53 protein-coding genes, 5 tRNA genes and 1 pseudogene (1 of these 59 cut by a window edge) are annotated in these 56988 nt (G+C 65.1%); 45 read left to right on the top strand and 14 right to left on the bottom strand.

The features are described from left to right. Positions 1-61: 61 nt before the first annotated feature. The 5 genes from AC1AZA_RS02040 to AC1AZA_RS02020 all read right to left on the bottom strand — a co-directional run bounded on the left by AC1AZA_RS02040 (position 62) and on the right by AC1AZA_RS02020 (position 4351). Positions 62-673: a vWA domain-containing protein gene (locus AC1AZA_RS02040; RefSeq protein WP_476513066.1), complete on the bottom strand. Its 612-nt coding sequence runs from the start codon at positions 671-673 to the stop codon at positions 62-64. 238 nt (positions 674-911) lie between these two features. Next, on the bottom strand, positions 912-2111 hold the full coding sequence (locus tag AC1AZA_RS02035) for a macro domain-containing protein (protein WP_476513065.1): 1200 nt from the start codon (positions 2109-2111) through the stop codon (positions 912-914). 242 nt (positions 2112-2353) lie between these two features. Continuing rightward, the gene (locus tag AC1AZA_RS02030) at positions 2354-2998 is read right to left on the bottom strand and encodes a cytochrome C oxidase subunit IV (protein WP_476513064.1); all 645 of its coding nucleotides are present in this window, start codon (positions 2996-2998) and stop codon (positions 2354-2356) included. Next, a complete protein-coding gene (locus AC1AZA_RS02025; RefSeq protein ID WP_476513063.1) occupies positions 2995-3720 on the bottom strand; it encodes a hypothetical protein in 726 nt (241 codons plus the stop codon). The genes AC1AZA_RS02030 and AC1AZA_RS02025 overlap by 4 nt, the downstream gene beginning before the upstream one ends. A 4-nt stretch (positions 3721-3724) precedes the next feature. Beyond that, on the bottom strand, positions 3725-4351 hold the full coding sequence (locus tag AC1AZA_RS02020) for an ATP-binding cassette domain-containing protein (protein WP_476513062.1): 627 nt from the start codon (positions 4349-4351) through the stop codon (positions 3725-3727). Positions 4352-4806: 455 nt separating this feature from the next. Between AC1AZA_RS02020 and AC1AZA_RS02015 the strand changes: the two genes are divergently transcribed. The 15 genes from AC1AZA_RS02015 (at position 4807) to AC1AZA_RS01945 (ending at position 18727) form a co-directional block, all read left to right on the top strand. Next, positions 4807-5628, top strand: coding sequence for a virulence RhuM family protein/type II toxin-antitoxin system death-on-curing family toxin (locus AC1AZA_RS02015; protein ID WP_476513061.1), 822 nt, complete (start codon positions 4807-4809; stop codon positions 5626-5628). Beyond that, positions 5625-5753, top strand: a complete 129-nt coding sequence (locus tag AC1AZA_RS02010) for a hypothetical protein (protein WP_476513060.1) — start codon at positions 5625-5627, stop codon at positions 5751-5753. The genes AC1AZA_RS02015 and AC1AZA_RS02010 overlap by 4 nt, the downstream gene beginning before the upstream one ends. A gap of 20 nt (positions 5754-5773) precedes the next feature. Beyond that, entirely contained in the window at positions 5774-6757 is a 984-nt protein-coding gene (locus tag AC1AZA_RS02005; RefSeq protein ID WP_476513059.1) for a shikimate dehydrogenase family protein, read from the top strand. Then, positions 6757-7680 carry an RNase adapter RapZ gene (gene rapZ / locus AC1AZA_RS02000; protein WP_476513058.1) on the top strand — a complete coding sequence of 308 codons (924 nt, stop codon included), beginning with the start codon at positions 6757-6759 and terminating at the stop codon, positions 7678-7680. Before AC1AZA_RS02005 ends, rapZ begins: the two co-directional genes overlap by 1 nt. 192 nt (positions 7681-7872) lie before the next feature. After that, on the top strand, positions 7873-8823 hold the full coding sequence (gene whiA / locus AC1AZA_RS01995) for a DNA-binding protein WhiA (RefSeq protein WP_476513057.1): 951 nt from the start codon (positions 7873-7875) through the stop codon (positions 8821-8823). A gap of 165 nt (positions 8824-8988) precedes the next feature. Continuing rightward, complete coding sequence (locus AC1AZA_RS01990; RefSeq protein WP_476513056.1) at positions 8989-10194, top strand: phosphoglycerate kinase; 1206 nt, start codon at positions 8989-8991, stop codon at positions 10192-10194. A 134-nt stretch (positions 10195-10328) separates the two neighbouring features. Beyond that, positions 10329-11126: a triose-phosphate isomerase gene (gene tpiA / locus AC1AZA_RS01985; protein ID WP_476513055.1), complete on the top strand. Its 798-nt coding sequence runs from the start codon at positions 10329-10331 to the stop codon at positions 11124-11126. Between the two features lie 160 nt (positions 11127-11286). Beyond that, a complete protein-coding gene (secG, locus tag AC1AZA_RS01980) occupies positions 11287-11535 on the top strand; it encodes a preprotein translocase subunit SecG (RefSeq protein WP_476513163.1) in 249 nt (82 codons plus the stop codon). 181 nt (positions 11536-11716) lie between these two features. Then, positions 11717-12844 (top strand): HAD hydrolase family protein, encoded by a 1128-nt coding sequence (locus AC1AZA_RS01975; protein ID WP_476513054.1) that lies wholly within the window; start codon positions 11717-11719, stop codon positions 12842-12844. 199 nt (positions 12845-13043) lie between these two features. Then, positions 13044-13487, top strand: coding sequence for a PH domain-containing protein (locus AC1AZA_RS01970; protein ID WP_476513053.1), 444 nt, complete (start codon positions 13044-13046; stop codon positions 13485-13487). Positions 13488-13495: 8 nt separating this feature from the next. Next, a complete protein-coding gene (locus AC1AZA_RS01965) occupies positions 13496-14092 on the top strand; it encodes a GNAT family N-acetyltransferase (RefSeq protein ID WP_476513162.1) in 597 nt (198 codons plus the stop codon). Next, positions 14089-14916 (top strand): AAC(3) family N-acetyltransferase, encoded by an 828-nt coding sequence (locus AC1AZA_RS01960; RefSeq protein ID WP_476513052.1) that lies wholly within the window; start codon positions 14089-14091, stop codon positions 14914-14916. The genes AC1AZA_RS01965 and AC1AZA_RS01960 overlap by 4 nt, the downstream gene beginning before the upstream one ends. A gap of 94 nt (positions 14917-15010) precedes the next feature. Further along, complete coding sequence (locus AC1AZA_RS01955; RefSeq protein WP_476513051.1) at positions 15011-16582, top strand: aminotransferase class I/II-fold pyridoxal phosphate-dependent enzyme; 1572 nt, start codon at positions 15011-15013, stop codon at positions 16580-16582. A gap of 382 nt (positions 16583-16964) precedes the next feature. After that, a complete protein-coding gene (locus AC1AZA_RS01950) occupies positions 16965-17444 on the top strand; it encodes a PadR family transcriptional regulator (RefSeq protein ID WP_476513050.1) in 480 nt (159 codons plus the stop codon). Beyond that, a complete protein-coding gene (locus tag AC1AZA_RS01945; RefSeq protein WP_476513049.1) occupies positions 17441-18727 on the top strand; it encodes a hypothetical protein in 1287 nt (428 codons plus the stop codon). Before AC1AZA_RS01950 ends, AC1AZA_RS01945 begins: the two co-directional genes overlap by 4 nt. A 90-nt stretch (positions 18728-18817) precedes the next feature. Here the strand turns inward: AC1AZA_RS01945 and brnQ are convergent, their stop codons facing one another. The 3 genes from brnQ to tkt form a co-directional block, all read right to left on the bottom strand. Next, a complete protein-coding gene (gene brnQ, locus AC1AZA_RS01940; protein WP_476513048.1) occupies positions 18818-20224 on the bottom strand; it encodes a branched-chain amino acid transport system II carrier protein in 1407 nt (468 codons plus the stop codon). 354 nt (positions 20225-20578) lie between these two features. Next, positions 20579-21682, bottom strand: coding sequence for a transaldolase (gene tal / locus AC1AZA_RS01935; RefSeq protein WP_476513047.1), 1104 nt, complete (start codon positions 21680-21682; stop codon positions 20579-20581). A gap of 126 nt (positions 21683-21808) precedes the next feature. Beyond that, complete coding sequence (gene tkt, locus AC1AZA_RS01930) at positions 21809-23914, bottom strand: transketolase (RefSeq protein WP_476513046.1); 2106 nt, start codon at positions 23912-23914, stop codon at positions 21809-21811. A 347-nt stretch (positions 23915-24261) separates the two neighbouring features. On the opposite strand from tkt, the gene hrcA reads away from it, so the two are divergent. Together hrcA and dnaJ are read left to right on the top strand one after the other, a co-directional pair. Then, a complete protein-coding gene (hrcA, locus tag AC1AZA_RS01925) occupies positions 24262-25338 on the top strand; it encodes a heat-inducible transcriptional repressor HrcA (protein ID WP_476513045.1) in 1077 nt (358 codons plus the stop codon). A 53-nt stretch (positions 25339-25391) separates the two neighbouring features. Next, entirely contained in the window at positions 25392-26537 is a 1146-nt protein-coding gene (gene dnaJ, locus AC1AZA_RS01920) for a molecular chaperone DnaJ (protein ID WP_476513044.1), read from the top strand. A 224-nt stretch (positions 26538-26761) separates the two neighbouring features. Here the strand turns inward: dnaJ and AC1AZA_RS01915 are convergent, their stop codons facing one another. Then, positions 26762-27556 carry a fructosamine kinase family protein gene (locus tag AC1AZA_RS01915; protein WP_476513043.1) on the bottom strand — a complete coding sequence of 265 codons (795 nt, stop codon included), beginning with the start codon at positions 27554-27556 and terminating at the stop codon, positions 26762-26764. A 126-nt stretch (positions 27557-27682) separates the two neighbouring features. Here AC1AZA_RS01915 and AC1AZA_RS01910 point away from each other — a divergent pair, with 126 nt between their 5' ends. Next, on the top strand, positions 27683-28612 hold the full coding sequence (locus AC1AZA_RS01910) for an undecaprenyl-diphosphate phosphatase (RefSeq protein WP_476513042.1): 930 nt from the start codon (positions 27683-27685) through the stop codon (positions 28610-28612). Positions 28613-28796: 184 nt separating this feature from the next. On the opposite strand, the gene AC1AZA_RS01905 is transcribed toward AC1AZA_RS01910, so the two are convergent. Continuing rightward, a complete protein-coding gene (locus AC1AZA_RS01905) occupies positions 28797-29594 on the bottom strand; it encodes a PAC2 family protein (protein ID WP_476513161.1) in 798 nt (265 codons plus the stop codon). Between the two features lie 195 nt (positions 29595-29789). Here AC1AZA_RS01905 and AC1AZA_RS01900 point away from each other — a divergent pair. From AC1AZA_RS01900 to AC1AZA_RS01880, 5 genes are all read left to right on the top strand, one after another. After that, positions 29790-29862: transfer RNA gene (locus AC1AZA_RS01900), tRNA-Gly, on the top strand. Positions 29863-29890: 28 nt separating this feature from the next. Continuing rightward, positions 29891-29961: transfer RNA gene (locus tag AC1AZA_RS01895), tRNA-Cys, on the top strand. A gap of 40 nt (positions 29962-30001) precedes the next feature. Then, positions 30002-30073, top strand: a tRNA-Val gene (locus AC1AZA_RS01890). Between the two features lie 28 nt (positions 30074-30101). Continuing rightward, positions 30102-30174 (top strand) — tRNA-Val (locus AC1AZA_RS01885). Positions 30175-30205: 31 nt separating this feature from the next. Next, positions 30206-30281: transfer RNA gene (locus tag AC1AZA_RS01880), tRNA-Gly, on the top strand. A gap of 252 nt (positions 30282-30533) precedes the next feature. Here AC1AZA_RS01880 and AC1AZA_RS01875 read toward each other — a convergent pair. Beyond that, positions 30534-30854 (bottom strand): type II toxin-antitoxin system PemK/MazF family toxin, encoded by a 321-nt coding sequence (locus tag AC1AZA_RS01875; RefSeq protein ID WP_476513041.1) that lies wholly within the window; start codon positions 30852-30854, stop codon positions 30534-30536. Then, on the bottom strand, positions 30841-31083 hold the full coding sequence (locus AC1AZA_RS01870; RefSeq protein WP_476513040.1) for a type II toxin-antitoxin system RelB/DinJ family antitoxin: 243 nt from the start codon (positions 31081-31083) through the stop codon (positions 30841-30843). Before AC1AZA_RS01870 ends, AC1AZA_RS01875 begins: the two co-directional genes overlap by 14 nt. Before the next feature lie 329 nt (positions 31084-31412). Here AC1AZA_RS01870 and AC1AZA_RS01865 point away from each other — a divergent pair, with 329 nt between their 5' ends. The 3 genes from AC1AZA_RS01865 to AC1AZA_RS01855 all read left to right on the top strand — a co-directional run bounded on the left by AC1AZA_RS01865 (position 31413) and on the right by AC1AZA_RS01855 (position 34614). Further along, on the top strand, positions 31413-32162 hold the full coding sequence (locus AC1AZA_RS01865) for a response regulator (RefSeq protein ID WP_476513039.1): 750 nt from the start codon (positions 31413-31415) through the stop codon (positions 32160-32162). After that, positions 32159-33427, top strand: coding sequence for a histidine kinase (locus tag AC1AZA_RS01860; RefSeq protein ID WP_476513038.1), 1269 nt, complete (start codon positions 32159-32161; stop codon positions 33425-33427). Before AC1AZA_RS01865 ends, AC1AZA_RS01860 begins: the two co-directional genes overlap by 4 nt. 686 nt (positions 33428-34113) lie before the next feature. Further along, positions 34114-34614 carry a hypothetical protein gene (locus tag AC1AZA_RS01855; RefSeq protein WP_476513037.1) on the top strand — a complete coding sequence of 167 codons (501 nt, stop codon included), beginning with the start codon at positions 34114-34116 and terminating at the stop codon, positions 34612-34614. 50 nt (positions 34615-34664) lie between these two features. Here AC1AZA_RS01855 and AC1AZA_RS01850 read toward each other — a convergent pair whose 3' ends face one another. Next, the gene (locus AC1AZA_RS01850; RefSeq protein WP_476513160.1) at positions 34665-35849 is read right to left on the bottom strand and encodes an MDR family MFS transporter; all 1185 of its coding nucleotides are present in this window, start codon (positions 35847-35849) and stop codon (positions 34665-34667) included. 273 nt (positions 35850-36122) lie between these two features. On the opposite strand from AC1AZA_RS01850, the gene AC1AZA_RS01845 reads away from it, so the two are divergent. The 17 genes and pseudogenes from AC1AZA_RS01845 (at position 36123) to AC1AZA_RS01765 (ending at position 53605) form a co-directional block, all read left to right on the top strand. Further along, positions 36123-37664 carry a dicarboxylate/amino acid:cation symporter gene (locus tag AC1AZA_RS01845; RefSeq protein WP_476513036.1) on the top strand — a complete coding sequence of 514 codons (1542 nt, stop codon included), beginning with the start codon at positions 36123-36125 and terminating at the stop codon, positions 37662-37664. 195 nt (positions 37665-37859) lie between these two features. After that, the gene (gene thrS, locus AC1AZA_RS01840) at positions 37860-39893 is read left to right on the top strand and encodes a threonine--tRNA ligase (RefSeq protein ID WP_476513035.1); all 2034 of its coding nucleotides are present in this window, start codon (positions 37860-37862) and stop codon (positions 39891-39893) included. Positions 39894-40009: 116 nt separating this feature from the next. After that, a complete protein-coding gene (locus AC1AZA_RS01835; RefSeq protein ID WP_476513034.1) occupies positions 40010-40612 on the top strand; it encodes an HIT family protein in 603 nt (200 codons plus the stop codon). An 83-nt stretch (positions 40613-40695) separates the two neighbouring features. Further along, positions 40696-41382, top strand: coding sequence for a CDP-alcohol phosphatidyltransferase family protein (locus AC1AZA_RS01830; RefSeq protein WP_476513033.1), 687 nt, complete (start codon positions 40696-40698; stop codon positions 41380-41382). A gap of 8 nt (positions 41383-41390) precedes the next feature. Further along, a complete protein-coding gene (locus tag AC1AZA_RS01825) occupies positions 41391-42494 on the top strand; it encodes a phosphatidylinositol mannoside acyltransferase (RefSeq protein WP_476513032.1) in 1104 nt (367 codons plus the stop codon). Between the two features lie 39 nt (positions 42495-42533). After that, positions 42534-43700 (top strand): annotated as a pseudogene (locus AC1AZA_RS01820) (glycosyltransferase family 4 protein); the annotation flags it as partial. A gap of 113 nt (positions 43701-43813) precedes the next feature. After that, positions 43814-44569 carry a YebC/PmpR family DNA-binding transcriptional regulator gene (locus AC1AZA_RS01815; RefSeq protein ID WP_476513031.1) on the top strand — a complete coding sequence of 252 codons (756 nt, stop codon included), beginning with the start codon at positions 43814-43816 and terminating at the stop codon, positions 44567-44569. Between the two features lie 6 nt (positions 44570-44575). After that, positions 44576-45166: a crossover junction endodeoxyribonuclease RuvC gene (gene ruvC, locus AC1AZA_RS01810; protein WP_476513030.1), complete on the top strand. Its 591-nt coding sequence runs from the start codon at positions 44576-44578 to the stop codon at positions 45164-45166. A 62-nt stretch (positions 45167-45228) separates the two neighbouring features. Then, a complete protein-coding gene (ruvA, locus tag AC1AZA_RS01805; RefSeq protein WP_476513029.1) occupies positions 45229-45849 on the top strand; it encodes a Holliday junction branch migration protein RuvA in 621 nt (206 codons plus the stop codon). 32 nt (positions 45850-45881) lie between these two features. Then, positions 45882-46949: a Holliday junction branch migration DNA helicase RuvB gene (gene ruvB / locus AC1AZA_RS01800; RefSeq protein ID WP_476513159.1), complete on the top strand. Its 1068-nt coding sequence runs from the start codon at positions 45882-45884 to the stop codon at positions 46947-46949. A 57-nt stretch (positions 46950-47006) separates the two neighbouring features. Next, on the top strand, positions 47007-47459 hold the full coding sequence (locus AC1AZA_RS01795) for a preprotein translocase subunit YajC (RefSeq protein WP_476513028.1): 453 nt from the start codon (positions 47007-47009) through the stop codon (positions 47457-47459). Between the two features lie 48 nt (positions 47460-47507). Continuing rightward, positions 47508-48092 carry an adenine phosphoribosyltransferase gene (locus tag AC1AZA_RS01790; RefSeq protein ID WP_476513027.1) on the top strand — a complete coding sequence of 195 codons (585 nt, stop codon included), beginning with the start codon at positions 47508-47510 and terminating at the stop codon, positions 48090-48092. Positions 48093-48127: 35 nt separating this feature from the next. Then, entirely contained in the window at positions 48128-49321 is a 1194-nt protein-coding gene (sucC, locus tag AC1AZA_RS01785; protein WP_476513026.1) for an ADP-forming succinate--CoA ligase subunit beta, read from the top strand. After that, on the top strand, positions 49321-50241 hold the full coding sequence (gene sucD / locus AC1AZA_RS01780) for a succinate--CoA ligase subunit alpha (RefSeq protein WP_476513025.1): 921 nt from the start codon (positions 49321-49323) through the stop codon (positions 50239-50241). The genes sucC and sucD overlap by 1 nt, the downstream gene beginning before the upstream one ends. A 1-nt stretch (position 50242) precedes the next feature. Beyond that, positions 50243-51577: a cell division protein PerM gene (locus tag AC1AZA_RS01775; RefSeq protein WP_476513024.1), complete on the top strand. Its 1335-nt coding sequence runs from the start codon at positions 50243-50245 to the stop codon at positions 51575-51577. Beyond that, positions 51574-53217, top strand: coding sequence for a bifunctional phosphoribosylaminoimidazolecarboxamide formyltransferase/IMP cyclohydrolase (gene purH / locus AC1AZA_RS01770; RefSeq protein ID WP_476513023.1), 1644 nt, complete (start codon positions 51574-51576; stop codon positions 53215-53217). Before AC1AZA_RS01775 ends, purH begins: the two co-directional genes overlap by 4 nt. A gap of 103 nt (positions 53218-53320) precedes the next feature. Beyond that, positions 53321-53605, top strand: a complete 285-nt coding sequence (locus tag AC1AZA_RS01765) for a DUF3017 domain-containing protein (RefSeq protein WP_476513022.1) — start codon at positions 53321-53323, stop codon at positions 53603-53605. Here the strand turns inward: AC1AZA_RS01765 and AC1AZA_RS01760 are convergent. After that, on the bottom strand, positions 53522-54640 hold the full coding sequence (locus AC1AZA_RS01760) for an MIP/aquaporin family protein (RefSeq protein WP_476513021.1): 1119 nt from the start codon (positions 54638-54640) through the stop codon (positions 53522-53524). The genes AC1AZA_RS01765 and AC1AZA_RS01760 overlap by 84 nt on opposite strands. A gap of 136 nt (positions 54641-54776) precedes the next feature. On the opposite strand from AC1AZA_RS01760, the gene AC1AZA_RS01755 reads away from it, so the two are divergent. Both AC1AZA_RS01755 and der read left to right on the top strand, forming a co-directional pair. After that, positions 54777-55553 carry a pseudouridine synthase gene (locus AC1AZA_RS01755; protein WP_476513020.1) on the top strand — a complete coding sequence of 259 codons (777 nt, stop codon included), beginning with the start codon at positions 54777-54779 and terminating at the stop codon, positions 55551-55553. Then, positions 55550-56988, top strand: partial view of a bifunctional cytidylate kinase/GTPase Der gene (gene der, locus AC1AZA_RS01750; protein WP_476513019.1) — the 5' portion only. 700 nt of this gene lie beyond the right edge of the window; the window shows 1439 of its 2139 coding nt (coding positions 1-1439); the start codon lies at positions 55550-55552; its stop codon lies off the right edge, out of view. Before AC1AZA_RS01755 ends, der begins: the two co-directional genes overlap by 4 nt.

The raw sequence follows: 56988 nt of genomic DNA, 5'->3' as shown, positions 1-56988 counted from the left end.
GCGGCGGCCTATGCGTCCCGTAGCTTCACCGGTAACGTCGCAGATCCCGTGACGGTCGAATTCAGTGCCCCGCACGCGACCTGTAGTCCTCGCGGAGGGAATGCAACGCTTCCGCCGCATGCGCTCCGGAGAACCCGGCGGAGACTCGTATGGACGCGGCAACGGACGATACGGCGGCGAACGAGGCACGAACGCCCTGCCCGTCCGCATGGAAGTCTGCGGCGCATTCCGGCGCGATGCCGAAGTCGTCCGCGGTCCGGGTCGCATCGATGTTGGCTCCCAGGAATACGAATTCCCACTGATAGCGTTCGCGTTCGTAGGAGATCATGTGCCTGACCTGCGCCCACGAATACCTCCGGCTCGCATTCTCGTACCCGTCGGTGATGATCACGAACAGCACGTGATCCGCCCGGGACGCCGCATCGGCATGCCGCTGCATGCGAACCGTCTGCGCGATCGCGGAACCGACGGCATCGAGCAGTGCCGTGCTTCCGCCCGCCCGGTAGTCGCGGCCGGTCAGATCATGCACCTTGCGCAGGTCGACGTGGTCATGCAGCGTCTCCGCCCTGTCGCTGAACAGGACGGTGGTGACTCTGCATTCGCCGGGAATGGCACGCTGCTTGGCGAGCATGCCGTTGAACCCGCCGATGGTGTCCGATTCGAGACCTGCCATCGAACCGCTGCGGTCCACGATGAATACCAGTTGCGTGAGTCCCCGATCCGATGTGCCCTTGTGTGCTGTGCCTGCGTGGTTTGTCATTCCGTGCATTGCCATGTCGTTATCCTTTCCGGTCCGTCGCCGGCGGGTTTGCCGGTGACGATCATCAGCATGGCAGCATCGGAACGGCCGGTGGTCGCTTTGCGGGCGACATTCCGTACGCCGGTCCGACGGGCTTAGGGAGCCGCCGCGATCACTGGCCGAGAAGCGGCTGATCGTAACGGAACAGGGTCTCGTTGATGGTGAACACGTCGTAGATGCCGTGGACGATGAAGAATTCGACGATCACGTCGAACTTCACGCTGCGGGACAGCGCATAGCCGGCGCACGCCAGCAGGTCGCCGGTCTCGTCGATGTCCAGTCGGAGGGCGATCGCCAGCGCCAGCACGGTTTTCTTGCCGGGCATGTACCCGTTGCCGCAGCGTATCTTCGAGAACAGCTTGCGGCTGATGTTGGCGCGCTTGTACACTGCCACGTCGTCGAACCCCCTAGCGTCGATCAGTCGCAGAAGGATGACGTTGAACGGCTCGTCCAGATCCGCGAGTACGTCGTCTTCGGCATATCGGCGCGACTGCGGTGCGGCCGGCGAGCCCGCTGCGGTCGGGGCTGCGGCGCCGGCTGGACCTGCCGTGACGACCGGAACGGCGGCGAACTCGGTGCCCGCTCCGTCCACGGCTTCGAAGCCGCGCAACTCGCGTTCGAGGTCACGCGAACGGTCTTCGTGCCCGGCCGCGTAATGGTCGTCGATGTACGCCTCGACGCGCCGGTCGAGTTCCGTGGCGAGGGCGAAGGCGGATCGGTCGAACACGCACAGATACACATCCAGATCGTCGCGTTCCCGAGGTTCCTGAGCTTCCCGGGGGTCGTCGCCGGAAGTCGACCGACCGACCGCGGCACCGTCCGCGCTGCCATGGCCGGGCCGTAGCCCGTCACTGTCAGACCAAGACCCGCCGTGATTCGGCAGCGGACCGTCGAGGAACCGGCGGATCTCGTCGACGGCCACACGCAGCGCATCCGACTTCGGATAGCCGTAGATGCCGCCGGAAATCAGCGGAAACGCGATGCTCGTGCAATTGAGCTGCAGGGCCAGCGCCAGCGCATTGCGGTAGCAGGCGCGCAGCTGATTCTCCTCGCCGTGTTCTCCTCCTTGCCAGACCGGGCCGGCGGTGTGAATCACGTATCGCGCCGGCAGATCGAAGCCCGGCGTCTCGACGGCATCGCCCGTGCGGATGGGGGAGAGGCGGTCGCAGGCCTCCTGCATCCGCCGCGCGCCCGCCGCCCGGAAAATCGCGCCGCACACCCCGCCTCCCATGAGCAGCCGCGTGTTCGCCGCATTCACGATCGCGTCCACATGCATGCGGGTGATGTCCTGACGGACCAGTTGCAACGGCATGATATCCCCCTTCGCATCGGTCCCGTGTCGGATTGTGTTTTGTCGGCCTCGCGGACGATCTCGTGAATAGCCACGAACGGCATAGCGGCTTCGGTGCGGGACAATGAGCTGTGCATCGACAAGGTCCCACGATACCGGCTTTCTTTCCGACGTTCCCTTGCTATCTTGCGTTTCGGGGCGGATTTCGACCGTTGCAGGATGCTATAGGCGCACCACATGGCATCATGATCGATGATCAATCATCATTCATGGCTCAGTACCCCAGTGCCAGACACGACCGCCTTGCGCAGCAGCCATGCGCTTGCCGCGGCGATGGCGACGCCGACCGGGATCACGTAGGCGGCGTATCTCACCCCGTTCAGCATCCATGTGGTTGGTATGACGGTGTGCAGGATCGGCGAGTCCTCGAACATGCCGGAGCCGATCGGAAGGCCGACGACGATGAGGAAGATGACGACGCTCCAGGCGGCGAGGTCGTTGGCCCACAGTCGCAGGACGAAGCATGCGAGGGAAAGCACGACGGCGGCGAATGCCATCATCAGAGCCGCATGCAGGGACAGCGGCTCATTGACGACGAATCCGATGGCAAGCCCGTACAGCAGGGTCAGGCAGACGTTGACCGCGACGCCGAGCGATAGCGATTTCAGGCTGAAACGGAGCAGGAGCCGATCGTGGATGCTGAAGGCACGATACGAGGAGGACACCCGCGCATGGGAGAAGATAAGACCGGCCGTGGCGATGGGAAGCATGATCGACAGCGCCGACTGCGCCACCGCGATCGTGTTGCCGTAGCGCAGGAAGAGCAGCGGCAGAACCAGCGCGGCCATGAAGGCGAGCGTCGACCAGCGGACCAACGCCACCCGCTCGATATACGACAGATACTTCATTTCCTTTCCACTCCTTTGCAACGGAACCGGCTCAGCAGGACGTAGACGACAACGAGCGCCACGATCGGGACGAGCATCACGGGGTCGCCGGGCAACCGGCTTATCGTTGCCGCCGGCGGGGCCATGGTGCCGTTCAGGTTCAATCCGACGGCCCGCAGGGCGTTCGCGACGTAGGGCGCCGCATAGTCGGGAAGATCGCCCGGCAACAGGATCCACACATAGAAGAAGACGCCCGAGACGATTCCGGCGGCCGTGGGATTGACGGCGATCTCGATGATCGAGTAGGCCAGCGCGATCAGCAGGCTTTGCAATACGACGAAGCACAGGACGACGGCTAGGTGCGGGTGCATTGCGGCGCCCGTCAGGATCATGATGACGTCGAAGCCAAGGACGCCCAGCAGGTTCACGACGATCAGGACCAGCACCCGGAATACGGTTCTGAGCGAGCATGGCCTCCACGCGAAGTACACCTGTCGGGGCAGGCCCCCATAGTGTGCCTTCGCGACCCTGGCATCGCACGCATAGAGCAGTGCCAGACAGATCAGCGGCTGGGTGCCGGTGAACAGGAAGCTGTACCCTCCGGTGATCGGGGTTCCGTTCGCCTCGCTGGAAATCCACGAGCCCATCAGGAGGGACGCAATGGACCCGAGCACCGCGGCGAGGAAATACCATGCACTCCAGTAATACATGACCAGCGCGCGGACAGGGGAAACGGCGTTCAAGACTCTACCTCCCGTGATACAGATCCGCGATGTTCATCCCGGTCAGGTCCGTGATCTGCTCGGCCCGGCCATGGCGGATCACAATGCATTCGTCCGGGACCCCCTGGATCTCGTGGAGCAGATGCGTGGAAATCACCACGCAGTTCCCCGCATCCCGATAGGCGCGCAGCGTTGCGGTCAGGGAGATCATGCCGTCGGCGTCCAGACCGTTCTGCGGCTCGTCGAGGAACAGGAACCTCGGATGCGGCAGCATGGCGAGGCACAGCTCCAGACGCTCCTTCATGCCCGTCGAGTAGTCCTTCGCCTTCCGCCCCTGCGCCGCACGGGCGATGCCCACACCGTTCAACGCCGACTCCGGGTCCACGTCCAGCTCCCAGAACGCCGAGGCCACCTGGACGTTCTGTCTGCCGCTCAGGTAGGGGAAGTAGCTCGGATGGTCTATCGCCGCGGCCATCTCATCGATACCCGTCCGGGTATAGGTGACGTGCCCGCCCACGGGCCTTATCCGCCCGAGCAGCGTCTTCATCAACGTGGTCTTGCCCGCGCCGTTCGGCCCGAGCAGACAGATGATCCTGCCCGTTCTTAGCTGCAGGTTGATGCCGCTGACGATCGGGGAACCTTTGTACCCCACCGAAAGATTGATTGCCGATATAGATGGCATGGCTCACCTTTCAAGAAAGCGGGTCTGAAGACGAGGAATGCCTTGCCCCGGAACCGCGTCATAGTTCAATTACGAAGACCACGAATACGCGGTCGCGCTTGGCATAGTGCGTTGGGATGATAGCGATCCAAGCGGCGGTGCTCTCTCATCCTTGAGGATGACTTGTGGAGGTGCTTGTGCCAACAGTCCCCGGTGTGGTTTGTTGTCGATCGGACAATTACGACCGATATATTCCGAGCTATGCATCATTCCCCAATGAATGAACGGCTCTCTGACACGCCGAAACAGTTCGAACATATGTTTGTCGAACTTTTGTTCGTATATCATGCTACACTGTAATCATACGGAAGGCGGCGCAACCGGCGAGGAATGGGAGGCACGGTCGCGCCGGCTCCCGTGACCACACGATCAGAAGGGGAACAACCATGACCAACGACGAGCTCAGATCAATCGCCCTCTACGAGAGCTCGGACCACACCGTTCACTTGGACGTTAAGGTAGACGAGGAGACGGTATGGCTCACTCAACAACAGATGGCCACACTCTTTGGACGTGACGTGACAACCATCCGACGTCACATCAAATCCGCAAGAAACGAGGAATTGCAAGGAATTCCAACTGGTGCACTTTTTGCACTAGTTCAATCGGAAGGCGGCAGGACCGTAGAACGTCAGGTCGAGCACTACAACCTCGACATGATTCTCTCGGTCGGATACCGGGTCAAGTCCAAGGAAGGCGTCTACTTCCGCAGATGGGCGAACTCCGTTCTCAAGCAACACCTCATGGCCGGCTACACCATCAACCGCAAGCGCCTCGAATCCCTGCGGACCGTGGTCCAGGTGCTTGCTCGTTCCGACGAGCCCGAGATTGCGGGCACGGCACAGATCCTCGAACGGTATCTGCCCAGTCTTGAGCTTCTGAACGACTACGATACCGGCAGCGTGCCGACGCCCAAGGGGCAGGAGTCTCACTGGAGGCTCACCTATGAGGACGCTTCGGCGTTCGTGCGTTCGTTGCCGTTCTATGGACGTTCCGACCTGTTCGGACGCGAGCGCAACGGTGCCTTCGAGGGCATCGTCAACGGCCTGTATCAGACCTTTGCCGGGCAGGAATTGTACCGTTCCGTGCAGGAGAAGGCCGCGAACCTGCTGTATCAGATCGTCAAGGATCACCCGTTCTCCGACGGCAACAAGCGCTGCGCCGTGACGAGACGTTCTTGGTGGAAGGCAACGCCCTCGCCGCCATGACGCTCATGATCGCCCTGTCAGATCCGGGCGAGAAGGACACCATGATCGCCTTGGTCGAAAATTTCCTGACGCACGCTGAGATTCCGCAGGAATCACACAGCGAGACCGACAGTACAATAGGATGAAGGAGCGAACAAGGAGGGTTATGACCCAGGTCAATCATCGCTGCGCGGTGCTCGGCAAGCCTATCGAGCATTCGCTGTCGCCGGTGCTGCACAACGCCGCATACCGGGCGCTCGGGCTTGACGACTGGCTCTATGACCGTCATGAGGTGGGCGAGGAAGGTCTTGACGGCTTCCTTCGTGGACTCGACCCCTCATGGGCGGGCCTGAGCCTGACCATGCCGCTCAAGAAGACCATCCAGCCATATGGCACGCCATCGAACCTGTGGGCACGCGAACTCAAGGTGGCCAACACCGCGGTCTTCGACTGGGGGAACGCGCGCGGCACGATCGCGGACGGTGCCAAGCCCCGCATTCGCCTATACAACACCGACGTAGTGGGTATCCAGCTTGCCTTCGACCATGCCACGCGCACTGCCGGCATCCACGCGGAGGGGAACCGGGATGGCAGGGCGCTGGTGATCGGCAACGGGAATACGGCATCGTCCGCGGTGGCCGCATGCACCATGATGCCGGAAATCGGACACATCACCGTGGCGGCCCGCCATCCGGACAGGAATCCGGCGCTCAAACCGCTGGTCGAGAAGTTCCTCCGGCGTCGGGACGCTCTGGATGTCATCGCTCTCGACGATGGCGACGCCCTGCTGCAGGCCTTCGCCGGATCTGCGGTCGTCGTCAGCACGATTCCCGGCCGTGCCGCCGACCCGCTGGCTGAGCTGCTGGCGTCCGCCGCAAGCAATATCCGGCCAGCGTCGGACGCTCGGCTGCTCGACGTGGTCTACGACCCCCGCCCCAGCGCCCTCATGACGGCTTGGCGCAACAGGGGAGGACTGGCCATAGGCGGCGAGGAGATGCTGCTCTATCAGGCCCTCATTCAGGTGTTGCTCATGACCGGGGTCTGGGACGGGGATCCGCCCAGCGACGCGGACAACAGACTGCAGAACATGACCGTGGATGATGACCACGTGGAGATCGCGATGCGTAAGGCGCTTCAGGAGGTGCTCTGATGGCTCAGGACATGAATCCGGACACGAATCCCAACAGCCCGGAGCCGGCCAACGACTTCGAGGTGCTGCTCATCACCGGCATGTCCGGTGCGGGGCGTTCCCACGCGGCGGACAGCGTGGAGGACATGGGCTGGTACGTGGTGGACAACCTGCCGCCCAAGCTGCTCGTGCCCCTCGTGGACATGATGACGAACTCCGCCTCGAAGATCCACAAGCTCGCCGCCGTGATCGACGTACGCTCCCGTTCGTACTTCGACGACCTGTCCCAAGTGCTCAGCCATCTGGACGACCTAGGCGTCAAGACCCGCATCCTATTCCTGGACGCGAGCGACGAGGTGCTCGTCAAGCGCTACGAGTCCGTCCGTCGCCCCCACCCGCTGCAGCGCGGCGGCAGGCTGATCGACGGCATCAACGAGGAACGCACGCTGCTCGCCAACCTCAAGGAGCGGGCGGACATCGTCATCGACACGTCGAACCTGTCCATCCACCAGCTGTCCACCAAGCTGTACGAAGGGCTGCTTGGCACAGGTCCGAGTACTGTGGCCGTGCACATCTTCAGCTTCGGCTTCAAATACGGCATTCCGCTGGACGCCGATTTCGTGGCCGACGTGCGGTTCCTGCCCAACCCGTTCTGGGTGCCGCAGCTCAGGGAACTCACCGGACTGGACAAGCCCGTGAGCGACTACGTGCTCGCCAGCGAGGGCGCGAAACCGTTCCTTGACTCCTACGAGCAGGCGATCCTCACGGCCATCAAGGGCTATGCGCGCGAGGACAAGCACTTCGTGACCATCGCCGTCGGCTGCACCGGCGGACAGCATCGCTCCGTGGCCATGAGCGAGGAGCTGGCCTCCCGCTTGCGCTCCCACGGTCTCAACGTGACCGTATCCGCCCGTGAGCTCCACCGCCACAAGCAAAACGTTTGACGTCAGGCATCGCCCAGAGGACGGCCAACCGTTCAGCATATGAACATCTGCCCGAAAAACCGGACCTCAGGCACCTCGCTTGTCCAAGCGATTCGGTATCACGGAACTTCGGTGACTGCGCGGAAACCCGAATGCGGGTCGGTCGTGCAGTCACATCAATAGAAGAGAAAAACAGTTGTAGGAGGCTGGCCCTTGGCACTGCTCGATGACGTCAAAAGCGAACTTGCCGCTATCGACAACGAACTGCCTGCAGCGAAGAAGGCTCAGGCCGCCGCGATGATCCGTTTCGGCGGCGGACTTCACCTGATCCAGAACCACATCGTCGTCGAGGCCCAGTTCGATTCGTTGGATGCCGCCAAGTGGCTGCAGGATGCGATCAAGGACGTGTTCGGCCATGATTCCGACCTGATCGAGGTCTCCCGCCAGACCCCGACCGGCACGGTTCAGCGTTACTCGGTGCGCGTGCTGCGCGCGGGCGGCGCACTCGCCCTGCAGACCGGTCTGCTCGACCGTCGCAAGCGCCCGGTGCGCGGCCTGCCGGCGGACGTCGTCAGCGGCAACATCGCACAGATCAAGGCAGCGTGGCGCGGCGCGTTCCTGGCGCATGGCGAACTGTCCGACCCGGGCAAGGCAAGCTATCTGGAAATCGTCTGCCCCGGTCAGGAGGCAGCTCTTGCACTCGTGGGCACTGCCCGCCGTCTGGGCGTCAACGTCAAGGCCCGTCAGGTACGCAGCTCCGAGCGCGTCACCCTGCGCGACCCGGACGCCATCGAACGTATGCTTCTGCTGCTCGGCGCCACGCAGTCATCCCGCCAGTGGAGCGGCAAGCGCTCCGACGGCGAATCCCGCGGCAAGGCAAACCGCCTCGCCAACTTCGACGACGCGAACATGCGCCGCAGCGCCAAGGCCGCCGTGGAAGCCAGCGAAAAAGTCATCAAGGCATTCGAGATCCTCGGCGACGACATTCCCGAGAACCTGCGTGCCGCCGGCCAGCTGCGCCTCGACCACCGCGACGCAAGTCTCGAGGAGCTCGGCCGTCTCGCCGATCCGCCCGTCACCAAGGACGCCATCGCCGGCCGCATCCGTCGCCTGCTCCAGCTCTCCGCCAAGGTGGAGAAGCAACGCGCCCAGCAGAACGCCTGACAGCCCGGTAGCAGCCATCCGGCACATGCCAGAAGCCGCATGCAGGGCTGCGTGAAACACGTGACCGAACCCCGTCCAAATGGCGGGGTTTGTTCGTTACGGCCTGTAATATGCGAATTGGCAACAAGCCCATTCCCTGCATACCGCAGTTAGGAAAGGATACACATGAAGACACTCAAGGATCTTGGAGATCTCAAGGGCAAGCGCGTGCTGGTCCGCGCCGATTTCAACGTCCCGCTGAAGGGCGAGGAGATCACCGACGACGGCCGCATCAAGGCCGCCCTGCCCACCATCAAGGCCCTGCGCGAAGAGGGCGCCAAGGTCATTCTGATGGCCCACCTCGGCCGCCCGAAGGGCAAGGTCGTCCCCGAGCTGTCCCTGGCCCCGGTCGCCAAGCGCCTCGGCGAGCTGCTCGGCGTTGACGTGCCGCTGGCCGCGGACACCTACGGCGAGGACGCTCAGGCCAAGGTCGCCGCAATGAACGACAGCGACGTGGTGCTGCTCCAGAACGTGCGCTTCAACCCGGAGGAGACCAGCAAGGACGAGGCCGTGCGCGCCCCGTACGCCAAGAAGATCGCCGCCCTCGGCGAGGTCTTCGTCTCCGACGGCTTCGGCGTGGTCCACCGCGCCCAGGGCTCCAACTACGACGTGGCCGCCGATCTGCCGGCCGCCGCAGGCCTGCTGGTCGAGAAGGAAGTCAAGGCCCTCTCCAAGGCCACCGAGAACCCGGATCGTCCGTTCACCGTCGTGCTCGGCGGCTCCAAGGTCTCCGACAAGCTCGGCGTCATCGAGAACCTGCTCGACAAGGCCAACCGTCTGGTCATCGGCGGCGGCATGGTCTTCACCTTCCTCAAGGCCAAGGGCTACGAGGTCGGCACCTCCCTGCTCGAGGAGGACCAGCTCGACAAGGTCAAGGGCTACATCGAGACCGCCGAGAAGAACGGCGTCGAACTCGTGCTGCCCACCGACATCGTCGTGAACGCCGGCTTCCCGGCGGGCGACACCCCGGTCAGCCCGGAGGTCGTTCCGGCCGACGCCATCCCGGCCGACAAGATGGGTCTGGACATCGGCCCCGACTCCCAGAAGCTGTTCCACGACAAGATCGTCGATTCCAAGACCGTCGTGTGGAACGGCCCGATGGGCGTGTTCGAGGTTCCCGAGTTCGCTGCCGGCACCAAGGCGGTGGCTCAGGGTCTGGTGGACGCCACCAAGGCCGGCGCCTTCACCATCGTCGGCGGCGGCGACTCCGCGTCCGCCGTGCGCAACCTCGGCTTCCCGGAGGATGGCTTCTCGCACATCTCCACCGGTGGCGGCGCCTCCCTCGAATTCCTCGAGGGCAAGGAGCTCCCGGGCCTGAAGGTGCTCGAGTAGTCTTCGCGCGCATACGCAACAAGGGGTAGACGGCCATCCGGTGACGGGTGCCGGTCTACCCCTCTTGATTCGCCGGTATGCGCATGGCGATCATACGGCAGACACGGCAGACCACGACTCGCAGGAAGGGCATCATGGCGTCACGCATTCCGCTGGTGGCGGGCAATTGGAAGATGAACTTCGACCATCTCGAGGCCACGTACTTCGTGCAGAAGCTGGCATGGCTCCTGCGTGATGCGCATTTCGATTTCCGACGCTGCGAAGTGGCGCTCATGCCCGCGTTCACCGCGCTGCGCAGCGTGCAGGTGCTCGTCGAGGCGGACGATCTCAAGATCCGCTACGGTGCGCAGGCCGTCTCCGTCACCTCGCAGGGCGCGTTCACCGGAGATGTCTCCGCGGATATGCTCAGCGCGCTGGGCTGCTCGTACGTGATTGTGGGGCATTCCGAACGCCGCAAATACCATCCCGAGGACGATGCGAACATCGTCGATCAGGTGCGCGCGGTGCTCGCCGCCGGCATGCAGCCGATCCTGTGCGTGGGGGAGAGCTTCGAGGAACGCCGGCAGGGCATCGAGCTCGAATTCGCCGTCGGACAGGTACGTGATGTCACGCGAGACCTGTCGGACGAGGACACCGCCAAACTCATCGTCGCCTACGAACCCGTGTGGGCCATCGGCACCGGCATGGTCGCCACCCCCGACTCCGCCCAGCAGGCGGCGCACGCCATCCGTAGCAGCATCCGCGAACAGTTCGGCCCGCGCGTGGCCAACACCATGCGCATCCTCTACGGCGGGTCGGTCACCTCGCGCAATGCCTCACAGCTCATCGAAGGCGCGGACGTGGACGGGTTCCTCGTCGGCGGCGCCGCGCTGGACGCAGACGAATACGCGAAGATCTGCCGGCTCGCCGCCAAAAGCGTGCGCTCGTTCTGAACGTCGTTCCACGCGTCTGCGTCCTGCACTGAAAGTCCGCGCTGCAGTCCGGCTCGGCACAAGTTTTCCGTCGGATTTCCTGCCGTTTTATGCGTCGTTTGGTGCATTCCTCCCCGGGATGGGGTAAGATATGTCAGAGTTCAATACCGTGGAGGTCACATTGGTTGCTGTCAAGATCGCACTCGAGGTCATCGTCGTCATCGCATCCCTGCTGCTCACCCTGCTCATCCTCATGCACAAGGGCAAGGGCGGCGGCCTGTCGGACATGTTCGGCGGTGGCCTGACCCAGAACGCCGGATCCTCCGGCGTGGCCGAGAAGAACCTCAACCGTCTCACCGTCATCGTGGCACTCATCTGGGTGGCGGTCATCATCGCCCTCGGTCTGCTCACCAAGTTCAGCCTCATCTGATTCGGCTGAACGCCCGCAGGCACGGGCAACATCAGCGCTTCGGGCTCATGGCCGTGGTCGGTCATGAGCCCATTTTCATGCCGATCGCCGCATCGCACCGTGCGCATGCCGCCGGCGGAAGCCGGGGAGCCGGAGCCGGCATCGGCAATGTCAGAGAAGGGGAAGAAGGGACAGGATCGGAATGGAACCCATCGCGAACGGCACGGCACACGTCGCTGCGAACGGGGCGGCGCCTGAGGCCGTACCCGAAGCCGCCTCTACGACCGCATCCGAGGCTGCAGCTGGACTCGTCTGCGGCCAATCGACGCAACGGCAAGGTCAAGGCCATGCAGCCGAGCATGCCGGCATCCGTCTGCTCGCCCTCGATCTGGACGGCACGCTGCTGCACGGGGCGGACACGTTCGAGGGACGGTTCCTCAGCCAACGGGCCATCGACGCCGTCCGCCGCGCCCATGACGCCGGCCTGAAGATCGTCGTGTCCACCGCGCGTCCTGTGAGCACCGGACTCGCCATCGTGCAGCGCATGCCCGTGGACGCCTGCGTGTACCTCAACGGTGCTCTCATCGACTTCGACCCGCTCAACTCCACTTACGAATCCCTGACCCGCGGGGACATCTCCGGCGACGGCAGTCTCGTCGGCATCGGCTTCGACGCCCGGCGCGCCTGCGAGGTGTGCCGCATGCTCACCGAACGCATGCCCGGGCTCAAGTGCGGCATCGTCATGAACGACGTGCGCTACACCAACTTCGACGTCAGCGTCTTCTGGAAGACCCAGACCTGGCGCTACACCGACTTCCGCTTCGCCGGCACCGACGGCACAGCGGGCGGCGCAACGGAGGAACGGTCTGACGAAGCCTGCCCCTGCCAGGATACGCCCGAAGGCGCCGGGCGGCATGCGTTTGGCGCTCCGGCGCCGGTGCCCGCGGGAACCTGCGACAAGCTGATCCTGTTCCCGGAGCGTGACCGGTGGGAGGAACTGCGTGCGTTGATCCCCGACGATTTCGCGGTAAGCATCTCTGAAGGCGTGATGTGGATGCTCATGAATCCGCTCGCGAACAAGGCGCATTCGCTCGGGCTCGTGTGCGACCGACTGGGCATTCCCATGGCGCAGGCGGCGGCGTTCGGCGACGACCTCATCGACATCCCCATGATGCGCACGGCGGGTCTCGGCGTGGCCGTGGCCAACGCCAATCCGGAGGTGTTCAAGGTCGCCGACGAGATCTGCCCCTCAAATGACGACGACGGCGTGGCGCAGTGGATCGACGACCTGATTTCCGGTTCACACGATGAACTTCGGAAAATCTTGTGAACCGGAAAATCTCACAAAACCGAACATGCCGGTCTTCCATAACGGCGGAATTCCGGGCATGCCCCATGTTCATATGCACATATTGCCGGTTCACACGATGATCGCGAATTCATCGTGTGAACTGCGCGAGCCAAGGTGAACCGTGGTGAGCCGGGAACTACAATGGACCGTAACCATCCAAGCCGATCGAGGAGGCCTCATGGGATCGAACATGGCAGACGGCGACGTGATCTGGACCCAGCGCAAGCGCAACTGGTGCCGCACCCCCTTCACCTTCACCACCTACACGCTGACCGCCGACGAGCTCGACGTGAAGACCGGCGTCCTGCGCCAGACCTTCGACACCACCAAGCTGTTCCGCATCGTGGACATCACGATAGAGCGTACGCTGCTCCAGCGGCTGTTCGGCCTGAGCACCATCGTCATCGATGCGCGCGACCAGTCCAGCGGCGGGCGCATCGTGCTCAAGAACATCATTCACGGCTTCGACGTGCGCAAGCAGCTGCAGTACGCCGTGGACGACGCCCGCAACGTGAACCGCGTGAGCACCCGGGAATTCATGGGGTCCGATGATGAATACGGCCCGGACGGCAACGGGTACGACGGCGGCGACGGGTACGAGGCGCAGTCCGAGACGCTGTGAGTGAGATTCTGACCATCCGGCATGCCACCCCGCAGGACGCGGACGGACTTGCCGCAATCGAAGCTACCGGTTTCCCTCCCGAGGAAGCTGCAACGCCCCGGCAGATGCGGGATCGGATTCTGGCATACGGGGATCATTTCTGGCTGCTGACAACGGACGGTACGGTCAATGGCAAGCCCGAGCCGAACGCGGAACGGATTCTGGCGTTCATCAATGGCTTGGTCACCGACCGGCCGGACCTCACCGACGACATGTATGCGGACGTCGCGATGCATGATCCGCACGGCGGTTGGCAGATGATCTTCGGCGTCGTCACCGCGCCCAAAGCCCGGCATCGCGGGTACGCCGGCCGGCTCATGCGACGGGTGATCGAGGATGCGCGCGCGGCAGGCCGCAAGGGTCTGGTGCTCACCTGCAAGGATGGGCTCGTGGGATTCTATGAGCGGTTCGGCTATGTGGACGAAGGCGTGTCCGGCTCCACGCACGGCGGAGTGGTTTGGCACCAGATGCGGCTACGTTTGCAACGCGAGAGAGCCGGAGCGGAAGCGGGAGCGCTCAGTGGAATGAGCGACGGAACGAACGGTAGAGGAGGGCGAGACGAATGACATGGCATGAGCGGACCATCACGACGGTCACCACGGGAGGACAGCTGCGTGAGGCGTTGCGTGCCGTGGGGCTGCGGCCGAGCGATTCGTGCCTGGTGCACGTCAGCCTCAGCGCGTTCGGATTCATTCCGGGCGGCACGCAGACCGTGGTCGATGCGTTGAAGGACGTGCTGCGCGAAGGGGACATCATGATGCCCGCGCAGACTGCCGACATCACCGATCCGGCCGATTGGTGCGCGCCGCCGGTGGAACCCTCGCTCGTGGCGGCCGTGCGTGACGCACTGCCGGCCTACGACCCGCAGACCACGCCGGTCACCGGCATAGGCCTCACGCCGGAGTATTTCCGCAGCCTGCCGGGCACGCTGCGCAGCGGGCACCCGACATGCTCGATGAGCGTGTGGGGGCGTCACGCCGCATGGCTCGCCGACTGCCATCGCAACGGCGATTACGACATGCCATTCGGAGAGAACAGTCCGCTGGCCAAACTGGTCGAACTGGACGGCACGGTGGTGTTCCTCGGCACCGGGTTCAATACCTGCACAGCGCTGCATTACGCCGAATCAACGATCGGCCGGCCACACATCCGGGAGAGTGCGCCGGTGCGGCGGGCTGATGGGACCGGAGTCGAATGGGTCTCCTTCGACAATATTGAACTTGAACCGTATGACGATTTTGAGGCGTTCGGCGAACGGTTCCTGAAGAGGCATGCTGATGTGGTGCGGTCCGTAGCACTCAATGGGGGAGTGATCCGTGCATTCCCGATGCGCGTGCTCGTGGATTCGGCCCGGACCTATTGGAGGGAAGCTGACGCCAAACGAAATTGAACCACGACACGCGCGAGTTCAATTTACGATTCCGCAAGTTCAATGTGTTGTATGCTCTGAACCAGAAATTGAACTTCGGGAATGCGAGGCGCACATGGCCAATGAATTGTTCGCGCGGCGGTTACGAGATGCGATGGGCCGCAGGGGTCTCAAGCAGGTGGATCTCGTCAATGCAGCCGTATCCCGCGGTGTGCATCTGGGCAAAAGCCACATCAGCCAGTACGTGAGCGGCAAGACCACGCCCCGGCCGGATATCATGGGTTTCCTCGCACAGGAGCTGCACGTGGATGAACGGTGGCTCGCCGGCGAAGAGGCCAATGCGACGATTGCCTCCGCTCTCTCCTCGCCTTCGGCATCGACTGCCATTGCGGCTCCCGAATCCGCCCCCGCATCATCTCCGTCCGTCTCGTCCCCCGTCAACGCCGATCCCAACCCGTCGAAAGGAACTCCCATGCGTCGTTTCTCGAAATCCCACAAGCTCGATGACGTCCTCTACGACGTGCGCGGCCCGGTGGTCGATGAGGCCACGCGCATGGAGCAGTCCGGCATGCACATCCTCAAGTTGAACATCGGCAATCCTGCGCCCTTCGGCTTCCGCACGCCGGACGAGGTCATCTACGACATGGCCCAGCAGCTCACCGACTGCGAAGGCTATTCGGCGTCCAAGGGCCTGTTCTCCGCACGCAAGGCGATCATGCAGTACGCGCAGCTCAAGAACCTGCCGAACGTGGGCATCGAGGACATCTACACCGGCAACGGCGTGAGCGAGCTCATCAACCTGTCCATGTCCGCCCTGCTGGACAACGGCGACGAGGTGCTCATCCCGAGCCCCGACTACCCGCTGTGGACCGCGTGCGTGAATCTGGCCGGCGGCACGGCCGTGCACTACCTGTGCGACGAGCAGTCCGAATGGTACCCGGACATCGACGACATGCGCGCCAAGATCACGGACAGGACCAAGGCGATCGTGGTCATCAACCCGAACAACCCGACCGGCGCGCTTTACCCGAAGGAGGTGCTGCAGCAGATCGTCGACCTCGCCCGCGAGTACCAGCTCATGATCTTCTCCGACGAGATCTACGACCGCCTCGTCATGGACGGACTCAAGCACGTCTCGATCGCCTCGCTCGCCCCGGACCTGTTCTGCGTCACGTTCTCCGGTCTGTCCAAGTCGCACATGATCGCCGGCTACCGCGTGGGCTGGATGGTCCTGAGCGGCAACAAGAACATCGCGAAGGACTACATCGAGGGCATCAACATGCTCACCAACATGCGCATCTGCTCGAACGTGCCCGCACAGTCGATCGTGCAGACCGCGCTCGGCGGGCACCAGTCGGTCAACGACTACATCGTGCCGGGCGGCCGCATCTACGAACAGCGCGAGTACATCTACAACGCGCTGAATGCGATTCCGGGCGTCACCGCCGTCAAGCCCAAGGCCGCGTTCTACATCTTCCCGAAGCTCGACGTCAAGAAGTTCAACATCAAGGACGACGAGCAGTTCGCGCTCGACCTGCTGCACGACGAGCGCATCCTCATCACGCGCGGCGGCGGCTTCAACTGGGAGAAGCCGGACCATTTCCGCATCGTCTACCTGCCGCGCATCGAAGTGCTCAAGGACGCCACGGCCAAGCTCACCGATTTCCTGAGCTACTATCAGCAGTGACGGAAGTGGAGCACGTGCGCGTCGCGTGAGCGTGCGGAGATCACGAGTGCACGTGACGCCGCAGACGTACACGCGTGGCTCGTGTGCGCGCTGCATGCAGCATACGGAGTATCGTAGGCGCGCGGGATGCATGCGGGCCATGGCATAGCACTGCGTTGGACATGAGGCGGTCAAGGGGACGTTCCCTCTTGGTCGCCTTTCCATGTGACGTATGTGACGCATGTGATTTTCCGTCGTTTACCCAACGGAGTTCGGATTGCCGACGATTACCTATCGTTTCCGGCATATCGCCTCCGGCATTGCAAAGTCCAATCTCACCTCCTTCTGACTTGTTTTGCCGCCTACTTGACCCGCTATCTAGATAGACTGTATACTTAAGTATATGAGCGATTCAATACTGCACGAACCGAAGTGGCCGGCCCTATGGGTGCGTGCGGCCATGCGCACGGCCATTCTCTCCTGTCTGGAGGCCGGTCCGCTGCACGGCTACGCGATTGCCCTCGCGCTCGAGGGAATCGGATTCGGCAGGCCGAAGGGCGGGTCGCTCTACCCGATCCTCGAGGAGCTCAAGGCAGCGGGCACCATCGAGGATGAATGGGAGCGGCATGAAGGAACCCCCGGGCGACGCGTGTACCGACTTACCGAGGACGGTACGGCGCGCCTGCACCGCGAGCGAGCGCAATGGCAGGAACTAGCGTCGGCATTGGTCGGCAATGACGGAACAGACGGCAGCGCGGTCGCGGGCAGGTCCGAGTCTCATGTCACCCCCGAGTCTCGGCAGACGCAGGCAAGTCAGACACAGACGAGTCAGACGTCGGAGACTCATCCGGCGCAACGGCACATGGAAGGAATTCGGCAATGAACGCTCGGCGCAACGACCGCGACAACCGCGACGACATTGCGCTCATGGTGAGCAACGACCGTCTATACGACGCGTACGGGCAAGTCCGCGGTCTGCCGGATGACCGGCACTGGGCCATGAACGCCGCCTATGCACTAAGTTTCCGACAGCATGCCACCCCCGATAAGGTTCACGAGGCATTGGCGGAGCAACTTTCCGAATTCCGCGACATGGCATGGCACGGAGCCGAATGGGAGGACGACGGGGAAAGAAGGGAAGGTTCGGACGCGCCGACCGAAACCGGCACTCCGGACGCAGCGCTCCCGGTCTCCGCGCTGCTAGGAGAACCCGACCAATGGGCTGCGCAACAGGCCGCCCGATGGCGGGAAGACGGCATCGACGCCTTCGACTACAGCGAAGGCAAGCCGGAACCCGTGCGCAACATCTTGGTGAACGGTTTCGCCTTCGGCTCACTGATCACCATGCTGTTCTGGATGTTCATGCTGTTCCGCGTGCAGGACTGGTCTCTGCCGGCTACGCGGCAACGGGCGTTGCTGCCAAGCTTGGCCATGGCGGCACGGACGGACAACTCGCTTGCCGAGGGATGGATTGCACTGTCCGGCCCGCTGCTGCCTCTGCTGATCGCGTTGAGCACGGTGGCAGTCGGGGCTATCTATCGGCGTGTGCTGTCCGAGCGATCGTTCACGCTTGCGGTGTTGGCTGCGGGAACGGCATTCGCGGGTGCCGTTGCGTTGGGCACGGCCGTGGCAGCGACGGCCGACGCGGGTCCGCGCATCGGCTTTGGGTGGATGCCCGTTGCCGCCGCCGCATACGGCATCGTCGCCTATGCCATTGCCCGGTTGTGGGATGTGCCGGCTTCCCGAACAGAGGAAACCGTGGCCGATGACCTGCTGCTCGGCGACGACGAATGGCTTGCCGAACTCGCCCGGCTGCTGCGCGAACGCAACGACATGACCGACCGGCATGTCGCACGGATCTGCGACGAGGCACGCGCCCATGCCGCTCAGAGCGGCGCACGACTGGTTGAGGAATTCGGCTCTCCCCGCGAATATGCGCACCGGTTCGGGGCCACAGCCGTCGGTGCCGGCCGCGAGGCTGCATACTGGGCATTCGCGATGCTTTTCGCCGTCATCGGCATCCTCTGGCACGCGATCGGGGGCGGGACGGTATCTTGGTGGGCCCTTGCACAGCTGGGATTCTTCCTGTTGGGCCTAGGTCTTGCCGCCTATGCTTGGCATAAGCGAAAATCCGGTTCACGCGATGACTTGACGAAAATCTTGTGAACCGGGAAACGCTCATCATTGCACAGAGTCGCACTTAGCCATCGGCAGAATTCCGCCGATGGCTACGCCGGAACGAACAAGCGGCCCGATTCACACGTTGGGTCGAGAAAAATCTCGTGAACCGGAATTCCGACGAACCGCGGAATCGACCATGCCGAGGGCCGTTCCCAAGGCCGCCGGAGCCACCCACCCGAGCGAAAACTCGTTCAGCGGCAGCATATTCAGCACGGAGGCGAGCCCGGCGACCGCGGAAATCCCGCCGAAACCGAATACATCCGCCAGCGAGACCACGCAGTCCAGCACCGCCGCAATGCCCACCAGCAGCACGGTCCAGAAGTACACGCGGCCGAACCGCGCGGCGAACCAGCGATGGGTGAGCGCCAGCAGCACGAGCACGATGGCAATGGGATACAGTGCGGAAAGCACCGGCACCGAAACCTTGATGATCGCGGCGAGCCCGGCGTTGGACACCGCGAAGCTGAACAGCGTGAAGATCACCTGCCACGCGCGGTAGGTCACCCCATGCCCGGCCACCGTGCGGAACCGTTCGTGGAAATACGAGGCACAGGTACAAATCAGCCCGGTGCACACGTTGAGGCAGGCGATGACGAACACCACGCCGAGGAATGCGGTGCCTCCCACACCGAACACCGACGACGTGAGGTTCGTCAGCACGGTGGCACCGGTGTCCGACCTCGGATCGATCGCGGCGATGGCTCCGGACACCACGCCCACATAGCTCAAAACCCCGTAGATGAGTACCAGCAGTACGCCCGTACCGAGTCCGGCGAATGCGGTCTCGCGGCGGACCGTGCCTTCGTCGGCCACACCCTGTGCGCGGATGTTCGCGGAGATCACGATGCCGAAGTACAGGGCCGCCAGGAGGTCCATGGTCTGGTAGCCGTCGAGGAAGCCGCGGGACAGCTGGCTCTGCGCATAGTCGCCGGAGGGCGAGGCGGGCGTGCCGATGCCGTGGATCAGGCATGCGACGAACATGACGGCGATGAGCGCGATGAGCAGCGGCCCCATGAACCGGCCGAGCACGTGCGAGAGCTTTTCCGGCTTCTGCGCGAACAGGAATGCCAGTGCGAAGAACACGGCCGAATAGACCAGCTGCGCGATCCATTTGCCGCCGCCGGCGTCCACAATGCCGCCCGCACCGACGCCTGCGCCCGCCGCGCCGGAACCACCCAGAAACGGCGCGACCATCATTTCGAACGAAGTGGTGGCGGTGCGCGGGATGGCGAAGCACGGACCGATGGTGAGGATGATCGCCACGGCAAGCACGGTGGCGAACCCGGGGGAGACCCGGGCCGCGAGCCGGTCGAAGCCGCCGGCGAAGGATACGGCCAGCACGCCGAGGATCGGCAGTCCCACGGCGGAGACGATGAAACCGACGGCCGCGGGCAGTGCCGCCGAACCAGCCTGCGCACCCACGAACGGCGGAAAGATCAGGTTGCCGGCTCCGAAGAACATGGAGAAGAACGTGAAGGTCATGAGCAGGCGTCCGCGGGCAGTCAGTCCTCGGGGGCTGACGGGCGACTGCTCGATCGACGTTGGTCTGACTGACGGCTGATGATCGTGCGATGGGCTTCGCAACGAGCCCTGTGCGGATGCGGACATGCTGGCTCTCTCTGTCTACTGCCTCGGATGGTAATAGTCGCCAACCTATCGGTCTTCGCAGACAGCGCGAGGCATGACGGCAGCCTCGTCCGCATATCGCCGGGAAACCGACCGTCATGCGGAATGGAATCTACAGACACAGACGAGGGGCCCGATCCCTGAAGGAGGATCGGGCCCCTCGGCCACAATGCCAGACGGAAATGCTAGGCATTCCGTCTAGAGGCGATCTCAGGCGTTCACGCGATCGATGCCGGCCTGGACGTCCGCGAGCACGGAATCCCAGGACTTGATGAAGGCGGCCACGCCGTCGGCCTCGAGCTTGTCGGTGACATCCTTGAGGTTGATGCCCAGCTCAGCCAGCTTGTTGATGATGGCGTGGGACTCCTCGTAGGTGCCCTCGATGGACGGAGCGCCGTTGCCGTGGTCGGCCAGGGCGTTCAGGGTCTTCTCCGGCATGGTGTTGACGATGTGCTTGGCAACGAGCTCGTCAACGTACTTGCAGTCGGAGTAGGCCGGATTCTTGGTGCCGGTGGAGGCCCACAGCGGACGCTGGACCTTGGCGCCCTTGGCGGCCAGATCGGCCCAGCGCGGATCCTCGGCGAACTTCTTCTCGAACAGCTCGTAGGCCAGACGGGCGTTGGCCACGGCGGCCTTGCCCTCGAGGGCCTTGGCCTCGTCGGAGCCGTTGGCTTCGAGCAGCTTGTCGACCGCGGTGTCCACGCGGGAGACGAAGAAGGAGGCGACGGAGCCGATGTGCTTGAGGTCGTGGCCGTTGGCGGCGGCCTGGGCGATGCCCTCGATGTAGGCGTCGATGACCTGCTCGTAGCGCTCGAGCGAGAAAATCAGGGTGACGTTCACGGAGATGCCCTTGGCCAGGGTGGCGGTGATGGCCGGCAGGCCCTCGAGGGTGGCCGGGATCTTGATCATCGCGTTCGGACGGTTGACCTTGGCCCACAGCTCCTCGGCCTGCTTCTCGGTGGCTTCGGTCTCGTGGGCGAGGCGCGGATCGACCTCGATGGAGACGCGGCCATCGACGAAGTCGGTCTTCTCGGCGATCTCACGGAAGATGTCGGTGGCGTTGCGCACGTCGGTGGTGGTCAGCTCACGCACGGCGGTCTCGACGTCCACCTTGCCGAGCTCCTTGAGCTGGGCATCGTACGGGCCGACCTGGGAGAGGGCCTTCTGGAAGATGGACGGGTTGGTGGTCACGCCCACGACGTTCTTGTTGGCGATGAGGTCCTGCAGGGAGCCGGACTCGATGCGGGAGCGGGACAGGTCGTCCAGCCAGATGGACACGCCGTTGTCGGAAGTGCGCTGAGTTGCTTCAGTCATGTTTTTCTCCTTGATACCTTATTGGATCAAATCCTTGCGGGGGAGGGGATCCGCGCAAACGGAACCGCGCTGATCCCCTCCGGTCTCGCCGTCATGCGTGGCGGCGAGGGGTGATGGCGAGACGGTTCAGGCGGCCTGAACCTCGGCGATGGAGGCCTTGGCGGCGTCCACCACGTGCTCGGCGGTGATGCCGAGATCGATGAGGTTCTGCGAGCCGGAGCCCTGCAGGCCGAACTGCTCGATGGAGACGGGCTTGCCGTAGGAGCCGAGGTACTTGTACCACGGCATGGCCACGCCGGCCTCAACGGAGACGCGGGCCTTGACGGCGGCGGGCAGCACGGACTCCTTGTAGTCCTCGTCCTGCTCCTCGAACCACTCGAGCGAGGGGACGGAGACGACGCGGGCCTTGATGCCTTCGTCGGCCAGGGTCTTGGCGGCGGAGACGGCCAGCTGGACCTCGGAACCGGAGGCGAGCAGCAGCACGTCCGGGGTGCCCTCGGTGTCGACGAGCACGTAGGCGCCGCGCTTGACGCCTTCCTTGGCCTTGGCGGCGGTCTCGGCGAGCACCGGGACGCCCTGACGGGTCAGGACCATGGCGGTGGGCAGGGTGTTCTTCTTCTCGAAGAAGTAGCGGTAGGCCTCGGCGGTCTCGAAGGCGTCGGCCGGCCGGACGACCTCGAGCTGCGGCATGGCACGGAAGGCGGCCAGATGCTCGATCGGCTGGTGGGTCGGGCCATCCTCGCCGACGGCGACGGAATCGTGGGTCCACACGAACAGGTTCGGGATCTCCATGAGGGCGGCCAGACGGACGGCCGGACGCTCGTAGTCGGAGAACATGAAGAACGTGCCGCCGAACGGACGGGTGTGGGAGCCCAGCAGGATGCCGTTGGTGATGGTGCCCATGGTGAACTCGCGCACGCCGAAGTGCAGCTGACGGCCGAAGGGGCTGACGACCGGCCACTGCTTGGTCTCGTTGCCTTCGGGGGCGAAGGTGGCGGCACCCTTGAGGTCGGTCTTGTTGGAGCCGCCGAGGTCGGCGGAGCCGCCCCACAGCTCGGGCATGACGGCCGCGATGGCGTTGAGGACGGAGCCGGAGGCGCCACGGGTGGCGACGCCCTTGCCCACCTCGAAGGTGGCCTCGAGGTCGTCGATGGCCTTGTCGAAGCCTTCGGGCAGCTCGCCGGCCTTGATGCGGTCGTACAGGGCGGCCTTGTCCGGGTTGGCCTTGCGCCACGCGTCGAACTTCTCGTCCCATTCCTTGTGGGCCTCGAGGCCGCGCTCGGCGACCTTGCGGGCGTGGGCGAGGGCCTCCTCGTCGATCTCGAAGCTCTTGTCCGGGTCGTAGCCGAGGACCTTCTTGAGTCCGGCGACGGCCTCGGCGCCCAGCTTGGAGCCGTGGGAGGACGGGTCGTTGGTCTTGCCCGGGGTCGGCCAGGCGATGAGGGTGTGGACCTTGATGAGCTTCGGCTGGTCCGGGGCGGCGGCCTCGGCCTTGGCGATCACGTCGGCCAGGCCCTCGACGTCCTCCTTGTAGGAGCCGTCGGGCTGGATGAAGCTGAACTCATCGGTGTACCAGCCGTAGGCCTGGAAGCGCTTGAGCACGTCCTCTGCCAGCACCAGGTTGGTGTCGCCCTCGATCTGGATGCGGTTGGCGTCGAAGATGACGGTGAGGTTGCCGAGCTTCTGGTTGGCGGCAAGGGCGGCGGCTTCGCCGGAGATGCCCTCCTCGATGTCGCCTTCGCCGCAGATGGCCCAGATCTTGTGGTAGAAGGGGGAATCTTCCTTCTTGGTGTCCGGGTCGAGCAGGCCGCGCTGGAAACGCTCGCCGTAGGCGAAGCCGATGGCGGAGGCGAAGCCCTGGCCCAGCGGGCCGGTGGTCATTTCGATGCCCGGGGTCAGGCCGTACTCGGGGTGGCCCGGGGTGTGGGTGTCCGCGCCGCCGCGGAAGTGCTTGAGGTCGTCCAGGGTCAGGCCGTAGCCGGAGAAGTACAGCTGGACGTACTGGGTGAGGGAGGCGTGGCCGCCGGAAAGGATGAAGCGATCGCGGCCTTCCCACTTGGGGTCGTTCGGATCGTGCTTGATGAAGTGCTGGTAGAGCGTGTAGGCGATGGGCGCCAGGGAGACGGGGGAACCGGGGTGGCCGGAACCCGCCTTCTCAACCGCGTCGGCCGAAAGGACCTTGGCCAGCTTGATGGCGCGCTCGTCCAGTTCGGTCTCCTTGAATTCGGTCATGTTGCTTTCCTTCCAATAATTCGGGCTCACAGACGCGGCATGCGCCGTGCCATGGTTTGCCTTCACATTGCTCTTTCATGCTAAACGCGGATGGCGACTTCGACGCGCATTTTTGGCGCGTTTTGTGAGTTTCTGTGCTGTTAGCGTTCACAGTCGGACATGCCGGGAAACCCTGCTGTAAGCCTGTAACGAACGGCGTCGCAACGGCTTAGCACTCGAAACGCGGGAGTGCTAATACAATGGGGTAGGACACGAAATTCATTTACAGTTCATGTCCGTCCGCGCGCGTCGCAGTCGGCCGCGCGGGCAGGCATGGCGCACATTTTGCGTTATCGAAGGAGGCGCGCATGACGAACGACCGCCGTATGCTGGTGCTGCGCGCCGTGGTCGAGGACTACATCCGCTCGCAGGAACCGGTCGGCTCCTCGTCGATTGCCCGCGGTCACGCGCTGGGCGTGAGCTCGGCCACCGTCCGCAACGACATGGCCGCATTGGAGGACGAAGGTTACCTCGTTCAGCCGCACACCTCGGCGGGGCGCATTCCCACCGAGAAGGGCTACCGATACTTCGTGGACAAGCTGGCGACCGTGGTGCCGCTGTCCGCCGCCCAGCGACGCGGCATCGACACCTTCCTGTCCGGATCGGTCAGTCTGGAGGACACGCTCCGGCGCGCAGCCCGTCTGCTGTCCGGCATCACCGGTCAGGTCGCCGTCGTCGCCTCGCCGTCTCTGGCACGGTCGACGCTGCGCCGGCTCGAGATCGTCCCCCTTGCCGCCGGGCTCCTGCTCGTCGTGGTCATCACCGACACCGGCCGCGTGGCGCAGCGCAGCGTGAACCAGCCCGATGCGCCCGACGCGGACGCAGTGGCCAAGCTCACCGACGCCATCAACGAGCAATGCCAGGGCCAGTCCCTGGAACAGGCAGCGGAGCGGATCGGCAGGATCGTGGCCTCCCCGGCGTTCGGCGACGACGGTTCCAAGGCCCTCGGCGCCACGCTCGCACAGGTGTTCACGGACATGGCCTCGCAGGAGCAGGCCGGAAGCCTGTACATGGCTGGCGCCTCCAAACTCGCCCAACGTCAGGCGGCGGACATCGCCGAGCTGGCCCCGCTGTTCGACGCTCTGGAGGAGCAGGTGGTACTCATGAAGCTCATGACGTCCCTGAGCGAGGTATCCTCCAAGGCCGGCGGCGTAAGCGTGGCCATCGGCTCGGAAACCCATACGCCGGGGCTCATGCACGCCTCGGTGGTCACCAGCGGCTACGGCGAGTCGAACTCCTCCGAGCGACAGTCGGAACCGGTCGCCTTCGTGGGCTCGATCGGCCCCACCCATATGGACTACGTCGCCACGATGGCCGCCGTACGGGCCGTGGCGCGCTACCTCACGGGATTCATGAACCGCGAGGAGCACGGTGAGCCGGCCTGACCGGCACCCGTGGCAGAATGTCAGCGAATTCACCAGACACAAGGAAAGAAACCGTGGCAGATTATTACGAGGTGTTGGGCGTCGAACGCACGGCCAGCGAAGAGGAGATCAAGAAGGCCTATCGCAAGATGAGCCGCAAGTACCATCCGGACATCGCCGGCCCGCAGTTCGAGGACAAGTTCAAGGAGGTCAACGCCGCCTACGAGGTGCTCTCCGACTCGAACAAGCGCCAGATGTACGATCAGGGCATCGATCCCAACAACCCGCAGGCCTCGGCCGGATTCGGCGGCGGATTCTCCGGCATGGGAGACATGGGGGACATCTTCGGCCAGTTCTTCGGCGGCGGGTTCGCAGGCGGCTCGCAGGGCCCCATCCCGCGCACCCAGCCGGGACGCGACGCCCTCGCCTCCGTGGCGATCGACCTGAAGACTGCGGTGTTCGGCGGCGTGGCGCACGCGGAGATCAACACGTTCGCCCTGTGCCAGGAATGCGGCGGCACGGGTGCGCAGAAGGGCTCCCAGCCGGTCACCTGCCCGGACTGCAAGGGGCGTGGATTCGCGCAGAAGGTGGTGCGCACCCTGCTCGGCCAGATGATGACCTCCGCCCCGTGCGAACGCTGCGAGGGCCACGGCACGATCATCGAGAAGCCGTGCCCCGGCTGCATGGGTCACGGCCGCGTGCGTGCCAAGCGCTCGGTGGGCGTGACCATCCCCGCCGGTATCCGCGACGATTCCCGCCTCCGTCTTGCCTCCCAGGGCGAGGTGGGCGAAGGCGGCGGCGCGGCCGGCGACCTGTACATCGACGTGCGCATCAAGGCGGACAAGCAGTACACGCGCGACGGCGACGACCTGCACTGCTGGATTCAGGTGCCCATGAGCTGGGCGGTGCTCGGCCATGAACTGACCATCGACACGTTCGACGGCCCGCAGAAGATCACGGTGCCTGCCGGGTGCCAGCCCGAGGATACGGTCGCGCTCAAGGGACTGGGCGTCACCAAGCTGCGCACCCAGGAACGTGGCGACCTCGTGGCGCATATCGCCGTGCACATCCCCACCAAGCTCAACGACCGCGAACGCGATCTCATGGAGCAGTTCGGCCAGCTGCACGACTCCGCCGCCGGTCATGTGGCGCAGAGCAGCCGTCCGAGGAGCGCCGGCAAGAAGGGGTTCTTCTCGAAGCTGAAGGATGCCCTGAGCTGAAGGATGCTTGACTGACGGACCGTTGGATTTCGGCCGTTTGCGGCATGTAAGACGTTGCCCGTGGTGCTATGCTTCTCGACATAACACCACGGGCAACTTCGTTTTGGAGCCCTGATGCCGCCGCATGACGATAGTGTACGGTCGTACCAATAACACGAAGCCCGCATCATCTGCGTACGATCGTACCTATCGAGAGGGCCGCCGAGGCTGCACGAGCTGCGGATCTACCCGAGCAGCGAGCGGAGCATGGCGCGGTATTCGCTCACATACCCGCCGCCGAAGAACACGCAGTGGCCGGCGATGGGGTAGAGCTGCCAGAGCGTGAGCCGGTCCTCGAAGCCCTTCTTCAGCGGATGGACGGTCTGGTAGCCGTCCAGAATGTTGCTCAGGTACGCCATGCCGAACAGGTGGAGCATCGCCAGATCCTCCTCGCGGTGGCCGCCGTGCGCCGCCGGATCGATGAGTACCGCCTCGGTCTCGCCGTCCTCGCGGTGCGTCCACATCACGTTGCCGCTCCACAGGTCGCCGTGCACGCGGGCCGGCCTGTCGTCCGCTGCCTTGCCGAGAATCTCCGGCATCGCGGCGATCACCTCGCGCGTCACCGCCAGATCGTCCTTGGTGAGCGAACCGCGGCGGATGCCGAGCTCCACCATGGGGATCAGACGGCCGTCGGCGTAGTAGGTGACCGGATCGGTCCACTCGCCGGTGTCCATCGGCACCGGGTCCTGCAACGGCCCGAAGTAGCAGGTGCCCGTGTAGCCGGCCGGGGCGGAACCGAAGTAGTCTGCGCCGGCGTCATGCATGTGCGCCAGCGCGGCACCGAACCGGAAGGCTGCGTGCGGCGTGGGGGAGGCCGGGTCCACGCGTTCGATGTCCAGATGGCCTTCCGTCCAGTCGTACACCTCCACGACGCGCGGTCCGCCCAGCGCCTGCGCCTCGCCGAGCCACTTGAGGCCCCTCCCTTCGCATTCGAAGAAACCCTTGGGCGCGAACGCGCGCGACTTGCGATATTGAGCCATGTCGTCTCCTTGTTTGCCTGACACCAAGCGATTGTAGCGATCCGGTTGCGCATTCGGCGTGCATTTGGCCCGGCGGGGCGCTAGTCTTAGACACGATTAAGAACCACTGAACTACAAGTAGGGGTCATGAATTTCTTCCAAGCCATCTTCCTTGGTTTCATTCAGGCACTCACCGAGTACCTTCCGGTCTCGTCCAGCGCGCACATCCGCATCGTCGGCGATCTCATGATCGGCTCCGACCCGGGCGCCGCCTTCACCGCCATCATCCAGATCGGCACCGAGCTTGCGGTGCTCCTGTACTTCCGCCACGACATCATCCGCATCCTCGGTGCATGGTTCGGCTCCCTGTTCGGCAAGGAGGGCAAGGACTGGAAGTCCCGTCTGGGCGCGCACAACCGCGACACGCAGATGGGCTGGTACATCATCATCGGCACGATGCCGATCCTCATCGCTGGCCTCGTGTTCAAGAGCGTGATCGAGACCACGCTGCGCAACCTGTGGATCACCGTCACCGTACTCGCCCTGTTCGGCGTGCTGCTGTGGATCTTCGACGCCCGCTCCCGTCAGGTCAAGACCATGGACAAGATGACCGTCAAGGACGCCATCGTGTTCGGCATCGGCCAGATGCTGGCTCTCATCCCGGGCGTCTCCCGCTCCGGCGGCACCATCACGTTCGGCCGCGCCATGGGCTACACTCGTGAGGCCGCCGTGCGCGTCGCGTTCCTCATGGCCATTCCGGCCGTGTTCGGCGCCGGCATTCTGGAGACGGTCTCCGCCGTCAAGGACCTCAACGAGTGCGCCGCCGCCGGCAACAACCCGGCCGCCGAAGCCTGCATCAACGCGGGCACCATGTTCCCCGGCTGGGGGCCGACCATCGCGGCCACCATCGTCGCGTTCCTCGTGGGCTACATCGTGATCATCGGCTTCCTGAAGTTCGTGTCCACCTTCTCCTACAAGGCGTTCGCGATCTACCGCATCGCTCTGGCCGTGGTGGTGGCCATCCTGCTGCTCACCGGCGTGCTCTCCCCCTTGGAGGTCACCGCCGCGGGGGCCTGAGCCGTTTCCGGCCGGTCATAACAAGGGCGGATTGCCTGACGCGGGACCGATCATGGTCCGGCGGCAGGCAATCCGCCCTTTTGCATATTCGGCGACAAACTTTCGGGCCTATTTCCGCCTCCGATGGCGGAATGCCAACGCTCCGGAAGAACAACCCCGCGAAAGTTTGCCGGTATCGGTACAGTCACTCCCCATCGATGCCGCGCAGGAACGCCTCGGCCTCCTGGGCGATGTCGTTGCCCGTCGCTTCGGACATTCGGGCCTGCGCGCGCGTATCCGCCTCGACCTCGAGGTGATGCACGTAGTCGTGAAGATCGTCGTTGCAGCGGATGAGCAGATCCGCCTGGGCTTTCCACTGCGCGGCCTTCTTGGGCAGATCGCCCTCCTCGAGATCCACGCCGAGGGTATCGGACAGTTCGCGCAGCAGGGCCAGCGTGGCCTGCGCGCAGTCGTCCCCGTTGAGATACTGCGGAATGGAGACCCACATGGAGGCGGTGGCGAACCCATGGTCATTGGCCACCTGATCGAGCACGGTGGGGATGCCGATCGGGCCGGTGTAGTCGTCCTCGCCGACGGCGACGGTGTTGTAGCCGCCGGTCGTCACATCCACAGGCAGGGGACGGGTGTGTGGGCAGTCGGCGAACATGGAGCCCAGATTGATCACCATGTCCGCGTCGCAGTCCTCGGCGAAATGGAGGCTGCGGTGGCAGAACTCCAGCCAGCGGTAGTTCGGTTCGGGGCCGATCTCCACGATGAGGCTGTGCGCCTCGCCCACCGTGACCTGATAGATCGTGGTCTCCGGCCAAACGATGCTGCGGCGACCGTCCATCGTGCAGAGCATCGGGCGGGACGTCTGGTAGTCGTAGAACCCGGCGCAGCAGATCTTGCCCACCTCACGGGACTCGTAGGTGTCGATGAGATGGCGTGCGACGTTGGTGGCGGCCTGGCAGGCGTCGTTCCACCCGGCAAAGGCGCTCACCATCACGCAACGGGGCTTCGTCAAATGTTCTTCACTCACAGCAGTCCAGTGTAACGGCATGATCACAGCGCGAAACGTCAATCCGCCGTAGGCGTGAAACATGATCCGGCCATGCACGACACGCCCATTTTGCAAATGACGAGCCTGTCGTTATAGTAGTTACTCGTGCTTCGGCGGAAGGAATTCCGCTGGCCGCATGCGGACATAGCTTAGTTGGTAAAGCGCAACCTTGCCAAGGTTGAGACCGCGGGTCCGAGTCCCGTTGTCCGCTCTAGGTCCGATGAGTTGACAGACCTTACGGTGGGTTAGCCAAGCGGTTAGGCAGCGGCCTGCAAAGCCGTATAGACGAGTTCGACTCTCGTACCCACCTCTCGGACGGGCGGATGATTCGCTCCGATGACCAAGGACCTGGGCGGTTGGCGCAGAGGTAGCGCACTTCCCTGACACGGAAGGGGTCACAAGTTCGAATCTTGTATCGCCCACCGGCATAACTGAATACCGATTGATTTCGGGCGATTGGCGCAGCGGCTAGCGCACTTCGTTCACACCGAAGGGGTCGTAGGTTCGATTCCTACATCGCCCACTGAATCCCGCTTCTCACGGCGGGATTCTCTGCGGACATAGCTTAGTTGGTAAAGCGCAACCTTGCCAAGGTTGAGACCGCGGGTTCGAGTCCCGTTGTCCGCTCCACGTAATAGGCCTCTCCGGTTCGGGGAGGCTTTTTTCGTTTCTGGGGACCGGACAGGGCCGTAGACGGGTCAGGCGAGATGGCCGACGCGCTAGGCCTGACAAACTTTCGGGGGAATTATCCTCCGGAATGGCGGAATTCCGGCATGCAGGGCGGAAATTGGCCCGAAAGTTTGCCAGATGACGGCAGTCGTCCGTTGTCGGTCCTTCGTTGTCCATTGCCGATCGGATGACAGCGAGCGACGGTCGGCCGCACTACAGTCCAAGCATTGCAGCGACCTGTCGTCCGATCTCCTGCATGGTCGCATCATCCACTCGACCGATGCGGGCGCCGAGCGACGACCTCTTGACCGTGACGATCTTGTCTGGCATGGCCCAGCTTTGCTTATTGAGCCCGTTCTCCGGCGTCGGCCGGATCGGGACGCGGATGGGAATGCCGGTCGAGTCGTACGTGGTGAGCAGCACAGTAACCACGGAGTCGAAACCGGTGACGGAATCCGACTGGATAACGATGACGGGCCTTGGCTTGGACGCGTATCCGGCGCCGGCGACGGTCCAGATGTCACCGCGTCTCATTGATGGTCTCCATTGCCATATGGTCGGCGAAGTCGCTGGCTTCCTCCTCCGTAGCGAAGGGCGTCGCCCCGGGGTCGATGCGGACGGAGTAAGGGAAACCGCCGCTTTCGTTGAAGGCGGCAATGAACATGCGTACGGCATCCGCGGGCGTGGTGCCCAGACGCTTGGTAATGACACGGAACCGTTCCGCCTGCCTGTCGTCAATACGAGTGGCGATTTGAACGCTCATTGCTGACTCCTTGACTATGTTTAATAACATTCTATAACAATTTGTGAAAATATGATATCAGTTTCAGGTGATCAGTCCTAGTTGCCACCAGACCGGGTATCGGGGACGGGGTTGTTGCCAGCACGGGACGTCAAGGCCCGGCCCGTCGGCCTGTCAGTCCGTTCCTTTGACAAACTTTTGGGGGAATTTTCCTCCGGAATGGCGGAATTCCGGCCTGCAGGGCGGAAATTGGCCCGGAAGTTTGCCGGCAAGGTTGGACGGCCGTCGTCGGTCGGATGACAAACCGGGACCGACGCGCCCGCCGACCGGCCTACGATGGACCTATGGGCATGCAGGGGAAGAGAACCGTCGGCATCGTGGACAATGACCCGTTCACGCTGTCGGCATTGCGCGACGTGGTCGAGCGGATGCTCGGCTACCGGGTGGCATGGGCCGAACGTTCCGCCATCGCGGCTCTCGGCCTGTGCGGGGACGTCGCCACCGCACCGGACATGCTGCTCACGGACGTGATGATGCCCGACATGTCCGGCATCACGCTGTGCCGGCTCATCCGCAGCCGCACCGCAGGCATCCCGATCCTCGCCATCACCTCCTACAATCTGGACGTGTATGCGGCCAAGGCGCGGGACGCCGGGGCGCAGGGCATCGTCAACAAGGACGATCCTGCAACGATCACGGCGGCCGTGTCCGCGGTGGCGAACGGCATGACATGGCCGTACCGCAGCGGCGGGAACGGCAAACCCGCCGGGCGCGACCGCGATCGCAATCAGGCCGCATCGCCCGACGGCCCCGCGGCATGCGATGTTACGACGCGCACGGTGACGTTCCGTACTGCGGCCGTAGCGCACGACGAGGTGACGGTGAGCGGCGCGCAGCGAGCCATCGCGTCCCTGTCTGCGCGCGAACTGGAGGTGGTGCGCCTCACGTGCGAGACGCTGGCCCCGTTCGCGGACATCGCCGGCAGGATGGACTGCGGCGAGTCGACGGTGAAGACCCTGGCGCAGCGCGCGTACCGCAAGCTCGGCGTAGCCAACCGTCGCGAACTCATGGCCCTCTGGACGGAAGGACTGCTCTCATGAATGCAAGGAACGCGGCGGCATGGCTCACCGATACGCTGCGCGCCAACCGGTGGTACGCCGCCATGGCCGGCATCGGCTTGGCCTGGGAGCTGTGGTGCATACTGACCGACCCCCTGCGCGGCTATCGCTTCTTCTACGACGACTACCTGCTCACACTGGCCGTCGCATTCGGCGCAGTCATGGCCATCGGGATGCCGTTGCGGCCGCAGATCGCCTCGTATGCCACGCTCGTTCTGGGCGCACTGTGGCTTGCCGCGATGAACTACGAAACCTATGTGTGGGCGGCCGGCGGCATGTTCATGGCGATCGCCGCGCTGGCGTATGCCGTGCCGAAGCGCGCGGCGGCGGCAACGGGCGTATGGCTGGCGTATCTGGCATTGGTGTACGCCGTCCGCGCGCGGGAACTCGTCATGCCGGACACCTTCCGGTGGGCGTGCATGCTGATGGGTGCATGCGCTCTGGCAGGCTGCGCGATCGGCATGATGATCGGCTGGCAGCGTCAGGTCAGGGCCATGGAACGCGAGCAGGCCGATCGCTTGCGTGCCGAGCAGGAGCTGGCCCGCAAGCGACGCAACGAGACGATCGCGAAGAACATCCACGATTCGCTCACCGGGAACCTCTCGTATATTGCGCTGCTGGCGCAACGGGAGCTGGCGCGGCTGGAATCGGAGGATACGGACGGCAACGGCGAGACGGCGATGGACACGTGGCTGAACGTGGAGCGCAATGCGAACGACGCCCTGCGTGGCGTGAGACGGGTGATCGGACTGCTGGACGCCGAGGATGCGGTGACCTGCGACGAGCCCGCGTCGGAACGGTCGTTCGAGGGGATCATGCGGCTTGCCGAGCCGAAGCTTGCCGATCTGGGCATCCACGGCAAGACCGTGATTCTGGACCGATCGGGCGGCGGGGAGCCGGACGGGGAACGCAGAGAGGCGGCGTACGCGCTCGTGGAGGAGGTGTATGCGAACCTCATGCGGCATTGCGCGGCGGGGGAGAACGCATACTTCCTGCGCATCGAGATGACCGACGAGGGCACGACGATCGCCGAGGCCAATGCGCTGCGTGCCGACGGAGCGGCGAACGGCGATGGTCAAGGGCATGGGCACAGGCACGACCGCGGCAGGGCGGCGCGGCTGCCCGAATCGGGCACCGGGCTGGTACGGCATGCACGGGCGATCCAGCGGCTCGGCGGCACGTGCGATTACCGAGCGGACGGGGGAGAATGGCTGCTGTCCGCGTTCATTCCGGCGGGGGAAGGCTGAGATTCCGGCCAATGTGATTCCGGCCAATCGGTCGATTCCGGTCCCGGCAAAGGGTGGTGCGGTCGGCTCATGCGGGGCGTCGATCCGGCGGAGAACGCGGATTGCACCGCCCGATCGACACGCGAGGGGAGGGGAAGGGAAAGAAGGGACAGGCCACGAACGTAGTCCCGGGGATGACGGCCGTGGCTCGGCGCCCCTCTACGGCCCGATAGGCTGGAATTACGGGGGAGATTCCCGTGACGTTCGGCACGATGAGGTGATCGCCATGAGCAACGCAGTGGCAGCGACCAACACAGAGGCAATGAGCAGGGCAATGGCAGCAACCGGGGCAGCGGCAATGCCTCCGAAGGGACGCTCGGGACTCGGCAACATGGTGAGGACCCTCGCGGCGGTGGCACTGGCGGCCGTCATGCTGGTCATCTCCGGATGCGCGGGACCGGGCACAGGCACGGGACCGGGCTCCGGGGGCGATGCGGCTGACGAGCGGTTCGTGGACGGCGGCACGCAGGCCGGCGCGCACGACTGGAAGGCCATCGCGGACGCCATCACCGCCGACGGCAAGGTGAGCCGCGCCGAAACCGAGCAGGCGATCAGCGACTATCACCAGTGCCTGGCTGACAACGGATTTCACGGCACCTACGCTGGTCGACCTCGACATTGCGTTCTGGGAGTTGGGGATAGGCTCCATGGCCCTGAACACGGACGTGGAGGGATACCAGCCACTGCCCGAACGCTTCCGCAAGGACACGTTCACCGAGGAGGACAGTGAGGCATGGACGCAATGGATGCGCAGCGACGAAGGCAAGGCGACGCTGGCTGCGCAAGATCGGCTGTTCAAGGAACGGGAGACCCCCTGCAAGCCGTTCGAAGCGGTCAGGGACCTTGCCTCAAGTCAGGCGGACTGGGCATGGTACGACCGCAACAAGTTCGATGCCATCCAGCGGTGCATCGCCGCGAACGCACCCACGTATGCCGAGCGTGCGCAGCGGGTGCAATACCGGTTCACAGACACCGTGCAGGGCACATCGCTGCTGAGCGAGGAATTCTACGGCACGTCGGAGGAACATTGGGGCGACTTCGCGAGCCAGCCCGAATCCAGCGAGGCTTTCAAGCTCTCTCTGTGCTTCGTAAACCCCAACGGCGTGCCGATACGGCATTTCGGCACCGATGCGTCGCCGCAGGAATAACGGCGGGCATACCATGACGGACCGTCGGACCGGCATTGCGGCTACCCGAATCAGTGCAAGGCGCCGGCGAGGTTGCGGGCCACGGCGCGTTCGCGGGCGCCCTTGGTCAGGGCCAGACCGAGCGCCACGAGCAGGAACACGGCCGTGCATGCCTCCCACAGGAAGCGCGAGCCGAAGCTGGCGATCACCCATCCGCCCATGAGCGGCGCGACCCCGTGGGACAGCGACCACACGAGGTTGTACAGGCCCTGATAGGTGCCTCGCGCGTGCGACGGGGCGAGGCTTGCGACCGTGGTGGCGGCGATGGGGAAGGTGCCGAGTTCGCCCAGCGTCCACAGCACGGTGGCGATGGCGAACCCGTGCCACGAGTCGGCGCCGATCTGCACCGTGTAGCCGGCGGCCGTGACGAGCATGGCGAGCACGAGCACGCGCGTGTTGCTCATGCGATTGAACACGGCGATCGCAGGAATCTGCAGCAGGCACAGGATGCCGCCGTTGATGGTGAGCAGCATGGAGTATTCGCCGGTGCCGAGCCCGAGTTCGGTCATGGCGATGGGCAGCCCGCTGGTCATCTGGAAGTAGGCGACCGTGTAGCCGAACATGAGCACCACCATGGACATGAACGGCCAGTCGGTCAGGGCGCGGCGGTAATTGGCCAGCATGCCGGTGGTCGGGGCCGCATCAGAGGCCACATCAGCGGAGGAAACGGCTGGGGCGGCGGGAGAAGGCCGGAGTGCGGCGCCCGTGCGGCGGAAGAACACGACGAGCATGGCGGTGACTGCCACGAGCACGCCCGCCTCGGCGTAGAACATCAGCTCGTAGCTGAACCGGATGAGCTGGTTGGCGATGACCGGGCCGATGGCGAACCCGAAGTTGACGGCCCACGTCTGCAGGGTGTAGGCGCGCTTCTGGGAGCGCGGCGGCACCACGTCCGCAATGTACGCGGCGATGGCCGGCGTGGGCACCGAGGAGATGGCCCCGTAGACGAGCAGCATGCCGCCCATGACGATCGGATCGGTGACGAACGAGAGCACGACGAGCATAACGGCGGCGCCGAGCTCGCCGATGACGATCATGGGTGCACGGCCGAACCGATCGGACAGCGAGCCGCCGAACAGGCAGCCGAAGATGCCGCCGAACCCGTTCATGGCCACGACCGCGCCCGCCAACCCCGCGTCCACGTGCAGTTCGGAGACCAGATAGATGGACATGAACGAGATCACGAAGCGGCCCATCCACAGGACCAGAAGGGCCAGCCACAGGCCCCAGTACAGGAAGGGCAGGCCGAATATGGTGCGTTGCGTCGTCGTAGTCACCTCTGACACTGTAGCCGCCGGCACCGGGCAACACTCCCAACACTAGGACGGCCGGACAATAAGCTCCTATCGAAAAATACGATAACGCTTCCCTCGAGGCGTAAGGTGCTTTACGGTACTGTGAAGTCGATTGATCCAACCGGGACGTCACCGCAATGCGGAACGTACCCGAACGCATGAGGAGAGGAAAACATGTCGGATACCGTGCTCAATTGGGTGGCGCTGGGCGTCACCGTGGCACTGTTCGCCGGATTGGGGTATCTCAGCGTCAGCAAGAAGGCGGGCTTCAGCGCCCGCGTGCTCATTGCGACCGCGCTGGGCATCGTGGTGGGCATCGTGTTCAAGGACCACACCGACTACGTGGCCGCGTTCGGCGACGTATGGTCGAACGCCATCGCGGCGATCGTGGTGCCGCTGCTGCTATTCAGCGTGATCGCCAGCATCACGAACCTGGGCGAGTCCCTGAAGCTACGCTCGATCGGCGTGAAGACGGTGGTGCTCCTGCTCGTCAACACCGCCACGGCGGCGTTGATCACGCTCGGGCTTGCGCTGCTGTTCCGCGTCGGCCAGGGATTCCAGTTCACGCTGCCCACCGACTACAAGCAGCGCGAGGTGCCGGAGGTGCTGGACACCATCGTGGCCCTGTTCCCCTCGAACCTCGTGAAGAACTGGTACTCCAACCAGGTGGTGCCGGTGGTGATCTTCGCGATCCTTGTGGCAGTGGCCTACAATTCCGCGGCCCGCACCGCCAAGGGCGCCGCCGCCGTGCGCCCGTTCAAGGCCGTGGTGGACGCCGGCAACGTGGTGCTGTCCAAGGCAACGCAGATCGTGGTGGGCTTCACCCCGTACGCGGTGCTCGCGCTCATCGCCGCCGCCGTGAGCAACAGCGACGTGGCCGCCCTGCTGCCGCTGCTCACCGTGCTCGTGGTGGCGTACATCGCCATGGTCATCCAGCTGTTCGTGGTGCAGCCGCTCATCCTGTCCGCTGCGGCGCACGTGAACCCGGTGCCGTTCTTCAAGGCGTTCTGGCCCACCGGCGTGGTGGCGTTCACCTCGGAAAGCAGCATCGGCACGATTCCGGTCACCGTGCGCAACCTGCGCGCCAACGGCGTGCCCGGCGAGATCGCGTCCTTCGTGGCCAGCCTGGGCGCGAACCTGGGCATGCCGGGCTGCGCCGGCGTGTGGCCCGTGCTGCTCGCCGTGTTCGCGGTGAACGCGCAGGGCATCGCCTACTCGCCCGCCCAGTACCTGTTCCTGGTGGTGCTCGCGCTGCTCGTCTCCATCGGTACGGTGGGCGTGCCCGGCACGGCGACCATCACCGCCACCTCGCTGTTCGCCGCCGCCGGCCTGCCGATCCCGTTCATCGCGATCAGCCAGCCGATCTCGCAGATCGTGGACATGGGCCGCACCGCCCTGAACGTGGCCGGCGCCGCCAACACCGCGGTGATCGTGGCCGCCACGGAGAAGGAGCTCGACGAGGACCTGTACTACGGGCGTACTACATACGTGGACGAGGATGCGAACGACGACGAGACCGCGCTGGAGCAGGCCTCCGCGCCGGCCGCAGCCCCGGCCGCGCCGAAGTCCGAGGCCAAGCCGTCCGCGTTCGCTGCATTCGAGGAATCCGGCAACCTGCTGAGCTTCTCGCCGTCCTCCGCCCTCGAGGGCACCGGCGGCGACGACCAGTGCGGCATCCACCCGGGTGCCAAGGACGGTCAGGACAAGCAGGACTGAGCCTGCCGCAGCACACGGCCAGCGACTCCATGCGGCCCGCTCGCTCCCTTACCCGCCGAACACCACGGCGGACCGGGGCGGCGGGCCGTTCGCATGCCCGCTTGTCGCCATGCCGCCCTATGGTGTCGGTTGCTGAAACAAACCAGTCCAGGCCTGCACCTTGTAACGCGGACCCACGATAGTAAGGACACCACAATGGCACAGTCAACCATCTCCATCACACTCAACGGCGAACCGAAGGAGGTGGAGGCAACCCAGACCGGCGTGGATCTGTTCGCGGACGACAAGAACATCATCGCGGTGCGTCTCAACGGCGAACCGCGCGACCTGTACACCGAGCTGCACGACGGCGACACGGTCGAGCCCATCGCGCTGGACAGCGAGGACGGTCTGGCGATCATGCGTCATTCCGCCACGCACGTCATGGCCCAGGCGGTTCAGGAGCTGTTCCCGGACGCCAAGCTCGGCGTCGGCCCGGTCATCAAGGACGGGTTCTACTACGACTTCGAAGTGGCCAAGCCGTTCACGCCGGACGATCTCAAGGAGATCGAGAAGCACATGCAGCGCATTGTGAAGGAATCCCAGTCCTTCCGCCGCCGCGTGGTGACCGAGGACGAGGCCCTGGCCGAGGAGGAGGGCCAGCCCTTCAAGATCGAGCTCATCAAGGACAAGGAAGCGCATCTCGACCCGGCCACCGCCACCGAGATTGCCGAGAAGGAACTGAGCTTCTACGACAACGTCAACCGCGAGGGCGAAGTGGTCTGGAAGGACCTGTGCCGCGGACCGCACCTGCCGAACACCCGCTACATCAAGGCGTTCAAGATCCAGCGCTCGGCCGCCGCCTACTGGCGCGGCAGCGAGAAGAACCCGATGCTGCAGCGCATCTACGGCACCGCGTTCGCCACCAAGGAGGACCTCAAGGCCTACATGACCCGCATGGAGGAGGCCGCCAAGCGCGACCACCGCAAGCTCGGTCAGGAGATGGACCTGTTCTCCTTCCCGGACGAGATCGGTCCGGGCCTTGCCGTGTTCCACCCGAAGGGCGCCGCGGTGATCAACGCCATGGAGGACTACTCGCGCGAGATGCACCGCAAGCACCACTACAGCTTCGTGCAGACCCCGCACATCACCAAGGGCGGTCTGTACGAGACCTCCGGCCACCTGCACTGGTACAAGGACGGCATGTACCCGCCCATGCACCTGGACGAGGAGTACGACGAGGACGGCAACGTGACCAAGCCGGGCTTCGACTACTACCTCAAGCCCATGAACTGCCCGATGCACAACCTGATCTTCAAGGCCCGCCAGCGCTCCTACAAGGAGCTGCCGCTGCGCCTGTTCGAGTTCGGCACCGTGTACCGCTACGAGAAGTCCGGCGAGGTCCACGGCCTGACCCGCGTGCGCGGCCTGACGCAGGACGACTCGCACATCTACTGCACCCGCGAGCAGATGAAGGACGAGCTCAAGAGCCTGCTGACCTTCGTGCTGACGGTCCTCAAGGACTTCGGCCTCAACGACTTCTACCTGGAGCTGTCCACCAAGGACGAGCACAAGTACGTCGGCAGCGACGAGATCTGGGAGGAAGCCACCAACACGCTGGCCGAGGTGGCTCAGGAGTCCGGCCTGCATCTGGTGGCCGACCCGGGCGGCGCCGCGTTCTATGGTCCGAAGATCTCCGTGCAGGCCCGCGACGCGATCGGCCGCACCTGGCAGGTCTCCACGATCCAGCTCGACTTCAACCTGCCCGAGCGCTTCCAGCTCGAGTACATCGCGGCCGACGGCACCCATCAGCGTCCGGTGATGATCCACCGCGCGCTGTTCGGCTCCATCGAGCGCTTCTTCGCCGTGCTGCTCGAGCACTACGCGGGTGCGTTCCCGGCGTGGCTCGCCCCGGTGCAGGTACTGGGTATCCCGGTCTCCGACGACGTGTCCGATCATCTGGCGGGCTTCGTCAAGTCCCTCGAGGACGAGATGGTCCGCTGCGAGATCGACTACTCGGACGATCGCTTCGGCAAGAAGATCCGCAACGCCTCCAAGTCGAAGACGCCGTACATCATCATCGTGGGCGAGGAGGATGCCTCCAAGAACGCGGTGAGCTTCCGCTTCCGCGACGGCAGCCAGCTCAACGGCGTGCCGGTGGACGAGGCCAAGGCCGACATCCTCAAGACCATCAAGAAGCGCGTTCAGGTGAACTCCGCGGACGACTTCAAGGCCGCACTGGCCGACTGATCCGAAAAGGGGACTCCTTCTGCTGCTTCCGCTGCGAGGGAGTCCCCCCTTTTCGTATGATTCCCGTTTGTTTTCCGTAGAGTCCGCGCATATGCCGCACGGAAAAGGAGTGTGCCATGAGCGAAGAACAGTGTGATACGAACGTACGTATCGACGATCCGGCGGCGTTCCCTCCCCAGGAGGACACCGTCGAACGCCTGTGGACCCCGCAGCGCATGACCTACGTGCTGCGCAACAGCGAGGACCGCCCCACCAAGCCCAAGGCCAAGGAGTGCCCGTTCTGCGCAGGCCCGCGCAAATCCGACGAGGACGGTCTGATCGCGTGGCGCGGCACGCATGTGTTCGCCATCATGAACCTGTACCCGTACAACGTGGGTCATCTCATGATCTGCCCCTACCGTCACGTCGGATTCGTCACCGAGCTAGACGACGCGGAGCTCTTCGAGTTCGAGAAGGCCACCACGCTGGCCATGAAGGTCATGGAGCAGGTCTCCCACCCGGACGGCTACAACATCGGCATCAACCAGGGCGAGGTGGCCGGGGCCGGCGTGGCCGCGCACCTGCACCAGCACGTGGTGCCGCGCTGGAACGGCGACGCGAACTTCATGCCGATCGTCGCCCAGACGCGCACCATGCCGATTCTGCTTTCGGACCAGCGCGCCGCCTACGCGAAGGCGTTCGCCGAGCTCGCGCCCGCGTTCCGCCTGCCGCTGGAGTAAGGCCGCTCGAACCCGACACCGCGCGCCCGATTGTCGGGCCGCAATGCGGACGGCGGGCCGACGAATGCTGATATGGTGAAACCGTGTTCGAGAAACTGCGCAATCCGTGGAAGAGAATCATCAACCCCATCGCCGTGCTGCTGGTGCGGATGGGCGTGAGCGCCAACGCCGTGACGGTGGCCGGAGCCGTGGGCACGGTCGTCGTGGGCATCGCGACCGGGTTCACCGGCTGGCTGCTGCCCGGAGCCGTCCTGCTCACGGTGCTGGTGATCTTCGACTCGTTGGACGGCTCGGTGGCCGCCCTGACGACCGGAGGCACCAAATTCGGCGCGTTCCTCGATTCCACGCTCGACCGCATTGCCGACTGGGCGGTGCTGGTGGGCGTGATCATCTACTTCCTGCGCGAGATCGTGGCGGCCGAGGCGGGCATTGCAGGTGCCGCGAGTACGGCTCAGAGCGGGCCGAATTATGTGGCGTGGACCGGCGCGGCATGCGCGCTGTTCTCCGTGATGACCTCGTTCGTGACGTCCTACGCCCGCGCCCGCGCCGAATCGGTGGGGTTCGAGGCGAAGAACGGCGTGGCCACGCGCTCGGACCGTCTGGTCATCATTCTGGTGGGCATGGCGCTGACCGGCGCGACGGGCAACCCGGTCTGGCTCATGGCGTTCATGGTGCTGTTGGCCGTGCTCGGCGCAGTCACCGTGTGGCAGCGCATCCGCGAGGTACACCGGCAGATGGTCGCAGCCGGGGACGGCAAGGCGCGTAGCTGAGCATCCGTATGACAGGCAACGCCAGTGCAGCCGACCGTCTGCTGGCATGGACGGCGGCACATGCCCATCGCATTCCCGAACCGCTGTTGCGCGGCGGTTTTGCGCTTGCTGCGGACGCGGCATGGCTGCTGCGCGTGCCGGGGGTTCGCCAGCTGGAGCGCAACCTCGCACAGGTGACGGGCCGCGGCGGGCGTGCACTCCGCCGGCTGAGCCACGCCGGCATGCGCTCGTACTTCACGTATTTCGCCGAGGCGATGACCGTCGGTGCCGCCGCCGAGTCCCCTCGCGGCGAGGCGAGGCTGAAGGCGCGCATCCGCGGCGGGGGAGACGGTCTGGATTCGCTCATTGCACTCACGGGAGCGAGCTCCAGGGCCTCCGGGGACTCCAAGGGCTCGGCGCCGATCGCCATGGGGCATCAGGGCAACTGGGACTATGCCGCGTTCTGGGCGCGCGACGCGGTCGCTCCCGTGACCACCGTGGCGGAACGGTTGGGCGACGAAGAACTGCTGCATACGTTCGTACAGTTCAGGGAGCGGCTTGGCATGCGGATTCTGCTCACGGGTGAATCCGGGCTCGTCGGACGGTTGGAGCAGGCGTTGGCCGAGCCTCCCGCCATCGTGCCGCTGCTCGCCGACCGCGATCTGGGACGCCATGGCGTGTTCGTGCGCGCCTTCGGTTCGGCGATCCGCGTGGCCGCAGGGCCCGCCGTATTGGCTCTGGACACCGGGCTGCCGTTGTACGTGGCGAACATGCACCGCGAACGGCTGCGCGGGGCCCGGCGCAGGGCGGCGGGAACCCTGTACGGCTACGTATGCGAGGTCAGCGGGCCGATCGATCCGGCGCCCTACCGCGCCATGGCAGGGCGAGACGACGCCGGCCGGGACCGTGCGGTGCACGAGCTCACGCAGGCGTGGGTGGACGTATGGGCCCGGGGCGTGGCGGCGCATCCCGAGGACTGGCACATGCTGCAGCCGATCTTTCTGCACGACCTCGACGCCGATCGCCTGCGCAACGTGCCCGACTGGGTCCGCGACCTGCAGGCCCGCACAGTCCCGGAACCGGACAAAGCCACACATCAAAACCGCACACCGTGGCGGAAAATGACGCGATAACCTTCTCCGGCCAGACGAGAGCGGTTACAGTGGTGATTCATGCTTAGCCACGAACCCGCCACCGATCCGCTGCACGGCCGCAAACTGCGGGTCGGCATCATCAGTCCGTATTCGTTCGAAACGCCGGGAGGCGTGCAGTTCCATATCCGCGACTTCGCCGCCGAACTCATGGCGCGCGGGCACAGCGTGGCGGTGCTGGCACCCGGTCGGCGCACCAAGGACATGCCCCTGTGGGTGGAGACCACCGGAACCTCGTTTTCCATACCGTACAACGGCTCCGTGGCGCAGCTGAGCTACTTCGGGTTCATGGGGCTCAAAACACGCATGTGGGTGCGTCAGGGGCACTTCGACATTCTGCACCTGCACGAGCCGGAGGCGCCGAGTCTGAGCCACAAGCCGCTCGTGGCGGGGTTCCGGCCCTGCCCGTACGTGGCGACGTTCCACTCGGCGTTCGACCAGTACCCCAAGGCGCTGCGCTTCTTCGAACGCTATCTCAAGGTGTATCTGGGCAATCTGCGCGAGGCCATCTGCGTGAGCGAGGCGGCACAGCGGACGGCCGAACACTATCTGCCGGACGATGTGCCCGTGACGGTCGTCCCCAACGGCATCGACCGCAAGTTCTTCGCCAACGCATCCATCCGCCCGGAATGGCGGGGCACGCCGCAGGCACCGACCATCGGATTCCTGGGCCGCATGGGGGAGGAGCGCAAGGGGTTCGGCGTGTTCGCCGAGGCGGCTGCCGAGCTGGTGCGCCTCTGGCCGTACGCACGGTTCCTGTGCGCGGGGGACGGCGCCCCGGCGGCGCAGGCGCTCCTGACGCGTATCGATCCCGGGCTGCGTGAACGGTTCGAGTTTCTGGGGCGTCTGAGCGATGCGGACAAGGCGCGGTTCTACCGGTCGCTGGACGTGTACGTGGCTCCGCAGACCGGCGGGGAGAGCTTCGGCATCGTGCTCGCGGAGGCGATGGCCGCCGGCTGCCCGGTTGCGGCGTCCGGCATCGAGGCGTTCCGGGCCGTAAGCGACGGCGGACGGACCGCGTCCCTGTTCGCCGTGGGCGACGGGCACGACTGCGCGAGGGCCGTGAGTGGGCTGCTGGCGGACCGGGATGGGAGGCAGGCTCTGGCAAGGCTTGGAGCGCAGCGTTCGGCCGACTACGACTGGCCGACGGTCACCGACCGTGTGCTGGCCGTGTATGCGCGGGCACTCGGCATCGCCTATCCGGCGCAGGGGGCGGAGTTTCGGAAAGGCCGGCGCGATTGTCAACGAGACGGCCTATTATATGCTTCTGATTGTCAATTCCCGACTTTGCTAGGAGCATTATGTCCGGTCATTCCAAGTGGGCGACTACCAAGAACAAGAAGGCCGCCATCGACGCCAAGCGCGGCAAGCTGTTCGCCAAGCTGATCAAGAACATCGAGATCGCTGCCCGTATGGGTGGCGGCGACCCCGCGGGCAATCCGTCCCTGTACGACGCGATCTACAAGGCCAAGAAGGCCTCCATGCCCGCCGACAACATCAAGCGCGCCGTCAAGCGTGGCTCCGGTGAGGAAGCCGGCGGCGTCAACTACGAGGACATCGTCTACGAGGGCTACGCGCCGGCCGGCGTGGGCCTGATCATCGAGTGCCTGACCGACAACCGCAACCGTGCGGCCGCCGAGGTGCGCTCCACCCTGACCAAGGGCAACGGTTCGCTGGCCACCTCCGGCTCCGTGTCCTTCAACTTCGAGCGCAAGGGCCAGATCGTGGTGCCGTCCGAGGGCGTGGACTACGACGACCTGTTCGAGAAGGCCGCCGAGGCAGGTGCCGAGGACGTGGCCGACGACGGCGACGTGTACACCGTCATCACCGGTCCGTCCGACCTGCACACCGTGCGCAAGGCCCTTGAGGACGCCGGCATCGACTTCGATTCCGCCGATTCCGTCATGGCCCCGAAGAATGAGGTCGAGCTGGGTCTCGAGGACGCCCGCAAGGTCGCCAAGCTCATCGACAACCTCGACGATCTGGACGACGTGCAGAACGTCTACTCCAACTGGACCGCCTCTGACGAGGTCATGGAACAGCTCGACGCGGAGTGACATCGCGTGATCATCCTTGGCGTTGACCCCGGGCTTACACGCTGCGGGGTTGGCGTGGTGGAAGCCGGCGCATACCGCCGGCTTTCGTTTATCCACGTGGATGTGGTCCGCTCGGACCCGCACATCTCGCAGGATCTGCGTCTCAAGATGATCTACGACGGCCTGTGCGCCAAGATGGACCGGTTCATTCCGGACACCGTATCCATCGAACGCGTGTTCGCCCAGGAGAACCGCAACACCGTGCTCGGCACCGCTCAGGCGGCCGGCATGGCCATGCTCGCGGCGGCCCAGCGGGGCATACCCGTAGCGTTGCACACGCCCACCGAGGCCAAGCTCGCCATCACCGGCAACGGTCACGCCCTCAAGCCGCAGGTGGAACGCATGGTGGCCCGCATCCTGGGACTCAACACGCTGCCCACGCCCGCCGACGCCGCCGACGCCCTGGCTCTGGCCATCTGCCATGCCCTGCGGCCCGCGGGCGCCCTGCAGGGCGGGGAGCGGGAGGAGCACCTGACCGAGGCGCAGCGGCAGTGGGCGCTGGCCGCGCAACATGCCACGAAGGCGCAGCACCGCCGGAACGTCGACCGCGGCATGTAGGATTTCGAACAGTTGTTCTACATTGGATCCGGCGAACGGACAGCCGGGGAAGGGAGCGCCCGATGATCGGCATGCTCAATGGCAGCGTCGCGGAAATCGACGCGGACACGGCCGTCATCGACGTGGGCGGCATCGGTTTCGAGCTGCGCATGCCCGCTTCGGATCTGGCCGCACTGCACGCCGGACGCGAGGTGCGTGTATATACCGCGCTCAACGTGTCGCAGGACGCGATCACGCTGTTCGGATTCCTTGCCAAGTCGTCGCGTTCGCTGTTCGCACAATTACAGAAGGTCAGCGGCATCGGTCCCAAGGTGGCGCTGTCCATCCTTTCCACGCTCACACCCTCGCAGCTCGCCCAGGCCGTGGCGGACGGCGATGCGGCGGCCCTGTCGCGCGCACCCGGACTGGGTAAGAAGAGCGCGCAGAAGATCATCCTCGAACTCGCCGGCAAACTGGACATGGACGCCGTGACCGCAGGCGCGGGAAAGGGACCCGGGCTGCGGAGGGATGCAGCTCTGCGCCAGTGCGTGGAGGGACTCGTCTCGCTCGGCTGGCAGCAGCGGGATGCGGAGCATGCCGTGGACGCCGTATGCGAGCAGGAGGGCCTTCAGCCGCCGCTCGCCGAATCGGACGTGCCGCGCGTGCTCAAGCTGGCGTTGGCGTCGCTGGATAGGGGGAGGTGAACGACATGGCCATCATGAACGAAGGACCTGCCATGGCGGGCGAACTCGTGGCGGACAAGCAGCGCAATTCCGGGGCCATGGAGGATTCGCTGCGCATGGTGTCCGCGGCCCCGATGGGCGACGAACAGGTGAGCGACGAGGAGCTGCGCCCCCATGCGCTCTCGTCGTTCATCGGCCAGCCACGGCTCAAGGCCCAGTTGCAGCTGTTTCTGGACGCCGCGCGCAAACGCGAGGTGCCGCCGGACCACATCCTTCTGGCCGGTCCTCCGGGACTGGGCAAGACCACGCTGGCGATGATCGTGGCCAACGAGCTCGAGGTGCCGATCCGCGTCACCTCCGGCCCCGCGATCCAGCATGCCGGCGATCTGGCCTCGGTGCTCAGCGCCCTGGAGCCGGGCGAGGTGCTGTTCATCGACGAGATCCACCGTCTGCCGCGGGCCGCCGAGGAGTTGCTGTACATTGCCATGGAGGACTTCCGCGTGGATGTGATGGTGGGCAAGGGGCCCGGTGCCACGTCCATTCCGCTCACGTTGCCGCGCTTCACGGTGATCGGCGCCACCACGCGCGAAGGTATGCTGCCGTCCCCGCTGCGCGCTCGCTTCGGCTTCACCGCACATCTGGACTACTACCCCCACGAGGAGCTGGAGAAGCTCATCGAGCGGTCGGCCACGGTGCTCGGCATCACACTCGGCGAGGACGCGGCCGTGCAGCTGTCCCTGCGTTCCCGGGGCACGCCGCGCATCGCGAACCGCCTGCTGCGGCGCGTGCGCGACTGGGCCATCGTCCACGATCTGGACACCGTCCAAGCCTCCGACGTACGCGAGGCGCTGGAACTCTACCAGATCGACTCGCAGGGTCTGGACCGGTTGGACATCGCCGTGCTCAACGCCATCGTGCGCAACTTCAACGGCGGCCCCGTGGGCCTGAACAACCTATCGGCCATGGTGGGGGAGGAATCCGAGACCGTGGAGACCGTATGCGAACCCTATCTGGTGCGCGAGGGATTCCTCGTGCGCACGCCCAAGGGCCGTGTGGCGACCCGAAAGGCTTGGGAACACTTGGGTTTGCAGCCCGGAGACGATGTCACCACACTGTTCTAAACTCTAGGATTTGAGTGCCGTGTGCAAGGCACGGCCTGTATTGCAAGGAGACCCGCTATGCCGTTTGATCCCACGTCGCTGTTCATGATCGTCATTCTCGTGCTGATGATCGGCATGATGTGGTGGCAGTCCAAGAAGGCCAAGAAGCAGCAGGCCAAGGTCAATGACTTCCGCGAATCCCTCCAGCCCGGCACCGAGGTGGCCACCTACTCCGGTCTGCTCGGCAAGATCGTGTCCGTGGACACGGAGAAGGAGCAGGCGGTCATCGATTCCGAGGGCAGCCTGTCCCGCTGGCGTCTTCAGGCGCTCACCGAACCCCCGATCGTGCCGGCCTACGTGCATGACGACGAGGTGGACGAATACGGCAACCGTCTCGAAGACAAGGCGCAGGAGACCGTTGCGGACGACGATCAGGCCCAGAAGCCGATCGACGAAGCCGCCGAGCAGGGCGACGAGCCCGCAAACAAGGCGTCCGAAGAGCAGAACGGCACGCCCGCCCAGACCAAGTGACGGTATACAACAGATAGTCGCAACGCAGTCCGAGCAAAGAGGGAAGCCATGAGCGAACACACCGACATCGAGATCGATCAGCTGGACGTGCTCGGCGCCGAGGACGCCGCATACGTCGTCTCGCTGATCCGCACCATTCCCGACTTCCCCAAGCCGGGCATCCACTTCAGGGACTTCACCCCGGCCATGACCGATGCCCAGGGCCTGAAGCTCATGCTCAAGGCCCTGGAGCTCACCCTGCCGGTGCCGGCCGATCAGATCGATCTGGTGGCCGGCCTCGAAGCGCGAGGCTTCCTGCTGGGACCGGCGCTGGCCGCCCATCTGGGCAAGGGTTTCGTGCCGGTGCGCAAGGCCGGCAAGCTGCCGCCGCAAACGCTCAAGGAATCCTATGAGCTCGAATACGGCACGGCAAGCATCGAGATCGAGACCGCGGCCGTCCGCAACGGTCAGCGCGTGCTCATCGTGGATGACCTCATCGCCACCGGCGGCACCGCCAAGGCAGCCGCCAAACTCATCGAGGCGGCCGGCGGCAAGGTCGCCGGATTCAGCTTCGTCATGGAACTGCAGGGGCTCGACGGCCGCGCCGCACTAGGCAATGCGCCCGTCAGCTCCCTGACCGTCATGCCCGCCTGATTCGATCTGCTCGCTGCAAAAGGACGCATCACCACATGGATCTGTACGAATACCAAGCCAAGCAACTGCTCGAAGAACAGGGCATTCCCACGCCGCGTTCCCTCTTCGCCGAGAACTCCCACGCCGTCGCCGAGGCGGCGGACGAGATCGGTTACCCCTGCGTCGTCAAGGCGCAGGTCAAGATCGGCCACCGTGGCCAGGCCGGCGGCGTCAAGCTCGCCCAGGACCGCAACGAGGCCATTCTCGACTCCGAACAGATTCTGCCCATGACCATCCACGGTCACAAGGTCAACGGCGTACTCGTGGCCGAGGCGAAGAACATCCTCCACGAGTACTACGTGTCCATCTCCGTGGACCGCACGTCGCGCGACTACGATGTGCTGGCCACCGCGAACGGCGGCACCGAGGTCGAGGCAATCGCCAAGGCACACCCCGAAGCCGTCAAGCGGCTGCATATCAGCGCGCTGGGCGACTTCGGCATCGAGGACGCCCGTAAGATGGCCGCCGAGATCGGCTTCTACCATGCGGACGTCGAACAGGCGGCGCAGATTCTGCTCAAGATGTGGGAGGTCTTCAAGGCCAACGACGCCACGCTCGTGGAGATCAACCCGCTGGCCAAGATCGGCGACCCGGACGACGAATCCTCCAAGTCGCTGTGCGCACTGGATGCGAAGATCTCCCTCGACGACAATGCCGCCTTCCGCCATGACGGCTGGAAGCGCTTCGAGGATCCCATCGTCTCCGATCCTTACGAGCAGAAGGCCCGCGAACGTGGCCTGCACTACGTGCACCTGCACGGCGAGGTCGGCGTGATCGGCAACGGCGCAGGACTCGTCATGAGCTCGCTCGACGCGGTCTCCGGCGCCGGCGAGGATCAGGGCACCGGCATCAAGCCGGCCAACTTCCTGGACATCGGCGGCGGCGCCTCCGCGGATGTGATGAGCGACAGCCTCGGCATCGTACTCATGGACCCGCAGGTCGTCTCCGTGTTCATCAACGTGTACGGCGGCATCACCTCCTGCGTGGAGGTGGCGAACGGCATCCTCAAGGCGCTGGACGACATCAACACCGCCAAGCCCATCGTGGTGCGGTTCGACGGCAACGCCGCCCAACAGGGCCTGAGGACCCTCCTGAGCGCGGACAACCCGCGCATCCACGTGGCACGCACCATGGAAGAGGCGGCCCAGTTGGCGGCCAAGCTCGCAGCGGATCAGAAAGGTGAACGCTGATGACCCTTTTCATCGACCATAACGCCCCCGTCATCGTTCAGGGCATGACCGGACATCAGGGCATGACCCACACCGCCCGCATGCTCAAGGCCGGCACCAACATTGTCGGCGGCGTCAACCCGCGCAAGGCCGGGTCCGAGGTCGTCTACCCCGGCGCCCGCAACGGCGAGGATGCGAGCATCCCCGTGTACGCCACCTGCGCCGAGGCCAAGGCCGCCACCGGTGCCCGTGCCAGCGTCGTGTTCGTGCCCCCGCGCTTTGCCAAGGGCGCGGTCGTCGAGGCGATCGAGGCGGGCATCGAACTCATCGTCGTCATCACCGAAGACATTCCGGTCGCGGACACCGCCTACTGCGTGGCGCTGGCCCAGCGGCACGGCGTGCGCATCATCGGCCCGAACTGCCCCGGTCTCATCACCCTGTCGGACGATCCGGCCAACCCCGGCGTCAATCTGGGCATCATCCCCGACGGCATCGTGAACCGCGGCCCCATCGGACTGGTCTCCAAGTCCGGCACCCTCACCTACCAGCTCATGGGCGAACTGTCCGACTTCGGCTTCACTGCTTGCCTGGGCGTGGGCGGCGACCCGATCGTGGGCACCACCCTGCTCGAGGCGCTCCAGCAGTTCAACGCCGATCCCGCCACCAAGGCGTGCGTCATGATCGGCGAGATCGGCGGCACTGCGGAGCAGGAGGCTGCGCTGTGGGCCCACGAGCACATGGCCAAGCCGATCGTCGCATACATCGCCGGTTTCACCGCGCCCGAAGGCAAGCAGATGGGCCATGCGGGCGCCATCGTCTCCGGCGGCAAGGGCACGGCCAAGGACAAGAAGGAAACGCTCGAGCGCGTGGGCATCCGCGTCGGCCGCACCCCCGGCCAGACCGCACAGTACATGCGCGAGATCATGGCCACGCTCGCCTAGCATGCGCAAAGCCCTCAGATCACTGGGCGAAGGAGCAATCGCCGCAGCGCTGGCCATCGCCATCTACGCGGTGGCTCTGGGTTGCTTCATCGCACTCATGCTGCTGGTCGTCTCGATGGAGGAGGGCGGCACCACGCTGTCGGATGCGACGGTGCCGCTCACCGAAGCCGTGGTACTGCTCTCGCAGGGCGTCGGCTTCTCGTCGGGGCCGATATCGCTCACGATCATGCCCCTGCTGCTCACCGTCATGCTCGTGGCGCTCATTGCCACGCTGACGGCCCGCACCCATGCCGGACTGCCGGGATTCGCGGCAGGACTGGCCGTTTGGGTGGGTGCCAACATGTATCTGGCGGGCGGAACGCACAGCATCGCCCTACTGGACAACGACCCGACGATCGCCGGCAAATGTGCGCTCGTCTTCACGATCGGCTATCTCATCGTTGCCGTGCCGCGTGCCGGAATCGTACGCATGCTGTGCGATCAGGCCCGTCAGCAGGTTTCGGCGCAGGTGCGTCGGACCATCTCGCGCGGATTGGCGATGGGCATACTGCTCATCGCACTGCTGATCCTCGCCTCGTTCGTCACCGTGATCGTGTGGATCGTGATGAACTACGACGCCATGGACACGCTGTTCACGCTGCTCAACATGGAGATCGGCTCGCGCATCACCACTACCGTCGCCATGCTCGCATGGCTGCCCAATCTCATGCTCTGGGCGCTGTCCTGGCTCACCGGGGCGGGCTTCTCCATAGGCGATCTGGCCGAATTCACGCTCTGGTCCGGCCAGTCCACAAGCCTGCCGCCGCTGCCGATCTTCGGTCTGCTGCCGCGGCCCGTCGAATCCGAGCCGGTGCGCATGGCGCTCATGGCCACCCCACTGGCCATGGCATTCCTCGTCGGGCTCGCCTTCATTGCACTGCGCCCCGGATTCGGGTTGCTGTCCCACATGCGCGAAGCCGGGCGGCAGCCGGAGGGGCTCACCCCTCGACGCATTGTGCCGTTGCTGGCCTATCCCGCCGCAGGCAGTTGCCTTGCCGCGGCCCTCGTCTCTCTGTTCATGACCGTCGCCTTTGCCATGTCGAACGGTTCGCTGGGGGAGGGCAGGCTCGCTCACGTAGGCGTGGACGTACCCCAATCCACGCAGATGACGGGACACGGCGTGGCGCTGGGCCTGCTCGCGGCCTGGCTGTGCGCGCTGGTTGGCGTTGGCGCGTACTTCGGGATACGCTGGATGGCAAGGCGCATGAGCAACCCGCACCCCATCGATTCCGACACTTCCAAGAGTTCCAAGATTTCCAGTATTTCAGACCACGATTCCAAGGAGGAACAGGGATGACCAACACCCAACGTCCGATTACACGCGCGCTGGTATCGGTGTTTCACAAGGAGGGCATCGAAGTGCTCGCCGAGGCGTTCGTCAAGGCCGGCACCGAAGTCGTGTCCACCGGCTCGACCGCCGCGAAGCTTGCCGAACTCGGTGTGCACGTCACCCCGGTGGAGCAGGTAACCGGTTTCCCCGAATGCCTCGACGGCCGCGTCAAGACGCTCGACCCGCACATCCACGCCGGCATCCTCGCCGACATGACCAATCCGGCCCACGCCGCCAAGCTCGCCGAACTCGGCATCAAGCCGTTCGATCTGGTGGTGGTGAACCTGTACCCGTTCGCGGACACCGTGCGCTCCGGCGCCGACGAAGCCGCGACCATCGAGAAGATCGACATCGGCGGGCCGTCCATGGTGCGCGGCGCCGCAAAGAACAGTGCCACCGTGGCCATCGTCACCGATCCGGCCGACTACGCGCTCGTCGCCGCCCGCGTGGCCGACGGCACCGGCTTCACGCTCGAGGAGCGCCGCTGGCTCGCCGCCAAGGCGTTCGCGCACACCGCCGCCTACGACGCGACCATCAACGAGTGGACCTCCAAGCACTGGCCCAAGCCCGCCACGGTGGAAGCCGCCGGTACCGAGACGGCCGACGACAGCGAAACCCCCGCCCAGCAGGCGAAGTTCCCGAAGACCTTCACCCGCACGTGGGACAAGCAGCACATCCTGCGCTACGGCGAGAACTCCCACCAGCAGGCCGCCCTGTACGTCGACCCGCTCAACCGCACCGGCTTCGCGCACGCCGAACAGCTCGGCGGCAAGCCGATGAGCTACAACAACTACGTGGATGCGGACGCCGCCTGGCGTGCGGTGTGGGATCTGGCGCCCGCCATCGCCGTGGCCGTGGTCAAGCACAACAATCCGTGCGGTCTGGCCATCGGCGCCACCGCCGCGGAAGCCCACCGCAAGGCCCACGCCTGCGACCCGGTGAGCGCGTACGGCGGCGTCATCGCCTGCAACACCACCGTCACGCTGGACATGGCCAACGGCGTGCGCCCCATCTTCACCGAGGTGATCGTGGCCCCCGACTACGAGCCGGAGGCGCTGGAGCTGCTCAAGACCAAGAAGAAGAACCTGCGCATCCTCAAGGTTGCCGAGCCGCCGAAGGGCCACACGCAGTTCCGTCAGATCGACGGCGGTCTGCTGGTGCAGGACGCCGACCTCATCGACGCCACCGGCGACGATCCGAACGCGTGGAAGCTCGTGGCCGGTGAGCCTGCCGACGAGGCCACGCTCAAGGATCTCGTGTTCGCGTGGCGCGCCATTCGCTGCGTGAAGTCCAACGCGATCCTCGTGGCGCACGATCAGGCCACCGTCGGCATCGGCATGGGTCAGGTCAACCGCGTGGATTCCTGCCATCTGGCGGTCGAGCGCGCCAACACACTCGGCGGCGAGGGCGTGGACCGTGCCAAGGGCTCCGTGGCGGCCTCCGACGCGTTCTTCCCGTTCGCGGACGGCGCTGAGGTGCTCATCAACGCAGGCGTCAAGGCGATCGTGCAGCCCGGAGGCTCCATCCGTGACGAGGAGGTCATCGAAGCGGCCAAGAAGGCCGGCGTGACCATGTACCTCACCGGCACCCGCCACTTCTTCCACTGATCCGACCGGGTGGCTCGGCGGCGATAGCTCGATCGTCCGATCCACCCCATCCTCCGGTCACCCAGCCACCAGCCACCAAACAAGCCAAGCAAGGACGACGACCATGCACCAGCATCCCTTCGTTTCGGAATCCCATGAGGGTAACCCCGTCTACGAGTGGGGCCTGCTGGGGGTCGTCGTCGTTGCGGGCGTGGTGGCCGTGTGCGGATACACGACGGCCGCGACGGTGATCATTGCCGTCGCGGCCGTCGTCAGCGGGGTGCTGCGGCTCGCATTGCGCGAGCGCAGCCCCTTCAAGGTGCGGTCAGTGCCGTTCGACGCCTTCGTCAGCATTGCGCTGGGCATCGGGCTGGCCGCCCTCGACTTCTCCGTTCGCCTGCTGTTCTGACGGCGTCTCGGGTGCCGTAGCCGGCTCTGCCGCGGATTCGTCGGCGTCAGCGAAGACGCCCGCGCCCTCTGCTTCCACCTCTGTCTCGACTTCCGCTTCCTTGCCGTTGGCGTTGACGTTGGCGGCAGCTTCCACCATCTGCGCCACGATCATGCCAATGGCCACCAGCGCGGCGGCGAACAGCGGCGCGATCCAGAACACCCACAGCTGCGAGACCGGGTCCACGGACAGGCCCTTGTCGCGCGCAAGCAGCGCCACGCCGGTCGCACGGGCCGGGTTCAGCGCCGCGCCCGTGACCGGGTAGGCGAAGGCGGCGCCGGCACCGTACGCCAGAGCGACCACCCACGCGTGGGAACCGTCGGCCGTACCGTCCCGGCGCAGCGTGGCCACGGAAGCGCCCACCACGAGAAGGCAGGCCACGACCTCCACCACCACGGCGAACGTGGAGCCGAAGCTGATGCCCGCGCTGGTCAGCGCGCCGCTGGAGCGGGAGGCCTCGTCGAAACCGTTGACGGCCATCGTGAACCACGTGGAGGCCGGCACGGATTCGCTGGTCGGCAGCACGATCATGTAGAGGGCGGCACCGGCGATACCGCCGAGCACCTGAGCGACGATGTACGCAATGCCGTCGATCCAGTGCGTGCGGGACGTGAGCATGGCGGCCACGGTGACGGCCGGGTTGAGCTGTGCGCCGGACAGGCGGCCGAACAGCGCGGATGCGGCGCCGTACGCCAGCGCGGTGGTCAGGATGATGGGCGTGATGCCGGAGTACTGGTAGAGCAGCTGGCTGAGCGTGTAGACGATGAGGATGGCGAAGGTGACGAGCAGCACGCCGAGGAATTCACCTCCGCAGCGCAGCGCCAGCAGGCCGGGGTTGACGGCGGGCATGGTGTGGCTGCGGGCGGGACGGACGGTGGCGCGTGCCTCGGTCTCCTCGAACGGCGAGGGCTGGGCGGGCGCGGGCGCGGGGGCCGCAGCGGCCTGGGCGGTGTCGTCGGCCGGCTGGGCGGCGACGGATGCATTCGGATTGGACATGACGTTCCTTTACCTGATGGATATGGGATAGACGTTCCCGAGTCTAGCAGTGCTGCCTGTCGTCCCGAGGTGCCGTTACAATCGTTTTGCTTTATTGAATCCGTACAGCAATGTACCCGGCCACGTTGGGAGAACGATGCCACATCAGTATTCCCGCGCGAATCACGCGCAAGACCCGCACAGCAGCGACGGCGAACGCCTCCAGAAGATCCTGGCCCAGGCGGGCTTCGGCTCGCGCCGCAAGTGCGAACAGATCATTCTCGACGGCCGTGTGGAGGTGGATGGCGAACTCGTCACCCAGCTCGGCACGCGCGTTAACATCCACCGTCAGGAGGTGCGCGTCGACGGTTCCCGCGTGCGCATCAACGACCATCACACCACGCTCGCGCTCAACAAGCCCAAGCGCGTGCTGAGCGCCATGGAGGACCCGAAGGGCCGCTTCACCCTGCGCGACATCATCGGGGACAAGTACGAGCGCGTGTTCCACATGGGCCGTCTCGACTACGATTCCGAGGGCCTGATCCTCATGACGGACGACGGCGAGCTGAGCCAGCACGTCATGCACCCCAAGTACGAGGTCGAGAAGACCTACATCGCCACCGTGGAGGGCAAGCTGTCCGGTACGGTGGCCCGCCGTCTGGTCACGCAGGGCGTGCAGCTGGACGACGGGTGGATCAAGCTCGACCACTGCGCGATCCTCGACCAGAACCGCGAGCACACGCTCGTCAAGGTGGTACTGCATTCGGGCAAGAACCGCATCGTGCGCCGCATCTTCGGCGCGATCGGTTTCCCCGTGCGCCGTCTGGTGCGCACGCAGATCGGCCCGATCAAGCTCGGCGAACTCAAGCCCGGCTCGTACCGCGTGCTGTCTCAGACCGAACTGCGCTCCCTGAGCAAGGAGGTGGGCCTGTGATCACCGTCGCCATCGACGGTCCGGCAGGCGTAGGCAAGTCCAGCGTTTCCAAGGAGCTGGCCCGTCGCTACGGTCTCGCCTATCTGGACACGGGCGCCATGTACCGCGCGTGCGCGTGGTGGTGCCTGCACGAGGGCATCGACCTCGACGCCGCGGAGCCGGACGAGCAGGCCATCATCACCGCGGTGGGCGAGTTCTTCACCGGCGACCATTTCGACATCTCCGTCGATCCGGACCACCCGTCCGTGACGTGCGATGGCGAGGACATCTCCGATGCGATCCGCTCGTCCGAGGTCTCCGCACACGTCTCCGTGGTCTCCGGCATCCTGCCGGTGCGCCGCGTGCTCATCGCCGCCCAGCGTGCGTTCATCGCCCGCGAATCCTCCGGCGATTCGCATTCACGCGGGGCCGGCATTGTGGCGGAGGGGCGAGACATCACCACCGTGGTGGCTCCCGAAGCCGAGGTGCGCGTGCTGCTCACCGCCCGCGAGGAGGTGCGCGAGGCCCGCCGTGCCGGTCAGGCCGCCGATTCCGGTGCCCACGTAGGCGCCGACGACGTGGCGAAGCGCGACGCGATGGACGCGAAGGTCACCAACTTCACCACCGCCGCGGACGGCGTGGTCACCATCGACAACTCGGACATGACGCTCGAGCAGACCATTGACGCGGTGGCGAAGCTCGTGGAGGACGCACTCGAGGAGCAGGCGTACGAGCAGTACGCGGCCAACCTCGAGGGCTACGAGCTGGACGAGGCCGACGAGGCGCTCGTGGAGGGCCGCGGCGACTTCGACGAAGCCGACGTGTCTGAGGATCAGGCAGTCGGCGTGATCGCCGTCGTGGGCCGGCCGAACGTGGGCAAGTCCACGCTGGTCAACCGCATTCTGGGCCGCCGCGCCTCCGTGGTGGAGGACACGCCGGGCGTCACGCGCGACCGCATCAGCTACGACGCCGAATGGGCCGGCCGCGACTTCAAGCTCGTGGACACCGGCGGCTGGGAGACGGACGTGGAGGGACTCGACTCCGCCATCGCCAATCAGGCCGAGGTGGCCGTGCGCCTCGCGGACGCCGTGATCCTCGTGGTGGACGGGCAGATCGGCATGACCGCCAGTGACGAGCGCATCGTGAAGATGCTGCGCTCCAGCGGCAAGCCGGTCACGCTCGCCGTGAACAAGGTGGACGACAACGCCAGCGAGTACCTCACCGCCGACTTCTGGAAGCTCGGCATGGGAGAGCCGATGGGCATCTCCGCCATGCATGGCAGGGGAGTGGGCGACCTTCTGGACGAAGCGCTGCGCAAGCTCGACGAGGCGGACACCGCCTCCGGCACGCTCACCCCGTCCGGACTGCGCCGCGTGGCACTGATCGGACGGCCGAACGTGGGCAAGTCGTCGCTGCTCAACCAGCTGGCCCGCGAGGAACGGTCCGTGGTCAACGA

Source organism: Bifidobacterium sp. LH_389 (genome assembly GCF_056357235.1).
Note: the sequence above shows the minus strand (reverse complement) of the source record. Positions and strands in the feature narration are given on the sequence as shown.

Bases quoted from the DNA above. Each gene is read 5' to 3' on its own strand.
- AC1AZA_RS01845 (WP_476513036.1), top strand. From the start codon at position 36,123: ATGTCGGATACCGTGCTCAATTGGGTGGCGCTGGGCGTCACCGTGGCA.
- AC1AZA_RS01775 (WP_476513024.1), top strand. From the start codon at position 50,243: ATGCGCAAAGCCCTCAGATCACTGGGCGAAGGAGCAATCGCCGCAGCG.
- sucD (WP_476513025.1), top strand. From the start codon at position 49,321: ATGACCCTTTTCATCGACCATAACGCCCCCGTCATCGTTCAGGGCATG.
- tkt (WP_476513046.1), bottom strand. From the start codon at position 23,914: ATGACCGAATTCAAGGAGACCGAACTGGACGAGCGCGCCATCAAGCTG.
- AC1AZA_RS01990 (WP_476513056.1), top strand. From the start codon at position 8,989: ATGAAGACACTCAAGGATCTTGGAGATCTCAAGGGCAAGCGCGTGCTG.
- AC1AZA_RS01825 (WP_476513032.1), top strand. From the start codon at position 41,391: ATGACAGGCAACGCCAGTGCAGCCGACCGTCTGCTGGCATGGACGGCG.
- AC1AZA_RS01915 (WP_476513043.1), bottom strand. From the start codon at position 27,556: ATGGCTCAATATCGCAAGTCGCGCGCGTTCGCGCCCAAGGGTTTCTTC.
- AC1AZA_RS01910 (WP_476513042.1), top strand. From the start codon at position 27,683: ATGAATTTCTTCCAAGCCATCTTCCTTGGTTTCATTCAGGCACTCACC.
- AC1AZA_RS01850 (WP_476513160.1), bottom strand. From the start codon at position 35,849: ATGGGCCGCTTCGTGATCTCGTTCATGTCCATCTATCTGGTCTCCGAA.
- AC1AZA_RS01870 (WP_476513040.1), bottom strand. From the start codon at position 31,083: ATGAGCGTTCAAATCGCCACTCGTATTGACGACAGGCAGGCGGAACGG.
- AC1AZA_RS01865 (WP_476513039.1), top strand. From the start codon at position 31,413: ATGCAGGGGAAGAGAACCGTCGGCATCGTGGACAATGACCCGTTCACG.
- brnQ (WP_476513048.1), bottom strand. From the start codon at position 20,224: ATGACCTTCACGTTCTTCTCCATGTTCTTCGGAGCCGGCAACCTGATC.
- AC1AZA_RS01760 (WP_476513021.1), bottom strand. From the start codon at position 54,640: ATGTCCAATCCGAATGCATCCGTCGCCGCCCAGCCGGCCGACGACACC.
- AC1AZA_RS01905 (WP_476513161.1), bottom strand. From the start codon at position 29,594: ATGGTGAGCGCCTTTGCCGGGTGGAACGACGCCTGCCAGGCCGCCACC.
- AC1AZA_RS01835 (WP_476513034.1), top strand. From the start codon at position 40,010: ATGAGCGAAGAACAGTGTGATACGAACGTACGTATCGACGATCCGGCG.
- AC1AZA_RS01945 (WP_476513049.1), top strand. From the start codon at position 17,441: ATGAACGCTCGGCGCAACGACCGCGACAACCGCGACGACATTGCGCTC.
- AC1AZA_RS01975 (WP_476513054.1), top strand. From the start codon at position 11,717: ATGGAACCCATCGCGAACGGCACGGCACACGTCGCTGCGAACGGGGCG.
- tal (WP_476513047.1), bottom strand. From the start codon at position 21,682: ATGACTGAAGCAACTCAGCGCACTTCCGACAACGGCGTGTCCATCTGG.
- AC1AZA_RS01755 (WP_476513020.1), top strand. From the start codon at position 54,777: ATGCCACATCAGTATTCCCGCGCGAATCACGCGCAAGACCCGCACAGC.
- AC1AZA_RS01960 (WP_476513052.1), top strand. From the start codon at position 14,089: ATGACATGGCATGAGCGGACCATCACGACGGTCACCACGGGAGGACAG.
- AC1AZA_RS01790 (WP_476513027.1), top strand. From the start codon at position 47,508: ATGAGCGAACACACCGACATCGAGATCGATCAGCTGGACGTGCTCGGC.
- rapZ (WP_476513058.1), top strand. From the start codon at position 6,757: ATGGCTCAGGACATGAATCCGGACACGAATCCCAACAGCCCGGAGCCG.
- AC1AZA_RS01950 (WP_476513050.1), top strand. From the start codon at position 16,965: ATGAGCGATTCAATACTGCACGAACCGAAGTGGCCGGCCCTATGGGTG.
- AC1AZA_RS01855 (WP_476513037.1), top strand. From the start codon at position 34,114: ATGGCCCTGAACACGGACGTGGAGGGATACCAGCCACTGCCCGAACGC.
- AC1AZA_RS01815 (WP_476513031.1), top strand. From the start codon at position 43,814: ATGTCCGGTCATTCCAAGTGGGCGACTACCAAGAACAAGAAGGCCGCC.
- AC1AZA_RS01875 (WP_476513041.1), bottom strand. From the start codon at position 30,854: ATGAGACGCGGTGACATCTGGACCGTCGCCGGCGCCGGATACGCGTCC.
- AC1AZA_RS02010 (WP_476513060.1), top strand. From the start codon at position 5,625: ATGACGCTCATGATCGCCCTGTCAGATCCGGGCGAGAAGGACACCATG.
- thrS (WP_476513035.1), top strand. From the start codon at position 37,860: ATGGCACAGTCAACCATCTCCATCACACTCAACGGCGAACCGAAGGAG.
- AC1AZA_RS01860 (WP_476513038.1), top strand. From the start codon at position 32,159: ATGAATGCAAGGAACGCGGCGGCATGGCTCACCGATACGCTGCGCGCC.
- purH (WP_476513023.1), top strand. From the start codon at position 51,574: ATGACCAACACCCAACGTCCGATTACACGCGCGCTGGTATCGGTGTTT.
- AC1AZA_RS01955 (WP_476513051.1), top strand. From the start codon at position 15,011: ATGGCCAATGAATTGTTCGCGCGGCGGTTACGAGATGCGATGGGCCGC.
- AC1AZA_RS02030 (WP_476513064.1), bottom strand. From the start codon at position 2,998: ATGAAGTATCTGTCGTATATCGAGCGGGTGGCGTTGGTCCGCTGGTCG.
- ruvB (WP_476513159.1), top strand. From the start codon at position 45,882: ATGGCGGGCGAACTCGTGGCGGACAAGCAGCGCAATTCCGGGGCCATG.
- hrcA (WP_476513045.1), top strand. From the start codon at position 24,262: ATGACGAACGACCGCCGTATGCTGGTGCTGCGCGCCGTGGTCGAGGAC.
- tpiA (WP_476513055.1), top strand. From the start codon at position 10,329: ATGGCGTCACGCATTCCGCTGGTGGCGGGCAATTGGAAGATGAACTTC.
- ruvA (WP_476513029.1), top strand. From the start codon at position 45,229: ATGATCGGCATGCTCAATGGCAGCGTCGCGGAAATCGACGCGGACACG.
- AC1AZA_RS01765 (WP_476513022.1), top strand. From the start codon at position 53,321: ATGCACCAGCATCCCTTCGTTTCGGAATCCCATGAGGGTAACCCCGTC.
- AC1AZA_RS02015 (WP_476513061.1), top strand. From the start codon at position 4,807: ATGACCAACGACGAGCTCAGATCAATCGCCCTCTACGAGAGCTCGGAC.
- AC1AZA_RS02035 (WP_476513065.1), bottom strand. From the start codon at position 2,111: ATGCCGTTGCAACTGGTCCGTCAGGACATCACCCGCATGCATGTGGAC.
- AC1AZA_RS02040 (WP_476513066.1), bottom strand. From the start codon at position 673: ATGGCAGGTCTCGAATCGGACACCATCGGCGGGTTCAACGGCATGCTC.
- AC1AZA_RS01970 (WP_476513053.1), top strand. From the start codon at position 13,044: ATGGGATCGAACATGGCAGACGGCGACGTGATCTGGACCCAGCGCAAG.
- AC1AZA_RS01795 (WP_476513028.1), top strand. From the start codon at position 47,007: ATGCCGTTTGATCCCACGTCGCTGTTCATGATCGTCATTCTCGTGCTG.
- sucC (WP_476513026.1), top strand. From the start codon at position 48,128: ATGGATCTGTACGAATACCAAGCCAAGCAACTGCTCGAAGAACAGGGC.
- AC1AZA_RS02005 (WP_476513059.1), top strand. From the start codon at position 5,774: ATGACCCAGGTCAATCATCGCTGCGCGGTGCTCGGCAAGCCTATCGAG.